General features: G+C 30.0%; 55 protein-coding genes (2 of these 55 cut by a window edge). 13 read left to right on the forward strand and 42 right to left on the reverse strand.

Annotation, left to right across the window (positions count from 1 at the left end):
- From ACKTTC_RS09640 to ACKTTC_RS09705, 14 genes are all read right to left on the reverse strand, one after another.
- A protein-coding gene (locus tag ACKTTC_RS09640; protein ID WP_408039606.1) for a hypothetical protein crosses the window boundary here: on the reverse strand, position 1 shows a 1-nt sliver of it. The gene continues 548 nt to the left of window position 1, outside the view; a 1-nt sliver of its 549-nt coding sequence is all that appears in the window; its start codon straddles the left edge of the window (only 1 of its three bases is visible, at position 1); its stop codon lies beyond the left edge, outside the window.
- A 148-nt stretch (positions 2-149) separates the two neighbouring features.
- Positions 150-509 carry an Ig-like domain-containing protein gene (locus tag ACKTTC_RS09645; protein WP_408039607.1) on the reverse strand — a complete coding sequence of 120 codons (360 nt, stop codon included), beginning with the start codon at positions 507-509 and terminating at the stop codon, positions 150-152.
- 97 nt (positions 510-606) lie between these two features.
- Complete coding sequence (locus ACKTTC_RS09650; RefSeq protein ID WP_408039608.1) at positions 607-888, reverse strand: hypothetical protein; 282 nt, start codon at positions 886-888, stop codon at positions 607-609.
- Positions 889-899: 11 nt separating this feature from the next.
- Positions 900-1,874 carry a DUF4407 domain-containing protein gene (locus ACKTTC_RS09655; protein ID WP_408039609.1) on the reverse strand — a complete coding sequence of 325 codons (975 nt, stop codon included), beginning with the start codon at positions 1,872-1,874 and terminating at the stop codon, positions 900-902.
- Positions 1,867-2,415 carry a hypothetical protein gene (locus ACKTTC_RS09660; protein WP_408039610.1) on the reverse strand — a complete coding sequence of 183 codons (549 nt, stop codon included), beginning with the start codon at positions 2,413-2,415 and terminating at the stop codon, positions 1,867-1,869. Before ACKTTC_RS09660 ends, ACKTTC_RS09655 begins: the two co-directional genes overlap by 8 nt.
- Positions 2,416-2,419: 4 nt before the next feature.
- The gene (locus tag ACKTTC_RS09665; protein WP_408039611.1) at positions 2,420-2,719 is read right to left on the reverse strand and encodes a hypothetical protein; all 300 of its coding nucleotides are present in this window, start codon (positions 2,717-2,719) and stop codon (positions 2,420-2,422) included.
- Entirely contained in the window at positions 2,688-3,758 is a 1,071-nt protein-coding gene (locus ACKTTC_RS09670; RefSeq protein WP_408039612.1) for a type I restriction endonuclease, read from the reverse strand. The genes ACKTTC_RS09665 and ACKTTC_RS09670 overlap by 32 nt, the downstream gene beginning before the upstream one ends.
- Before the next feature lie 210 nt (positions 3,759-3,968).
- Positions 3,969-4,541, reverse strand: coding sequence for an SH3 domain-containing protein (locus ACKTTC_RS09675; protein ID WP_408039613.1), 573 nt, complete (start codon positions 4,539-4,541; stop codon positions 3,969-3,971).
- A 119-nt stretch (positions 4,542-4,660) separates the two neighbouring features.
- Positions 4,661-4,906, reverse strand: a complete 246-nt coding sequence (locus ACKTTC_RS09680; RefSeq protein ID WP_408039614.1) for a DUF4236 domain-containing protein — start codon at positions 4,904-4,906, stop codon at positions 4,661-4,663.
- 5 nt (positions 4,907-4,911) lie between these two features.
- Positions 4,912-5,676, reverse strand: a complete 765-nt coding sequence (locus tag ACKTTC_RS09685; RefSeq protein ID WP_408039615.1) for an ion transporter — start codon at positions 5,674-5,676, stop codon at positions 4,912-4,914.
- Positions 5,677-6,234: 558 nt separating this feature from the next.
- Positions 6,235-6,573, reverse strand: a complete 339-nt coding sequence (locus ACKTTC_RS09690) for a YegP family protein (RefSeq protein WP_408039616.1) — start codon at positions 6,571-6,573, stop codon at positions 6,235-6,237.
- 506 nt (positions 6,574-7,079) lie between these two features.
- A complete protein-coding gene (locus ACKTTC_RS09695; protein ID WP_408039617.1) occupies positions 7,080-7,748 on the reverse strand; it encodes a response regulator in 669 nt (222 codons plus the stop codon).
- 2 nt (positions 7,749-7,750) lie between these two features.
- On the reverse strand, positions 7,751-9,535 hold the full coding sequence (locus ACKTTC_RS09700) for a tetratricopeptide repeat-containing sensor histidine kinase (protein WP_408039618.1): 1,785 nt from the start codon (positions 9,533-9,535) through the stop codon (positions 7,751-7,753).
- Positions 9,536-9,581: 46 nt separating this feature from the next.
- A complete protein-coding gene (locus ACKTTC_RS09705) occupies positions 9,582-9,752 on the reverse strand; it encodes a hypothetical protein (protein WP_408039619.1) in 171 nt (56 codons plus the stop codon).
- 379 nt (positions 9,753-10,131) lie between these two features.
- Between ACKTTC_RS09705 and ACKTTC_RS09710 the strand changes: the two genes are divergently transcribed.
- Positions 10,132-10,920 carry a hypothetical protein gene (locus ACKTTC_RS09710; protein ID WP_408039620.1) on the forward strand — a complete coding sequence of 263 codons (789 nt, stop codon included), beginning with the start codon at positions 10,132-10,134 and terminating at the stop codon, positions 10,918-10,920.
- Positions 10,921-11,052: 132 nt separating this feature from the next.
- Here ACKTTC_RS09710 and ACKTTC_RS09715 read toward each other — a convergent pair whose 3' ends face one another.
- From ACKTTC_RS09715 to guaB, 6 genes are all read right to left on the reverse strand, one after another.
- Positions 11,053-13,131 carry a T9SS type A sorting domain-containing protein gene (locus tag ACKTTC_RS09715; protein ID WP_408039621.1) on the reverse strand — a complete coding sequence of 693 codons (2,079 nt, stop codon included), beginning with the start codon at positions 13,129-13,131 and terminating at the stop codon, positions 11,053-11,055.
- A gap of 33 nt (positions 13,132-13,164) precedes the next feature.
- Positions 13,165-14,124, reverse strand: coding sequence for a hypothetical protein (locus tag ACKTTC_RS09720; protein WP_408039622.1), 960 nt, complete (start codon positions 14,122-14,124; stop codon positions 13,165-13,167).
- A 135-nt stretch (positions 14,125-14,259) separates the two neighbouring features.
- Positions 14,260-14,970, reverse strand: coding sequence for a LytR/AlgR family response regulator transcription factor (locus ACKTTC_RS09725; RefSeq protein WP_408039623.1), 711 nt, complete (start codon positions 14,968-14,970; stop codon positions 14,260-14,262).
- A complete protein-coding gene (locus ACKTTC_RS09730; RefSeq protein WP_408039624.1) occupies positions 14,954-16,882 on the reverse strand; it encodes a 7TM diverse intracellular signaling domain-containing protein in 1,929 nt (642 codons plus the stop codon). Before ACKTTC_RS09730 ends, ACKTTC_RS09725 begins: the two co-directional genes overlap by 17 nt.
- Before the next feature lie 488 nt (positions 16,883-17,370).
- On the reverse strand, positions 17,371-18,174 hold the full coding sequence (locus ACKTTC_RS09735; protein ID WP_408039625.1) for a hypothetical protein: 804 nt from the start codon (positions 18,172-18,174) through the stop codon (positions 17,371-17,373).
- A gap of 240 nt (positions 18,175-18,414) precedes the next feature.
- A complete protein-coding gene (gene guaB, locus ACKTTC_RS09740) occupies positions 18,415-19,890 on the reverse strand; it encodes an IMP dehydrogenase (protein ID WP_408039626.1) in 1,476 nt (491 codons plus the stop codon).
- 257 nt (positions 19,891-20,147) lie between these two features.
- Between guaB and ACKTTC_RS09745 the strand changes: the two genes are divergently transcribed.
- Positions 20,148-20,558: a DUF1842 domain-containing protein gene (locus ACKTTC_RS09745; protein ID WP_408039627.1), complete on the forward strand. Its 411-nt coding sequence runs from the start codon at positions 20,148-20,150 to the stop codon at positions 20,556-20,558.
- Between the two features lie 83 nt (positions 20,559-20,641).
- Here ACKTTC_RS09745 and ACKTTC_RS09750 read toward each other — a convergent pair whose 3' ends face one another.
- From ACKTTC_RS09750 to ACKTTC_RS09805, 12 genes are all read right to left on the reverse strand, one after another.
- The gene (locus ACKTTC_RS09750) at positions 20,642-21,385 is read right to left on the reverse strand and encodes a LytR/AlgR family response regulator transcription factor (RefSeq protein ID WP_408039628.1); all 744 of its coding nucleotides are present in this window, start codon (positions 21,383-21,385) and stop codon (positions 20,642-20,644) included.
- A gap of 70 nt (positions 21,386-21,455) precedes the next feature.
- Entirely contained in the window at positions 21,456-22,802 is a 1,347-nt protein-coding gene (locus tag ACKTTC_RS09755; RefSeq protein WP_408039629.1) for a tetratricopeptide repeat-containing sensor histidine kinase, read from the reverse strand.
- A gap of 375 nt (positions 22,803-23,177) precedes the next feature.
- Positions 23,178-23,666, reverse strand: a complete 489-nt coding sequence (locus ACKTTC_RS09760; protein ID WP_408039630.1) for a hypothetical protein — start codon at positions 23,664-23,666, stop codon at positions 23,178-23,180.
- A gap of 93 nt (positions 23,667-23,759) precedes the next feature.
- Positions 23,760-25,394, reverse strand: a complete 1,635-nt coding sequence (locus tag ACKTTC_RS09765) for a tetratricopeptide repeat-containing sensor histidine kinase (RefSeq protein WP_408039631.1) — start codon at positions 25,392-25,394, stop codon at positions 23,760-23,762.
- Between the two features lie 137 nt (positions 25,395-25,531).
- Positions 25,532-26,251, reverse strand: a complete 720-nt coding sequence (locus ACKTTC_RS09770; RefSeq protein ID WP_408039632.1) for a hypothetical protein — start codon at positions 26,249-26,251, stop codon at positions 25,532-25,534.
- Positions 26,252-26,338: 87 nt separating this feature from the next.
- Complete coding sequence (locus tag ACKTTC_RS09775) at positions 26,339-28,777, reverse strand: TonB-dependent receptor domain-containing protein (protein ID WP_408039633.1); 2,439 nt, start codon at positions 28,775-28,777, stop codon at positions 26,339-26,341.
- A 25-nt stretch (positions 28,778-28,802) separates the two neighbouring features.
- Positions 28,803-30,161 carry an HTTM domain-containing protein gene (locus ACKTTC_RS09780; protein WP_408039783.1) on the reverse strand — a complete coding sequence of 453 codons (1,359 nt, stop codon included), beginning with the start codon at positions 30,159-30,161 and terminating at the stop codon, positions 28,803-28,805.
- Positions 30,157-31,290 carry an imelysin family protein gene (locus ACKTTC_RS09785; protein WP_408039634.1) on the reverse strand — a complete coding sequence of 378 codons (1,134 nt, stop codon included), beginning with the start codon at positions 31,288-31,290 and terminating at the stop codon, positions 30,157-30,159. Before ACKTTC_RS09785 ends, ACKTTC_RS09780 begins: the two co-directional genes overlap by 5 nt.
- Before the next feature lie 112 nt (positions 31,291-31,402).
- Positions 31,403-32,722: a DUF4856 domain-containing protein gene (locus ACKTTC_RS09790; protein ID WP_408039635.1), complete on the reverse strand. Its 1,320-nt coding sequence runs from the start codon at positions 32,720-32,722 to the stop codon at positions 31,403-31,405.
- A gap of 83 nt (positions 32,723-32,805) precedes the next feature.
- A complete protein-coding gene (locus tag ACKTTC_RS09795; protein WP_408039636.1) occupies positions 32,806-34,290 on the reverse strand; it encodes a bifunctional metallophosphatase/5'-nucleotidase in 1,485 nt (494 codons plus the stop codon).
- A gap of 96 nt (positions 34,291-34,386) precedes the next feature.
- Entirely contained in the window at positions 34,387-35,202 is an 816-nt protein-coding gene (locus ACKTTC_RS09800) for a hypothetical protein (protein WP_408039637.1), read from the reverse strand.
- A gap of 14 nt (positions 35,203-35,216) precedes the next feature.
- On the reverse strand, positions 35,217-36,074 hold the full coding sequence (locus ACKTTC_RS09805; protein WP_408039638.1) for a hydroxymethylglutaryl-CoA lyase: 858 nt from the start codon (positions 36,072-36,074) through the stop codon (positions 35,217-35,219).
- A gap of 142 nt (positions 36,075-36,216) precedes the next feature.
- Between ACKTTC_RS09805 and ACKTTC_RS09810 the strand changes: the two genes are divergently transcribed.
- Genes ACKTTC_RS09810 through ACKTTC_RS09820 form a run of 3 tightly spaced genes read left to right on the forward strand, consistent with a single transcriptional unit; the run spans position 36,217 to position 38,369 of the window.
- Positions 36,217-36,783 carry an RNA polymerase sigma factor gene (locus ACKTTC_RS09810; RefSeq protein ID WP_408039639.1) on the forward strand — a complete coding sequence of 189 codons (567 nt, stop codon included), beginning with the start codon at positions 36,217-36,219 and terminating at the stop codon, positions 36,781-36,783.
- Positions 36,773-37,303, forward strand: a complete 531-nt coding sequence (locus ACKTTC_RS09815) for a hypothetical protein (RefSeq protein WP_408039640.1) — start codon at positions 36,773-36,775, stop codon at positions 37,301-37,303. The genes ACKTTC_RS09810 and ACKTTC_RS09815 overlap by 11 nt, the downstream gene beginning before the upstream one ends.
- Positions 37,290-38,369: a hypothetical protein gene (locus ACKTTC_RS09820; RefSeq protein WP_408039641.1), complete on the forward strand. Its 1,080-nt coding sequence runs from the start codon at positions 37,290-37,292 to the stop codon at positions 38,367-38,369. The genes ACKTTC_RS09815 and ACKTTC_RS09820 overlap by 14 nt, the downstream gene beginning before the upstream one ends.
- A gap of 9 nt (positions 38,370-38,378) precedes the next feature.
- Here the strand turns inward: ACKTTC_RS09820 and ACKTTC_RS09825 are convergent, their stop codons facing one another.
- A complete protein-coding gene (locus ACKTTC_RS09825) occupies positions 38,379-38,954 on the reverse strand; it encodes a lysoplasmalogenase family protein (protein WP_408039642.1) in 576 nt (191 codons plus the stop codon).
- Between the two features lie 142 nt (positions 38,955-39,096).
- On the opposite strand from ACKTTC_RS09825, the gene ACKTTC_RS09830 reads away from it, so the two are divergent.
- Positions 39,097-39,822 (forward strand): head GIN domain-containing protein, encoded by a 726-nt coding sequence (locus ACKTTC_RS09830; RefSeq protein WP_408039643.1) that lies wholly within the window; start codon positions 39,097-39,099, stop codon positions 39,820-39,822.
- Here the strand turns inward: ACKTTC_RS09830 and ACKTTC_RS09835 are convergent.
- The 7 genes from ACKTTC_RS09835 to ACKTTC_RS09865 all read right to left on the reverse strand — a co-directional run bounded on the left by ACKTTC_RS09835 (position 39,819) and on the right by ACKTTC_RS09865 (position 46,427).
- Positions 39,819-40,424, reverse strand: coding sequence for an alpha-ketoglutarate-dependent dioxygenase AlkB family protein (locus ACKTTC_RS09835; RefSeq protein ID WP_408039644.1), 606 nt, complete (start codon positions 40,422-40,424; stop codon positions 39,819-39,821). The two genes, ACKTTC_RS09830 and ACKTTC_RS09835, sit on opposite strands and share 4 nt — an antisense overlap.
- A complete protein-coding gene (locus tag ACKTTC_RS09840) occupies positions 40,424-41,623 on the reverse strand; it encodes a hypothetical protein (protein ID WP_408039645.1) in 1,200 nt (399 codons plus the stop codon). The genes ACKTTC_RS09835 and ACKTTC_RS09840 overlap by 1 nt, the downstream gene beginning before the upstream one ends.
- 60 nt (positions 41,624-41,683) lie before the next feature.
- Positions 41,684-44,128 (reverse strand): M1 family aminopeptidase, encoded by a 2,445-nt coding sequence (locus tag ACKTTC_RS09845; RefSeq protein WP_408039646.1) that lies wholly within the window; start codon positions 44,126-44,128, stop codon positions 41,684-41,686.
- 128 nt (positions 44,129-44,256) lie between these two features.
- A complete protein-coding gene (locus tag ACKTTC_RS09850; RefSeq protein WP_408039647.1) occupies positions 44,257-44,829 on the reverse strand; it encodes a DUF4252 domain-containing protein in 573 nt (190 codons plus the stop codon).
- A 75-nt stretch (positions 44,830-44,904) separates the two neighbouring features.
- Positions 44,905-45,408: a DUF4252 domain-containing protein gene (locus ACKTTC_RS09855; protein WP_408039648.1), complete on the reverse strand. Its 504-nt coding sequence runs from the start codon at positions 45,406-45,408 to the stop codon at positions 44,905-44,907.
- Between the two features lie 46 nt (positions 45,409-45,454).
- Entirely contained in the window at positions 45,455-45,931 is a 477-nt protein-coding gene (locus tag ACKTTC_RS09860; RefSeq protein ID WP_408039649.1) for a hypothetical protein, read from the reverse strand.
- Positions 45,918-46,427: an RNA polymerase sigma factor gene (locus tag ACKTTC_RS09865; protein ID WP_408039650.1), complete on the reverse strand. Its 510-nt coding sequence runs from the start codon at positions 46,425-46,427 to the stop codon at positions 45,918-45,920. The genes ACKTTC_RS09860 and ACKTTC_RS09865 overlap by 14 nt, the downstream gene beginning before the upstream one ends.
- A 163-nt stretch (positions 46,428-46,590) precedes the next feature.
- Between ACKTTC_RS09865 and ACKTTC_RS09870 the strand changes: the two genes are divergently transcribed.
- Positions 46,591-48,033 carry a S41 family peptidase gene (locus tag ACKTTC_RS09870; RefSeq protein ID WP_408039651.1) on the forward strand — a complete coding sequence of 481 codons (1,443 nt, stop codon included), beginning with the start codon at positions 46,591-46,593 and terminating at the stop codon, positions 48,031-48,033.
- A gap of 30 nt (positions 48,034-48,063) precedes the next feature.
- On the opposite strand, the gene ACKTTC_RS09875 is transcribed toward ACKTTC_RS09870, so the two are convergent.
- Positions 48,064-48,951, reverse strand: a complete 888-nt coding sequence (locus ACKTTC_RS09875; RefSeq protein ID WP_408039652.1) for a DUF72 domain-containing protein — start codon at positions 48,949-48,951, stop codon at positions 48,064-48,066.
- Between the two features lie 13 nt (positions 48,952-48,964).
- A complete protein-coding gene (locus ACKTTC_RS09880; RefSeq protein ID WP_408039653.1) occupies positions 48,965-49,888 on the reverse strand; it encodes a patatin-like phospholipase family protein in 924 nt (307 codons plus the stop codon).
- Between the two features lie 50 nt (positions 49,889-49,938).
- Here ACKTTC_RS09880 and ACKTTC_RS09885 point away from each other — a divergent pair, with 50 nt between their 5' ends.
- The 6 genes from ACKTTC_RS09885 to ACKTTC_RS09910 form a co-directional block, all read left to right on the forward strand.
- Positions 49,939-50,982 carry a WD40/YVTN/BNR-like repeat-containing protein gene (locus ACKTTC_RS09885; RefSeq protein ID WP_408039654.1) on the forward strand — a complete coding sequence of 348 codons (1,044 nt, stop codon included), beginning with the start codon at positions 49,939-49,941 and terminating at the stop codon, positions 50,980-50,982.
- Positions 50,983-51,064: 82 nt separating this feature from the next.
- Positions 51,065-54,013, forward strand: coding sequence for an amidohydrolase family protein (locus ACKTTC_RS09890; RefSeq protein WP_408039655.1), 2,949 nt, complete (start codon positions 51,065-51,067; stop codon positions 54,011-54,013).
- A gap of 22 nt (positions 54,014-54,035) precedes the next feature.
- Positions 54,036-55,331 carry an amidohydrolase family protein gene (locus tag ACKTTC_RS09895; RefSeq protein ID WP_408039656.1) on the forward strand — a complete coding sequence of 432 codons (1,296 nt, stop codon included), beginning with the start codon at positions 54,036-54,038 and terminating at the stop codon, positions 55,329-55,331.
- 449 nt (positions 55,332-55,780) lie between these two features.
- On the forward strand, positions 55,781-56,584 hold the full coding sequence (locus ACKTTC_RS09900; RefSeq protein WP_408039657.1) for a carbonic anhydrase: 804 nt from the start codon (positions 55,781-55,783) through the stop codon (positions 56,582-56,584).
- 83 nt (positions 56,585-56,667) lie between these two features.
- Positions 56,668-57,468, forward strand: a complete 801-nt coding sequence (locus tag ACKTTC_RS09905; protein ID WP_408039658.1) for a TrmH family RNA methyltransferase — start codon at positions 56,668-56,670, stop codon at positions 57,466-57,468.
- Between the two features lie 113 nt (positions 57,469-57,581).
- A protein-coding gene (locus tag ACKTTC_RS09910; protein WP_408039659.1) for a RelA/SpoT family protein crosses the window boundary here: on the forward strand, positions 57,582-57,671 show its start. 2,127 nt of this gene lie beyond the right edge of the window; only the first 90 of its 2,217 coding nucleotides appear in the window; the start codon lies at positions 57,582-57,584; its stop codon lies off the right edge, out of view.

A 57,671-nucleotide genomic window follows, 5' to 3' on the forward strand; every position in this document is an offset into this window, starting at 1 on the left:
TTTAATTTATTTTTTAATTTGGAGTAAACATATAGCACTACAAAGGCTATTTATTTCTTTTATTTCCGAAAGCTTTATTTTAGTTTCCACACATAAAAAACTCTGCAGAAATAAATTCCACAGAGTTTTTCTTATTTATAGAGTCTTTTTTATGCTTCTGATTCTATTAATGTTATTGTAACTGTCGCTGATGCTTTTGCTGTACCATCAGTTACCTCCACTTCTAATGTATGCGTTCCTAGTTCTGTAGGTGCTTCTCCATTCTTTGTAATAACACCGTTATTTGATATTACGAACTGATTATTACTATTTTGTAATATTGAAAATGTTAATGTATCGTTATCTGGGTCTGAAGCAACTACATTAAATGTTAATGCACCAGACACCGAACCTGAAAAAGTTTGATTTTCTATTACTGGAGGATTATTTACAGGCTCTTCATTATCTTTTGAACATGCTATAAACTGTAGTGCTAAAATTAATACTAGAAAGGGAATTACTTTTTTCATCTTTTATAATTTTAATGTTTTCTTAGTGCAAACATATATTCCCATTTGTATCAACTATTTGTTGTACTGCTAAATATCTCGTTTTAACTTCTTAATGTTATTTTTGAACTTCTAAACGGTTATTAGTTTTTTTTAGGTTTTTAATTTCTATAATCTTTCTTAATTCTATTCTACATAGAATTCGCCCGTATTTTTCTGCTCTTTTTTTTGTGGTAATTTTTATCTCTGCTTTACACTTAGATAATCCTCCACAGTTTTTCATATAATGGTATCTATTACTTTTTACACTTTTACAGATAAATACTTTTTTTTCTTTTATTCCTTTAAAGCAAAGGAAGGCAGATAAAATACCAATAGGCAGTAGTAATTTTTTTTTCATCTTGGTTAGCTTTAATTGGAAAATTCGTTTAGTTTATCTATCGCAGTAATTCTAACTTGCATTTGATGCTTTATAATTCTTTCATAATCATTTTCTGAATCTGCTAACTTTGAAATTAACACAAATAATTCTATTATTAAAAAGAACAGTAACCATAGTGCCCAAACTACCATAGAAACTGGTGAAGACAATAAAATTCTAAACATTACTTTTAACTCATCTAGAAAACCTTTACTATTTAATATTTCTCCTTCGGTTTTTTCTCTTACATCTATTATTTGATGGGAAAGCTGAGATTTCTCCTTTCTTAAATTATCAATCTGTTTATCTACATCTTCTATTAATTTTGCTTTTGGATTTAACACGGAAACTGTTGTGTAAATCTTTTTGACTATAACAGTATCTCTACCTTCAATAGTTTTACTAGGTGTTTTTTGGCTTTCATATTTTGGCAAACGTATTGTTGGCTTTTCAGTTACTTCATCAATAAGCATTTCTCTCTCTTTTTGTTTATTTATAATTAAAGAATCTATGTCTTTCATTTGAAAGTTAATTTCATTAATTTTTTGAGGCAAAATTTTACCTACTTCTTCATTAACACTCATCAATTTTTCTTTATGAATATCTTCTTTAAATATAATTTGATCTACTATTACAGACCCTAATAAAGCCATTACGAAGCCTAATACAATTCTAAATATTGTTGCGCTTTTATTTTTACTCCCTAAAATAATTTGTCTTTCTATTTGAATTATAATAATCATTAATACAATCCCAGTTATTACACAACCTACAAAAGGTAATCGTAAATATTCTCTAGAAAACAAAAAGCCAATTAACAACCACAGAATCATAATGATTAGAAGAGCTGCCGTATATTTTTTTACTGATTTTTTGCTTGCTTCACTACACGACATTAACAAATTATAGTTATATCCAGTAAGGAAACAACCGAATTGAAGCCACCTATTTTTTCTTTTAAACATTTTTCTCTAGAATTTGATCCGACATTGCAGCTAAACCTCTCATAAAACCTCTTTTATAGGATAATGAAATTCGTTCTATCAACCCAGCTTCATTTAAAAAATCCTCTTCAATAGACTTAACTTCTTCAATAGAATCTTGGGTTTTTACTAATGTAGTTTCTAGAAGTTTTACAGTATCTATTAATCCTGCATTATTTCTTGATTGAATATGAAATTCAATATCTTTAATATAATCTTCGTATGTTTTATACGCTCTTTTTATTAAAATTTGAAAATCATGCTTTAGTAATTTTATATTGTCACTACTATAAGAATGATCTGGATTTATTAGTGCATCATCATATCCTTTTTCTTCAAAATCTTTAGTAGCAAAAGCATAAATTTTATCTAAATTATATTCCTTATTTTCAAAAATACCTTGTTCTTCTATTTTATTTTCTTCAATAAATAATTCTTTAGATACTTCTATTGTTTTTGTTTCAGGAACATTTTCTGATTCTTGTACTTCTTTTTTCCTTTTGAATAAGTTTAATAGTTTCATTTTATTATAAATATTTAATAGGTACTTTAAATTTATTATGTCCTTTTTGATGACATGTTTTGCATAAGGTTATCATTAACCTATTTGGGTATTCCCAAGGTTTTCTAAATTTTCTTAGTATTAATGAAAAATGGTATTGTCTATGATGAATTTGCAATGATTCTGTTGCATTACATACTCTGCATTTATAATTATCTCTTTCTAAAATCTCTTTACGTTTTGCTATCCATTCCTTACTGAATAACAAACCATTATAACTACCATGAGCTTTTTTAATTAACTGTTTGTGTCTTAAGCTCTTCATAATATTCTAATGTTTCTAAAATGGTAGTATCGAAGTTATAAATGTCATCTACAGATTCTATTATTTCTCTAGTTTCCTTCTTATTTTGATCAAATAATCCAATGTATTTATTCTTTCCATTCAGATGAAGTCTACATAATGGTTTTCTATTATTGTCATCTAATAAAATACCAAAGTATGACTGTGTATCTCTAAAGGCTATCCTTTCTTTCGTTATCTGTTTTCTTAAAATAGCAACTACAATTCTGTAACCTTCCATCTCTTCTTCTGTTGTAATAATTTTACTCTCTTCCTTTAATTCTTGGTGCTCTTCTATTTGCTTCTCCTCTTCTTTATGTAAAGCATTTTGAAGTATATCATTAACTTTCTCGCTAATTGATTGGTTTATGGACTTTGCTACTAAACCTTTAAATTGATCTAATACTTTTTCTGTTTGCCTACCTGAATATACTTTTGTAGAGAAAAACTTTATAAAATCATTTTCTGGTTCTAATAGCTGTTGATGAAAGATTTTCTTTATCTCTTTAGAGTATTTTAAAGAACTCGCATTATCTACAATTTTATCGATATCAAATTTAGATTTATGGAATTTTAATACCTCACTAATGATAGGGTCTTTAAGTTTTGTTATATTAAATTCCAAAAAAGGTTTTTCGTCCATTTTGTTGGTAGCATCTAAATCTGTGAAGAACTTATATTCGATACCATTTGTTAGTAATGCAAATTTTGATTTAGAGCTATGAAAATACCTAAAAAGCTGAGAATTATGTGTGTTTAAATCTTCTTTCCAATGTTTACATTCTATAATAAGAATTGGAACTGTATTTTCTATTATTGCATAATCTACTTTCTCTCCTTTTTTTAATCCGATATCAGCAGTAAACTCAGGTACTACTTCGGTAGGATTAAAAATATCGTAGCCTAAAAGACTTATAAATGGTAATATAAAAGCTGTTTTAGTAGCTTCCTCAGTTTCTATCTGATCTTTTAATTTGTTAATCTTAGTAGATAATTCCTTCAATTTATTTGTTATTTCCATTCTCTAAATTATTGATTAGTTAAACTTATTTACCTCAAATCTAACTTCCTTATAAAACAAAAGCTTACGGGTTTCCGTAAGCTTTGTTTTTTTCTGAATCTGGTTGTTATGAAAGTATATTGGTTTGTTTTACAAGGGGCTGAAGCCCCTTGGTTTTTTACTTATTTTCAGATTGAAATTACAATTCTATCATAATTCAATTATTGTATTCTAAATGTCCGTATATACATCTCTGAAATGTACAAACCCAATTGTTTTTGTTCTTTTTACTTTTACTCTCAACCACTCACCATGTACCGATAACAACATTAATTCTTCATACTTTTTCAGTTTTTGAATCACATAATACGATTCGCCTGCACCGCTTCTTAAAGGAGTTTTAGCCTCTTTTATTCGTAATAGTTTTTTAAAACTATATTTTTCTGTAGGTTCTTCATTTAATACTTTTAACATATAGTTTTTACGCTGCTCTTTATCTTCTTTTACTTCATATTTAGTTCTTTTTAGAACTTTCTTTTTAGGTATCGAGATTGTTCTTTTTCTTTCACATACTCCACAAGATCCTCCACTATTACAATGTTTACATCTACTACAGTTTTTACAGGCTCTACAATAAGGCGAGCCCGTGCATCTAGCTTCTGGTATAGAAGCACAAGCTATTATTTCTGTGTGTTTCTTTCTTTTGGGCAATTCTTCTGTTTCATTATTTAATAACAATACCGTTCCTAAAACTATTGCTAAAGCAATACTAGCTTGATAGATTTTTTTAATTAGTTCTTTCATTTTGTTCGGGGAGTTTTAGCTTTATAAATTAATACTTCTTCAAAACTAATTTTATAGAACTAGAATACTTTACGGACATCCGTAAGGTATTCTAGTTATTTTATAATTTTTAGGAAACTTTATTTTTTGCTCTTAAACATACTTATAACAATAAAAATAATAGCAAAAAAACTTAAACATCCCATCGCTTCTTTTTTTGAAAACGAGTTTTGGTAGTTTACTCCTTTAATTCCTGTTCTAATTGAATAGCCTTTTGGATTTATTGATCCTTTCTTTGTTCTTATACTAGGTGAAATTCCAGATCTGCTTATATTCAATCCTAGTCCTTTTCCTAGTTTTATTCTTCTGTAAAATTTGAATCCCATACTATTTAATCTTCTATTTTAAATCCACAATTTGGACAGCTTTTACAGCTTCTTTTTTCTTCTTTTACTTTATCTATTAAAGCAGAACTTATGATTCCTGTTGGTAGTGCTACAAAGCCAATACCGATAACTCCTATTAAAGCACTTAAAAACTTTCCTAATGGAGTGATTGGATAAGTGTCTGCTCCTACTGTAGTTAATGTTCCTAAAGACCACCAAAATGATTCTATGATACTTGAAAACTTATCTGGTTGTGCATCGTTTTCTGCATAAAAAATAAGTGTAGATGAAAGCATAATTAAAATAAACGCTATAAAAGCAGTAATTAGTAATTCTGGTTTTGTTTCTTTTAAAATTAGGTTGATAGTTTTAAAGGATTTCGAATATCTTCCTAACTTAAAAATTCGAACCAATCGAAGTAATCTTAAAACGCGTAACATTCGTAAATCGAAAGGAAAAATAAGAGGTAAGTAAAAAGGTAATATCGATAGTATATCTAAAAGTCCATAGCCTGAAAAGATATAAGAAGCCCAGCCTTTTTTATTGGTTCGTTCTGCTATTACAATACGTGCAAAAAATTCTATAGTAAAAACTGTAATTGAAAAGTGTTCAATGATTTGGAAATATACTTCATAATGTATTCTTATATCTTTAAAAGATTCTAGAATTAAACTACATACATTAATTATGATTAATCCGTAGATAAATCGTTCTAAATAAAGGTTTATATCTAATAATTTCCTATGATTAATTTTCTTTTCAAGTATCACGATTTCGAGGTTTTGGTATTTTGTTTCCCTCAAAGCTAATTGCTATATAAAACAAAACCTTACGGAATTCCGTAAGGCTGTGTATTTGATAAATTGACCTATTAATTAATATGTTTTTGAGTTAGGTGTTTTTACAGTTTTTATAAAAATACATATAGTAACTTAATAGGTTTTTACTATGCTACCATTAACAACTTTTATAATATACTGTTTTAAAGAAAGTTTCTAGGATGAAAAAATAATAATTAATTCCTCTTTCTTTTCCTTGATGAAAATACTTCGATAAACTCAGTACAGGAAAACAAAAATCAAGACTTCGAATCAAAATTTAAGAAAATACTACGGAAGCTTCCTTTGATAAAAAGAACTCGCTGGTGATCAAACAGCTTTTTATCTTTCAACCAACACGACTTCCTTGATTTTCAAAATTTTGATTCAGAGATCACTTTTTTAAGGATGCTATTAATAGAACCTTCTTGTACTTAAACAAACTAACCTTGAATATGTCTATTTCCTATGCTACATAATAAAACTGATCTAAGGTTTCGGTTTGTTTAATTATGCTGTAAAATCAATTACAGAAGCGTTTGGAGCGTTATTCATAACAGATTGTATTCCATTATCTCTTCCAGAAGTACTCGCATACATTTGACTGGTTCCAATTATTTGTCCGTTTGTAGCTTTTAAATTGAAATAGTATTTACCATTACTAGCTGTTTTCTTTTCATAGTTTTCTTCATCAGATGCATTTGTTTTTACAGAATCGATTCCGTTTTTACAACCTTGCTTAGTTGCATAACCTTGACTTGTTAAAATAATTTCTCCATTTCCTGCTTTTAAGTTAAACATAAAATCACCATTGCTTCTTTCGGTAATTTCAAATTTCGGGTTTCCCATGGTTTTATTTTTAAAATTGATACTACTTCAAAACTAGCTTCTTAAAAGTGTAAAAAACTACGGGTTTCCGTAGTTTACTGCATAAAGTATCAAGTGCCCTTAATAAGATACTGAAACAAGTTCAGTATCACGTGGTTTAGCTAATAACTAACAAAATTCTACTAAAAGTATTTTGATGTATTATTTTGATTGTGATCATTTTAACAACAAATCGAATGATACATATTATAATAAGCTTCTGAAGTACAACAGAATCATCAGCCGTTCAGCTGCAAGCTTCTGAGATAAAACAGAACCATCAGCCGTACGTCAGGAAGCCTCTGAAATGAAACAGAACCGTCAGCCGTACGTCAGGAAGCCTCTGAAATGAAACAGAACCGTCAGCCGCTCAGCTGCAAGCTTCTGAAATAAAAAATATGTTACGTGAAAGATTCTTCACTTTGCCTTCGAGTCTCCTCAGGCATCGTTCAGAATATATGTATTTTAAGAGGTTAGTTCTTTTTGTTTTAAATCAGTCCAAAATCTTTGGTAATGGCTATAAGCTGTGTAGGGTTGTTTGCATTGAAATTTTCTTTCAATAGTTTTAAGCGTTTTTCTACAGAGCTAATGCTTGCTGGTTTTATTGCTTCTTTTTTTAAAGCTTCACTAATTTCTTTTTGATCTAATCCTTCTGCGAGTTGTTGTAATATAAAAACGTCGTACGAGGTTACTTCAAAAGGTTCTTTGGTTCGCAATGCATGTGATAATTGTGGAGAGATAAAGAAATTTCCGTATGTGATTTCTTTAATGGCTTTTTTTAAGTCTTTTAATGCATTCGTAGATTTCCACACATAACCATTCAAGTCTAAATCATTACATAATTGTTTTACACGATAGGCTCGATCTTCTATTGAAAACATAATCGTTTTTAAATCAGGTTGTAGTTCTTTTATCGCTGTTATGAGATCTTCTCCTGTATGTAATCGTTGTTGATGCGGATTATCTACAAATGATAAATCGCTAATTACTAAATCAAAAGGTTCATTTATTTGTAATGCCTTTTTGAACTTTAAAAAAGCTTCATCGCAATATTGTGCATAATCTAGTTTGGTGTTTTCTAAACTTTCTTCTAGAGCTTTTACTACTCCATTAGACTCATGGTCTTTATCTTCTGCTATTAATATTTTTTTGAACATAACTACTTTTTAAATTGGAATTTCACGAGAAAACCTTGTTGTTTTTCTGAATCAAATGTAATGCTCCCCCCTATGGATTTTATACGGGTTTCCATATTTTGCAACCCGCTTTTTAATTTTATAGTTGTAGTTCCCTGTCCGTTGTCTTTGTATTGTACTTTAATTCTGTTTTTCTCTACTGTAAAACTAATTACTACGATGGTTGCTTTGCTATGCTTGTCCATATTGATTAGTAATTCCTGTAACACTCTATACAATACAATTTGTTTTTCTTCTGCTATGTTCTCAATGCCTACTTCTGTTACTCCTTTGCTTATGACTTTACAGTTATCTGTTGAAAAATCGATAAATAATTGTTGCAAAAACTCTTGAAACTTTGCTCCCGTAACTACTGGACTGTTTTCGTGTGAAATATCCCTAGTTTGGATATAAATATTTTCCAAATCGGAAAGTAGTGCTGATTGAGAATAGCTTTCTCCGTTTTGCAATTTATTCATGGTTAAGTATACATCGTTGGCTAATTCATCGTGGATTCTTTTTGCCAAACGTGTTTCTGTTTTATATACTTCTACTATTTTTTCTTTTTTTGTTTTTTGCCTTCTGTAGAAAATATAAATTATGAAAGTTATTGATGAAATAACTATAAGAAAAAAAAGTTGTTGTTTTTTTCCTTTCTCTTCTTCAAATTTCAAATCACTCTTAATCCTTTCATTCTTCTCTTTCTCTACTTTTAATTCGATTTCTTTTACTCTATATATGGCAGCTGTCGTTTTATTTTGAGAAATTTTCTTTTCTTTTTCTAACTTTTTATTAATTGTAATATATTCTTTAATATATTTTCCTTTATTAGGTACATTAAAATGTAATAGTTTAATTAGAGCTTCAGCTATAGCTTTTTTATTATGTGTCTTCCTTGCTGTTTTTAGCATTTCAAAAGCATATGCTTTTGCTTTCTGTTCATCTTTAAATTTAAAAAAATCAACTAAATGGGAATAGCTTACAACTATACTTTGATAATCGTTCTCTTCTTTTTTAATTCTTAATTGATCTAAAAAGTCTTTTTCTACTACTAATTCTTTATTTAAAAATTTAATGAAATAATAATTATCTAAAATTCTAGCTCTTGATATTTTATTTAAACTTTTAAAATATGAACCTTTTATTATATCTTCTAAAATTATTAAGGATTTATTATAGCTCCTTAATTCTTTATAACAATTTGCTAGATTACCTTTATACCTATACTTTTCCTCTTCTTTTTCTGTTAATTTTAAAGCCTTTTTATAATAACCAATAGCTTCTTCATAATCGTATCTCTTTTTATGATTGATCCCTAAACAATTATATATGGAAGCTTTAATTTTACTATCACCGCTTTTCAAATAACTTAATGCTGATAATGCTGTTGAATCACTTTTATAATATAATTCAAAATCTGATTCAATTTTAGCTAGATATAATAAGTTTTTACTAATATTAGTAGAATCGTTAGATACTAAATAATTTTCTAATGATTTTTCATAATAAAAATATGCACTATCCTTTTTCTTATTTTTTTTATAATAGAAGCCTAATCGTTTATAATCATTACCTAATGTCTCATAATCAGATTTCTCTGCAAAATTTAAGAGCTTTTTTGACAGTTTTATCGCTTTATTGTAATTTTTGCTTGATTTTGCTTTTTTAACTTCTTCTAATATTTTATCTCTTACAGGGTTTGTTTGGCCTATTGAGAAAAAAGTATTAAATAAAAAGATAAAATAGAGGGACAAATATTTACTTTTCATTCTTCTAATATAAAAAAAGGAAGCCATTTAAGCTTCCTTTTCATATTTACTCTCCATCTGGATCTTCGTCTGGATCTTGTTCATCTTCACCAGTTGTACTCGTATCATTATCTTGTTCTACATTCTCGGTCTGTTGTGATGTATTTGAAGTTGGTAATTTTGGTGTGTATAACCCGTTCCCTAATAGTATTGCTATGATTATTAAAATTTTTTCCATGATCTATTCTTTTAAAATTTGAGCATTGATTTTCCTTTCCAAGCAGGAATGCTCGGTTCCAAGTTGTGCCTGGAAAAGCCTTAAAAATTTTAAAAGAGTCGCGCGCCTCTTTCGCGGGAAGTGAGGTGTCTAATCAGCTTCTTTTAAAAGCTTCCCTTCTTAGAAAGTCCACTGATTTAGATCTCTTATAATGTGATTAAATCGTTTAATGTATTTATGGTTCCCCGATCAATCACACTGCAAACATATAGCTGAATTCCAACTATGTATAGAAAATCAATAGAAAAGAAATAGAAAATACTTTTCCATTTTTACGGATATCCTTTTCCATAATTTTTCCATTGATTTTATTTTTGGAAAAACCAATTTTCTACCCAATATGTTAAAAGAATTACTACAGGAATTATATGTAAAACTTGAGCAAGAAGAAGAGAATGAAAGAAAAAGCAAGACAGGGAATTTTGACTTCTTTGAAGAGCATGTTTTAACTCGTTCTCAATTTGAAAAATATAAAAGAAAGGGAGTTGCTGTTACTTCTAAGACTATGAAAAACTATTATGAAAAGTATACTTTAGAATGGTCAAATGATGCAGGAGAACCTAAAATAGGTCTCCTAAACTTAATTTCTGAATACTTAGGTTTTGATGATTTTAAAGATTTTAAAAAACAAAATGAAGTAATAAAAGATTCTGCACAACAGGACAACGATGACCAAATTGACGAAATAGAAGAAAATAATACGGAAGAAATCGTAAAAGAACCAGACATTCAAATTACAACAAAAGTCAAGAGTTGGAAAAAAACAGTATTAGTGAGTATTAGCATACTTTCTTCATTATACATTGCTATTATTATAAATAAAGATGTTTTATTTAATTCTAATGAATGTATTGTTTGGAAAGATGATCATTATGAGAAGTCTTCTTGTTTTATTTGGGGAGCTGTTGATAATAGCAAGCATTTAATCAATATTGATCTTTTTAGAAAAGTTAAGTTAGACAGTGTTGCTAACTTTTTTACAAATGGAAAAGCCAATTTTTGGTATGGAAAAAATTTGGAAAGAGAAATAGAATATTTTACACATAGAGGTGTCCATCCAGAAACCGGAGAAGAATTAAAACCTATTACAAGAGGTCTTTTAGCTAAAGAAGGTTTGTTGAATGAATAGTAATTTTGATTTTTACCTTAAAAAATCATACAGAAATAGCTTATCATAAAAAAGGTCATCCATTTAAATGGATGACCTTTTTAAAATCTATTATTGTTTATTTAAATTAGATGATTATGATTGATATACTTTCTATTCAATAATAATTTTTTGTGTCATTACTTTATCTCCAGTTATTATCTTAGCTATATATAGTCCTGCAGATAAAAAGTTAACATTTATAATACCAGTATCTTCTGTTGTAGTTTCATGAAATAATTGACCATCTAATCCCATAATATATAATCTGTACTTGCCTTTTATGTTTGTGCGTAGTCCTATTTGTCCTTTACTTGGGTTAGGATAAATGAAATTTTTCTCATTTAAGATTACCATATCATTCTTTTCTTGTTCTTCTTCCACTACTTCTTCATCTTCAATTTCTTTAGCTGTTACTTCTCTAGCTAGTGGTAATGCGTTATTTAAAGGACATGCGACTAATGATTTATCTATAAATGCTGTTACTCGTGCTTTTGGTCTTATAGTTACACCTGGTGTAAAATCAATATACTCTCCTGCTTTAAAGTTTACACTTGCATTTGGATTAAAAACTACTGCACCTGTTTCGTCTGTAATCCAATCGTTACCATCGTTATGGACAGGCATATCTCCTGAGATTCTAATTCTAGATGCCGACGCAAAATAGGCTGTATTGTCGAATAAATTAGAGTGTGTAAAAGTTCTATTTTGAATTCTAACTTCATCTAACATCATTTCTTCAAACAAAATTTGCGTAAGCTCATCTTGATATCTTCCTACTAGCTGCCCGTTTGGAGCTTTAGCAACATCATTAATAGAAAAAGTGTGTTCTGCGTTGTAACTAGCTCTTGGGAAATTTTGATATACATCATCATCATAGTAAATACGATCGAAAGGTGAATTATTTTCAATAATTTTTTTCCAATTCGACTCGGTTTGTGATTGTGCAAAGGCTAAAGAATATTTATTAGGTTGAATACCAAATGAACTTAATGTTGGAATAAAAGAGTGGTAACCACTATTTCCTGAATGTCTACCAAATCCTTCATTTTGTATACCCTTTTGTGAGCCTAGGGTTCCACCATTAAGATGTGAATACGGAATAAATGTACCTGTAAACTCTCTTTTAATATCAAAACCTCCTAGTCTACCTGGTAAAATAATGTCTTTTCTAAACTGTCTCCATACCATATTTGCTCTAAATCTATATACTTGACCATGACCATTAGGTTCTGCATTTATATTAGATTCTATATGCAATCTAATTCGTCTTCGTATCAACTTATCTTCATATAAATATTGATCTACTGACCAAATTGAATTACCAGGAACAATATCTGATAAACCATACTGTAAACTACCATTAGTTAAAGCAATATTTGTACTTTTTTGCGGATAATAAGCGTCGTGCATTTTTGCTTGTAAATCTCTAAACCATTGATGAGGTTTATCTCCTTTATAATACAATAGCATTTGTTTTGCTGCTGGGTTGTTTAATCTTCTAGATCTAGAAGATATCATAGCTTTTGCCTGATTTATTTGACCTTTGTTTTTATTTTTGTTTAATATTCCTTGATTTAGAACATTTGACAAATCATCTATTAAAAACTGTAGCCCTACAGGAACATTAGCACCTTTATGAGGGGAATCTACACTTAAAAACAACTTTGTTAAATGTTGTTTACGTGCTGGGTCCTCATCAGGATCGAAATTATGTTCCATTTCTGTTAATGCCATTCTAGCAACCAATCCTCCCATACTTACACCAACCACTACATTTTCGAAATTTGCTTCTTTTTTTCTGTTAATGTCTCTAATTACAGCTTGTAATAAAGCCGCATTGTTCTCTATAAAATCTGCCCCATCTCCAAAGTTTACATAAACAACTTCAATACCTTTGGAATTTAATAACTGTCTGGTAGTTCCAAAAACAGTTTCAAAATCTTGTAAGTTGAATTCGTTATTTGCATCTATACCTTCAACAATAATTACATATCGGTCTCCTTTTTCCTTTCCTGGTTCTTCATCACAACCCCAAAAGGTGTAATACTCTCCTCTAGCCCAAGTTTCGTTATTCCAATTAGGATCATCGTTTCGAACTCTTATTTCTGAAACAGATGTTGTTACCTGAGCTGATAAATGATTTAACATTCCTAGATAAATCATTGCTATGATTATCAAATAATTCTTCATGATATTTATTTTTAAATTGAAACATCAATGAGATTATTTCGATGATTTTAATGTTGTTAATTCTTTCTGTAATGCTTGTATTTGCTTGTTGGCTTTTATCATATATAACGTAAGCTCTTCTACTTTACGAAGTAATACATCATCCATTTTTCCTACTAGATAACCGTCTTTTTTAAAGTCTGCTGCAGAAGGTACTTCTGGTAAATGCTTTTTAGCTGTAATAAAAGCTTCTACTTCTTCTAAACTACGTAACTTATAATCGTTTTCAAAAACATAATCTGACTGTGGTACATCTCCTAATACTTTTAAACCTTCTACCACAGCATTTCCATTTACTTGAAGTTTATAATGTGCTAGTTCTGGGCGAATATCTCCTTCTCTCATATTTACTAACACATTTCCTTTCTGTGTTAAAACCATTGTTTGCCAAGAAGATACACTTGCATACCCATTAAGTCCTTTAAAAATTAAGCTTCCTCTATAATCTATGTCTGACTGAAAATTATCTCCATCTTTATAAGAAATGAATGAGAGTTTATGCGAATCTCCAGTATTTCTTCCTAAGACAATTTTATCGTTGAAAAAAGCTTTACCATTTGTCCAAGTTCTACCATTTACAGCTAACATTATGTTATTGGTATAAAAACTTGGAGTTTCCCAATAAGGTCTATTCCCTATTGCTACTCTACTATTTAAATAAGTTCCTCCTGTAAAATCACTTGCACCATTACTACCTGAAGCGTTTACATAAAGAATATCTTCATCTGGTTTAAAATATCCTAAAGCTCTATTAGGTGTATTATTTTCGTTATTGGTAGCTATTTCTATTTGCGTACCTCCTAAACGAATTCTGTTTTGTACGTATAAATTTCCTTTCCAAGGAGCACTATCTACAACATTTACATTTGGGCCTAAATCTTGAGCTTCTTCATATTGAGCGTTTACACTAATTGCACATAAAAGTAGGTTTAAAATAACTAATTTTGTTTTCATTTTATTTAATTTTGAGGTTAAAAATTGTTTATTATGAAAACAAATCTATTTACAAAAAGTGCTTAAAACACTATCAAAATAGGGCTTTTGAGTATTCGTAGAGGGCTTTTGAGTATTCGTAAATTCTTTTTTAATTTAACTACACATTCTCTCATATACTTCTGTCTTTTTTCTATAAGATACTGGTATTTCTTTCCCAGATTTCATAACTAAACCTGGTTTTGTTCCTTTTTTAAAAGATGTTACATAATTTCTATTTACTAAATGAGATTGATGTACTCTTATAAAAGAAGTATCGTGTATTAATTTTTGTTCTACAGACTTTAATGTCATAGACACGGTAATTTTTTTATCACTATTTAAAAAAATATGAGTGTAATTACTTTCGCTTTCGCAACGTTTTATTTGATTCAATTCTATTCGATATAATTTATCCATACATTGAATCATTACCTTTTCTTCTGAAACTTCATTATTTATCATTACTTCTTTTAATCTTTCAATGCTGTTCACTAATTCATCACTATCTATAGGTTTCATTAAATAATCGTGTACACCTTTTCGTATAGCTCTAATAGCATATTGACTGTAAGCAGTAGTAAAAATAATTTTTGTTTTTGTAGTATTTATTTGACTTAACAATTTAAATCCATTGCCATGTGGCATTTCAATATCTAAAAAGACTATTTTAGGTTGGTATAATTCTACTAATTCTTTGGCTTCTTTTATATTACTTCCTGCCCCTATTATTGTTATTTCTGGACAATACATATTTAATAAAATTGTAAGGGCTTCAATAGCAAAAGGCTCATCATCTACAATAATTGCGTTAATCTTGGTACTCATTGGTTAGTATTTTGTAGGGTAGGTAAAATTCTACGAGCGTTCCGTTGTATGGAGTATTGCCTTCTTTTACACTTTCTATATTAAAATAATATGGTTTCTTATAAAGTTTACAGTGTAAAGCCAAACGCTCTAGGGTAATTTTCATACCATAGGATTTATGGTTATTATTTTTTTCGGTTGCATCGTACCCCACTCCATTATCTTGGATAGCACAATACAATACTTCTCCTTTCTCCTTTAAAATCATTTTTACAAAACCTCCTCCTTCTTTATGCATTATTCCGTGCCAAATTGCATTTTCTAAAAAAGGTAATATTAGCATTGAAGGAATTAAAATTTGGTTCATTTTTAATCTTATTTGGTTCTGTATTTCATAATTCAGTTTTTCTCCAAAACGAAGTTTCTCTAATTCTAAATAGCTATTTATTGCATTTAGTTCTTGTTTAAGCATTACTTCCTTTTGCGTTGAACTATTAAGCGTAAAGCGAGTTAATGATGCAAATTTAGCTAAGTATTTATCTGCTTTTACTGTTTCTTTTTTTAACACATACAGCTGAATGGAGTTTAAAACATTAAAAATAAAATGTGGATTCATTTGTGCACTTAATGCTTGGCGCCTAAGCTCCATATTTGCTACATTCAACTCTTCTGTTCTACTCTTTACTTCTTCTTCTAATTGCTGATTTTGAGTTGCTAATACTTCTTGATACTTGCTTTGTACCGCAATTGCTTGCTGTCTTGTTTTTTCTTTTTCTAAGTTTATAGTATTTATTCTATCACCTAAAGCAAAAGAAAATAAAACTCCCTCAAACATTGCTCCCATAAGCGGTGATTGTTCTGAATAAATGTTATAAGGAAAAAAGTTTTTAATACATAGTAGGAAATAAATACCTGAGCTTACAAAAAAAAGCCACCCTGTAGAAAAAAAATAAGCATATCTTTTTCGTTTTACTACTAAATACAATGCTTCTATTAATAACCAAAGTGCACCTATTAAGGTAGTTAATAATGAAATTTTTCTTGACAGTTCATATTTATGAAACCACCCTAATAACATCGCTAACACACAAGCAACAATTAAAAAGAGCGTTCCTATATTCCAGATGGATACTCTTAATTCAATTTGTAAAAAACGATAAGCAAATGGTATAACTGCTAATACAATTAAAGGTGCAAATTGACTTATAATAAAATTAGGAAACCAGTCTATTCCTGGCCATAAATAATAGGTTGTATAACCGTGCCTATTTGCTTGTGTTATTATTAACACTACTATATACAATAGATACATTAAATAATTTATATCTTTTATAGATAGGTATACAAAAAGATTATACAGAAACAATGCAATCATTACTCCCATAAAGAGAAAGAAAAAATTATCGAATAATTTAAGTGATTTTTCTATTTGCATTCGTGTCCCTATTTTCATTGGTAAAATGATATTCTCTTGAGATTTCACAGCCAATAAATAATAAGATCTTTCTGAAGGTGGTAATTCTAAACTGAAGTGATAAAATTGATGTTCAATTTCTCTATTACTGAATAAATACTCTCTTTGCTCTTTTTTCCATGCAACTTTCCTGTTTCGTGTAATTTTATAAAGCTTTAAAGAGTCTAATAGAGGCATTCTTATTTGCAATGTTAAATCATTTTTAGAAGAACTATTTTGTACTTCAAAAAGTACCCATACTGTCTTATTTCTTATTCCAAAGTTTGGAATTGCACTATTAAGTAGTTTAAACGATGGTATTTGTGCTATTATGGTATCAATTGAATTCCAATTGTTTGTTTCTAAATATGAAATATTGTTATTTATAGCTACTTTTTTTCCTTGAAATATATTTAAATCATTAGCTTGAATAGAAATGATTGAAAAAAATATAACAATTACTACTGTATACTTATACATATTTTTTATGAATCATATTTTCAATATTGTATAAAGTAGATATACATCATTATAAAGTCTTTTATAATAATGCTACATATTGAAAGTGAATGTTAAAATCTAATTTTTAGAATCATGACAATATATTACTACTCTAAATTGTTATTTATTAGAATATTTATTTATGATTTTATATTCTTTTTGAAATAAAATAAACAATAGATTACGTAATATTAATTTATATGTACTCGATTTTTTATGAAGTATTTTTTGTTTTAGTAGTTACTGCTTTTTGTTTTTTACTACTAGAAATTAGGTTGGTATGTTTTGATAAATTCATGTTGCGGGGGTGGTTAATCTATTAAACCAAATATACTATTTATTTATAATACTATTCTTCTATAATCCCCTACAAATACTACAGAAATGAGATTATTTTTAACCAATAAAAAAGCCATCAATATGATTAATTGACAGCCTTTTAATTATTTTAATTGTATATATATCTACTATTCAGACCAATAGTTTAAAGTAACAATAATTTCTCCATTAGCATTTACTAATTCTTTTGAAATCGTTACTATTTTACTACTTGCTCCATCAAAATATCCGTCCATTGCTCCAAATAAATATTCTCCTTCTGGAATATTTGTAAACAAATCTACTTGTCTTCTATCTTGTGGATAATAATACGTATTCGTATCTAAATTTTGTGCAAAATAAGCAGGTAATGTATCTGCAGGAATATCATTTCCACCATCATCTACCAATTTCATTCTTATAGTAAACTCTTGAGGTAACGCTTTAATTTCTTCTGCTCGTTCTCTTGCAAGATCTGCTAAACGTACAATCGTTTCTATATCTTGGTTTAAGATTCTTATCAATCTTGTTGCTTCTGCTTGATTGTTTGCATTGATTGCTGCTACTAATGCTTGAGAGTTATTTTCTACAAAATCTCCTCTTCCTTCAATTCCACTAGCTGCGTTGTAAATATCGCTTACATCAAGGTCTGCTTCGCTTAATCTTTCGGCAACATAAGCATATTGATTTACTTCATCTGAATACTCTTCAATAGTTCCTAATTCTCTTCTAATTACAGCGAGGTAACCGTTTGTATTAGGTTGTTGTCCAAAAATAAATTCAACTGTAATGGTTCTTAAAGCTGAAGTTGCTTTTTCTGAACTGTTTTCTATTACATCTGTTGCGCTTATTACTAAATCTAAAGCTTCATTAGTAGTATTTTGTGCTACTACTTTAAAATTAGCCATAAACATGGTTGTTACCATGACGATCAGGCAAGTAATTTTTTTCATTTTAATGAGTGGTTTTATAATTTTTAAAGTATTAAAATTATCTCTTTTTTTTCTTTAGAAAAAGAAAAACCTGTTAGAATAAGGTTATCAAATTGTGAACTAGTTCCTAGGTTTTATAAGGGATATAGCAATTTACTAGCAATCAAAAGAATACGTATTTACGTCCTATTTTCATAAACTAAAAAAGCTCTGTTAATGATTCTATTAACAGAGCTTTTATGCTATAATTTTATATAGTTTTTATCGTCTACTATAATTTGGAGCTTCTTTGGTAATTGCTACGTCGTGTGGATGACTTTCGTTAATTCCACTTGCTGTAATACGAACAAACTTTCCTGCTGCTTTTAATGTTTCAACATCTTTTGCCCCACAATATCCCATTCCTGCTCTTAATCCTCCAACAAACTGGTGGATACTTTCTACCAATTCTCCTTTATATGGAACGCGACCTACAATTCCTTCTGGAACTAATTTTTTAATATCATCTTCTACGTCTTGGAAGTAACGGTCTTTAGATCCTTGTTTCATGGCTTCTACAGACCCCATTCCTCTATACGACTTGAATTTTCTTCCTTCGTAAATAATAGTTTCCCCCGGACTTTCTTTTGTTCCTGCTAATAAAGATCCTAACATTACACAATCGGCTCCTGCTGCAATTGCTTTTGGAATGTCTCCTGTATAACGGATTCCTCCATCTGCAATCACTGGAACTCCAGATCCTTTAATTGCTGCTGCAACTTCTAGTACTGCAGAAAACTGTGGAAATCCAACTCCAGCAACAACTCTTGTTGTACAAATAGAACCAGGTCCTATTCCTACTTTAACTGCATCTGCTCCAGCATCTACTAAATATTTCGCTGCTTCAGGCGTTGCAATATTTCCTACTACAACTTCTAAATTTGGGAATTTCGCTTTTACATCTTTTAAAACTGTTACCACACCTTTTGTATGTCCGTGTGCTGTATCAATAATTACAGCATCTACGCCAGCCTTTACTAATGCTTCTGCTCTTTCAACTGCATCGAATGTAACACCTAAAGCTGCCGCTACACGTAATCTTCCCAAGCTATCTTTATTCGCTATAGGCTTTTGAGTTGTTTTGGTAATATCTCTGAAAGTAATTAGTCCAACTAATTTATCGTCTTCATTAATTACTGGTAATTTCTCTATCTTATTATTTTGTAGAATGATTTCTGCTTCTTGTAATGATGTTCCTTCTGCAACTGTAATTAAGTTGTCTGAAGTCATTACCTCTGTTATAGAGCGTTCGTTATTTTTTTCAAAACGAAGGTCTCTATTTGTTACGATACCAATTAGTTTATTTTCATCATCAACTACAGGAATTCCTCCAATTTTATGCTCTTTCATTGCCTTTTTAGCATCTAAAACAATGGCATTTAATGGTAGTGTAATTGGGTCAATGATCATTCCACTTTCAGCTCTCTTTACTTTACGAACTTCTTGAGCTTGTTGCTCAATAGTCATATTTTTATGCAATACTCCTATTCCTCCTTCTCTTGCCATAGCAATAGCCATAGCACTTTCTGTTACTGTATCCATTGCTGCAGATACAATAGGTACGTTTATCGTAATATTTCTAGTAAATTTTGTTTGAATACTTACTTCTCTTGGAAGAATTTCGGAAAAAGCAGGAACTAATAGAACATCGTCGTATGTTAATCCTTCTCCTACAAATTTAGATTCGTGGGCGTTCATGTTGCAATCAATTGTTTTGTTCGTAATTAATTGCATGCAAATATACTGCTTTTATTATAATTTTAAGTTTATGTTAATGTTAATCATTTTTATAAAACAGTTGGTTACTCATTATCAATCGCTCATTCCTTTTCTTTCTGCGCTCATGGAAAAAAGTGTTTTTTAGAAAACCATTCTCTTTAATTTTAAAGTAGATAAGTAACTAACCACTATTTATTGCTATAATCAACCATTCTAAAATCTAACACAATACCATTATGGCCTCAATAGAAGAACCAAAAACATTACTTGAATCTGCATATTTAGCTAAAGGCACTATTGGACATATTGGTATGCCAGGCGCACCACTTGCTTATTTTTCTTTAGTGATTTCTCCAGAACAAGGAAAAGTTTCTGGGATTGTAGAAATTACACAGGTAATAGACAAACCTTCTATAAAAGTTAATGTTACTGGTAGTATTCGTACTACTGCTTATGGACATGTAACAAAAATTGTAACAATTCATGGCGAGTATATTGTTTCTGTTCCGCCTCCTGCAATTGGGAGTTATTTAGAAAAGTTTAGTGCTTATGTAGATATTAATGATGAATGGAATGGAACTGGAGGATTTTCTTATGGAAATCAAAAAATTGAAGAAGTACCTGTTACCTCAGTAAATGAAGCGTAGCAGTAAAAAATATTTTACTAGGGGATTATTGAGATTAAGGTGATACACGCTTCCTATTGAGAAGTAGTATCACCTTTTCTTTTTTATCTAAAAATAGTGTTGTCTCTTACAAAAGAATGCTTGTAACGTTCACTAAATGGGATTTTTTCTAAGTTATTTAGTATGATTAAATTGTCTTCTAGATAAATCTCTTTGATACTTTTCATATTTACCAAATAATTTCGATGTACTTGTCTAAAGTCATCGTTATTTAACATTTCCTTGAGTTTAACTAAAGATAATTTTACTAAATATCTACCTTCTCCACATTGTAGATTACAGTATTTCTCTTTTACATCTATATAGTTAATAGATGCTACATCTACTTTTACAACGCTTCGCTTGTGTTTAATAAACAAGTATTTTGGACTTAAAACACCACTTTCTTCATTAAAACTTATACTGTTATTTTGCTGATAACACGATTCTATAGCTAATTCTAATGAGTATAAAAGTTCTAGCTTATTATATGGTTTTAATAGATATACTAATGGGTTGGTTAATTTTGCTTCATCAAATATTGCTCTACTTTGCATACTTGTTAAAAACAAAAATGGTAGATTCAAACCTTCTTTATTAATACGTTGTGCGAAGGTAATTCCATCTGGTTTTCCATCAATCATGATGTCTAAAATGACTGCATCGAAAAACTTATTCTTAATTTCACTTTCAGCTTCTACGATATTTCTTACTCTTATTACTTCGTAATCGTTTTCGTTTAAAAAACGAACCATATCGTCTGCTTCTTTGTCTAAATCTTCTAGCAAAAGTATTCGGAGGTTCTTCATGTAGTAATGGTTTATCTTATAAAGATATGAAAAATGCTTTAAGTACGGTTATTTGTCTTGTTTTGTGCTATTATTGATTGCTTATTGGTAATTGAATAATCACGTTGGTTCCTTCGTTTACAACACTTTCAAAAGATAAAATACCTTGGTTCTTTTTAACTAAGGTTTGACAAAGGATTAATCCTAAACCAACACCTTCAGAGCGATTAATTTTATCAATACTCACTCCTTTTAAGGCATTTATTTTTTCTAAGCGTTCTTCTGTGATTCCAATTCCTGTATCTTGTATAGAGATGTATGCATAGTTTTCTGAATCTATTCCTGATGCAATGGTAATTTTACCTTTACCATTCATATACTTAACAGCATTATCTAAAATATTTCGAAGTACTATTTTAATTGATTCTCTATCTACAGATACTAAAGCATTTTCATGAAAATTTGTCGTTATAGAAACGTCATTTGCTTCTACTAAATTTTCATAACCATGTAGCACATGCTTAATAATTGGTTGCAATGGATATTCTTTTTGACTGAATACCATTTGATTACTTTGCTCTAATGACCAATGCAATACATTATTTAACAAATGACTCGTACTCTCTGTTACCGTAATGGCTGTGTTATTTGCTTCCTCAATCCCCTTTATATTATGATTAGCTATATGTTTTTTTAATTGTTGATGTTGGTGTTTAATCGTATTCATAGGTGAACGCAAATCGTGCGATACCACAGAAAACAAGTAATTTTTGGTCTTATTCGCTATGGCTAAATCTTCCTTTTGCTGTGTTATTAGCGCATTTTTCTTTTGCAGTTTCTTATAGAAAAATCCTAATAAACCTATAAATACCAATAAACCAGAAGCTCCAAAAAGTAATCCTTTTTGGACTACTCTTTGTCGCTTTAGTTTTTCTTCTTGAATTATTATTTCTTGTTGTTTCTGGGCTACTGCAAATTGTTTGTCTTTCTCTGTAAGTTCCCAAATTCTATCTCTATTCCAAATAGAATCTTTCCATTTAATAAACTCTCTATAATAAGTTACACTTTCTTTATAGCGTTTACGATTACGCTCTACAACAGCCATATTTTGGGCCGTATACTGTTTTAAATCTACATCTGAGCATGACTTTGCTAAATTATATGCTTCTTCAAACAAAGGAATAGCATCATCATCTAAATATTGGTTATAATAGATATTGGCTAAATTCATTTTAGCCTTTATCAAAGTAAGTGTATCATTTAACTCTATAAGTGCTAACCCTTTATTAAAGTATTCTTTTGCTTTATTATACTTTCTAGTGTGAATATAGCATAATGCAAAATTATGATATGCATTTTTTTTAGACTTTAAATCTGTATTAGAACTTAACTTTTCCCATTCTGAATAATATATAATAGCTTTATCAAACTGTTTCAAACTTAGATATACCCTACCTAACTTTGACTTTTTAAGACTTAAAAAATAGCGATCATCGGAGATACTCAAAAAACTATTTAAAGCTTTCTTATAAAGCTTTTTATTAGATGCGCTTACCCCTTGAATATAGTTTAATACATTTTGGTAAGTTTTACCTGAAATTTTATTAAGAGAGACTTTATTAGAATAAACATAACTAGAATCGAATTTGTGCTCTCTATAAAACTTAAGTGCTTTACAAAAAAAAGGATCTTTAGATACTAAACATATACTATCAGCTATCTCATAAAACTTATTTAAATCATCTTGAGGTTTACTTTGAGCTAAAATAAAATTAAAACAAAATAAAAAAAAGACACAAAATTTATACAAAGCCTATTGTTTATCTGTTTCAGGCATCGTTACAGTACCTCTATCTGTTTCTGGATCATCATCTTTGTCCTTAACTAAAATTGCATCTACAGGAAGTGTTTTAGGATTTAGTTGATAGTCGAATTGAATATAATACAAATCATATACTTGTGCTTCGTCATTACAATCGTATTCTACACAAAATTTTCTACAATCTACTAATTGTCTATTTTGGTTTCTATCTGTAACAGTAACTACTTCAACACCATAATATGTTAAGTATATTAGATTATTATCTAGAGATATGCTGTTTACGACATCATCTCCTAATTCTACTGGTTTTAAAACCTGATCTCCTGGTAAATAAGCCAATACAGTAACCGTATATGGGTTGTATGCTCCTGATTCTATATCAGATACATTTACTAAAGGTCCGCTAGGTTTGTTTGCTGCAGGAATATTAGTGTCGAATTTTTTAAAATCTCTTAGTGTTAAAGTAATTTGATTACCCATATTATTATAAATTTATTTAGTTAGACGAACTAAATTTACAATAAAATTTGAGAAAAAAACCTTTAAAAAGTTATTCAATATTTATTGTATTGATTATTTGTAAGGTATTTTCATCATTATATTACTACCTACACTAATTTTTGAAGATATATTGATTAAACCTCCTATTTTATTTGTTCTAGAGTCAATATTTTTAATTCCTATCCCTTTACTTCTTATCTCTTTAATATTAAACCCAATACCGTCATCTTTTACATTTATGATGAGATTATTGTTTTCCTTTATCACTTTAAATAATACATTTTTTGCTTTAGAATGTTTTACTATATTTTGAAAAACTTCTTGTAAAACTCTATATATATTAACTATTGCATCAGTTGAAAATTTAGACCAATTTACATCTTTAGCAACTTTCATTTCATATGCAAAATTTCCTAGCTTACTTTTTGATTCAATTAACTTTGTTAGTTCAGAAATAAAATCGTCTTTTATCATGATTTCATTACCTAACTTATGGGAAACCTGTCTTATTTCTTTCTCTACTTCATTCAATTCTTCTAAAAAGTTATGATATTTAATTTTCTCTTCGTTAGAAGCTGCATAGTTTATAAAACCTAAATTCATTCTAATTCCAAAAAGTTTACTTAAAATACCATCGTGTAATTCTTCCGAAATACGTTTTCTTTCTTCATTAACAGCTTTCAAATTCCCTATTTCAGCTTTTAATAATATTCTTCTTTTTCTATACTTCGATACTAAATACATTATTACTATAATTAGTCCTAAAATAAATAGTAAAAGAACAATTATTAGCTGCTGCTTTCTTAATTCTTTATTTTGAATTAAAATCTCTTGTTCCTTTATTTTGATAGCATTTTTTTTATCTATTTCAGCTAATTCCCATATTCTATCTCTATTATTTATAGAATCTTTAATTTTAATATACTGTTGGTAATGCTCTAAGCTTTTTTTGTAGTTCTTTCTATTTTTTTCAACAATAGCTAAATTATAAGTAGTTCTTCTTTTATGATCCAAACTTGAAATTTTCGTAGCCAAATCGTACGCTTCTTTAAATAAAGGGATTGCTACGCTATCTATATATTGTTCATAATAAATATTAGCTAAATCTGTTTTAAATCCAATAATACTAATTGTATCAGTTTTATTTATTAATTCGAATTCTTTGTCTAAAAATTCTCTTGCCTTTTGATATTCTTTGACTAATAAATAGGAAACTCCCAGATTGTGAAATACACTTTTTTTTATTTTAGTAGGTAAACTATCATTCAGCTTAATAAACTGCTTGTAAAATGAAATGGATTTACGATAATTTCCAGTTTGCAAATAAATTCTACCTAGTTTTTCATCTCTCAAACTTTTAAATATACCGCTATCAATAACAGATTCGATGCTTAACAAAGCTTTCTTATATAGTTTTTTTCTAATATAAGAAGTACCTTGGATATAGTTTAGTATATTTTTATGTTCAGTTTTCTTAGTCTTAGCACTTAATAAAGCCTTATTGCTATAAACTATACAGGAATCATACTTTTTTTGAGCAAAAAAATGAAAAGCCTTACAGAATGCATCTTCCTTTTTATTCTCACATAATTGAGATGCTTTATTATACAAAACTTTATATGCATTAGTAGCATCTTCAGTTTGTGAAAAGCTAATAAGATTGATTAACAAAAAAACTAAAAAAAATATGCTTTTTATTTTATTCATATACAATTTCTGAAGTTTACAATAATACTATATCAATAATTGACAAGAGTTGTTCTTACTAAAATAATCGTGTAATAATATAAAATCTAGTTAAAAAGTATAAAAGTAACTTTAAAAATTTTGACGCATATTGAATTTCAACACACTTTATCGTATTTACTTTTCCATGCATATTCACTGAAATTCTTTCCTATAGCTATGCCATAAAAAATAGCCAAACCAATAGCTCCTTTTGCATAAAACATGAATAAAACAATAAAATAAGTTATACTCGTAGCTTCTCTAAAAAAGAATTGATGTGTTAATGAAGCTAAGAATAAAGAAGTAAGAAATAATGTAATTAGTAGGTTTTCGACATTTTTAGCTGGCCAATATTTAATTTTCCTGAAGAAACTCATATCATTTCCCCATTTGTCTATAAGATAATAAAAGCCATTTCCCATAGGAGCAAATAATAACGGATCATCAGCTTTTTTCAGCTTGAATAATATTGAAGGAGCCGTAATTTTATAACCTTTAAGTTCTATTCCATGCTCTTTTTCTAATTGTCTGATTTTACTAATCGTTTCAATAGGATATTCTCCTTTAAACTGACTTGTATTTAAGAATTTTAGTCTATAGTTTATACAGATTTTTCGGATTTGAGCAATATGAAAAATACGATCAGTTTCTAATTTGTCAAAGTCAAAATTATTCTGTTCTTCATCTATACTGTTTTTTAGTTCAGTATAAATTTGATGATGCTTTGTAGTTACATCTTTTAATACAGAATCTACCCAAGAAAGTACCGTTTCTTTCTTTATTTCTTTTCTCCTAACTTTTAATAATTCCTTATGCAAATCTACTGGTTTCAACATAACTGCTCTCTTTTGTATAAAAATACGACAAAATTGTAGTTACAGAAAACCTTAGAAATTATCTCTTTTATTTGGATATATTTTAAATTAGAACTGAAATTGTATTGTTGAATACCAATTTCTAGGTGCAGATGGAATAATTCCTGGCCCAGGATATCCAGTAGCTCTTCGTGTAAAATAGCTATTATTTAAAGCGTTATTTACTCCTGCTTCTAACTTAATGTGTTTTGAAAATGTATACGAAAATGAAACATCTAAAATATCATAAGCTGGTATTGCACCATCTACTCTACTATTATTATTAGGGTTATAAGCTGAATTTGTAGCATCTGTAAATTGCTCTGATAAATAAGAATACTGTACAGATGTAATAAAATTCTTATAACCAAACGACACACCTGTCTTTAGATTTACTTCTGGAATAAATTCTACCTTATTTCCATTTACACTTGCATTAATACTACTTGTATATTCTGATGTTGTTAAAGCTAAGTTTGTAAAAACATCTAACTTTAAATCATTATACTCTTCAAAAAATGTGTCTTTAAGATTCCATTGTATTAAGGATTCTAAACCAAAAATTGACGCTTTTCCGATGTTACTTCTCACCCATTGCGCTCTATACGGTGGCTGTGTGCTAAAATATTGACCAATTCTATTATCGTATAACAATGAGAATACATTTACATCATACGATATAATCTTTTGTAAAGTTCCTCTAATTCCTAAATCCATCGTATATCCTGTTTCATCTTTAATATTAGGATCAACCGCAAAAGACGGATTTACTGTTCTTATATCTGAAAATGTAACTGATCTATAATTTTGTGAGAAATTAAAATAAGATTCGAAATAAGGCTTTGGTTTATAACTTACTCCTACTCCTAATAACAAGAAAGTTCTGTCTAATTGATTGTTATCTGGGATAAAAGTTACTGTTGGATTACTTCCTTGTAAGTTTGCTACATTTAAAAACGATCCTTTAGACTCCGTCTTTATATGCTCTAATCTAAAACCTGGAGTTATTGATAAATGTTCATTAACATTAAAGATATTTTCTCCAAAAAGAGCCAAGTTCATATTTGGATACTCAAATTTATTTTGGTTCGGATATCTAGGAAATTCATCTGTTTTAAAAGTAAAGTCAGCATCCGTTCCTTTACTTCCTGGTCCTTGTTGAGACCTATTATTAGCTCTGTAAAACTTTGCTCCTAGCAATAAAACTGCTGGTTGTTCTTTAATATTATACTTAGTAATAACTCTAGCTTCTGCTCCAAAATTTTTAAAATTCCCTACTAGTAAATCTCTTTCAAAGTCAAAATTTCCTAATCCATCAACTTCATCACTATTTACATCAAAAATATTTGCATTTTCATCTAATGGATTCGTTCTAAAACCAATTGCTTTTCTAGATGCATCTAATCCAAAAATACTCAAGGTTCCGTTTACATTATCAGAAAACTCATGATTCAGTTTTAAATTGAATAAATTCCAATCTACTGCAAACCAATTTCTTGTTCTATAGCTTTGTCTTGGATTTTCTAAAAATTGAACATCTGACAAACCTCCTGCTTGTTGTGCTAAATAATTTAGATGTGTATATTCTACTTCTAATTTTGTTTTCTCATTAAAATCATAACCTATATGTGCATATGCATTTTTAGAATCAAATCCTGAATTTGGCCTAAAACTGTTTCCTTGTTTATAGTTATAATATGCGTAATAGCTTAATTTGTTTGAAGTTCCGCTAATGCTTGTGAAATTAGTAAATAGATCAAAACTTCCCGCAGTACTTCTAGAAGTAACCTCAAATACCTTTTCTGGATTAGGCTTTTTCATTACAAAATTGATCAATCCTCCAAATTGTGTTCCATATTGTAATGACGCAGCTCCACGTATTACTTGAATTTGTTGAAGTGCTTCCGTTGGTGGTGTATAATAACTCTCTGGATATCCTAAAACATCTGCACTAATATCGTAATCGTTTTGACGAGTATTAAAGTTTGCTGTTCTATTTGGGTCTAACCCTCTACCTCCAATACTTAATTGCAAACCTCCATCGTTACTATCGTAAATATTTAATCCTGCTACTTTTGCATATACTTGACGCGCATTATTTGTAGCTTTATTTGCTAAATCTTGGTCTAAAAGAACTACTTCTGATTTTTTTCCTGCATAAATATGCGTTCCTTCTACAGGTTTTAAGGTTCTTAAACCAAAAGCTTGTTTTTTCTTATAAGTTAATACGACTTCTGATAATACATTACTCAATGGTTGCATTTTAACTACAAATTCTTCATTTCCTTGTAAAACAATATCTGTTTCATAAGTTTTGTAATCGTATTCAAAAAAGATGAGGTGGTACGTTTTATTTGCTTCTAAAGTACTTAAGCTTAATTTTCCTGATGCGTCTGTAGCTCCTAGAAGACTTCCTTGTTTTGTATAGACTTGTACTTCAGGAATTGGTTTATTTGTTTCAGCATTGATAACTTTTACACTATAGCTTTGAAAAGCATAAGCTGACATTGTAATGTAAAAAAATAATAAAAAATTATAGACCTTTAATTTCATCTTCAAATGGTAATATCCAATTTTTATGTTCAAAGTTGTCTTTTACTTTTAATAAATCGATAGTAGGATCTATAAAAGGTTTACTTAATCTTCCATTTAAAGAAATATACCCCTCTACAAAGATTCCTATATTTTCTGTTTTTAGCTCTTTTTTATAATGTTCCCCTAAAAAATGAGCATATTCTACAATAAAATCTGGTTGTGTAGACATCTGCTTTTGTTGAAAAGCATTTAAAAAATACTTATTGTCTACCGTAAAACTATTCCCAGTATCAAATTTCACCACTCTAAATGACGTGTATCCTGCTTTTTCTATTAACATTACCCTCCATGAAAAACGATATCCTTCTTCCGTCCAAAATAATTCTCCCGGATATAACAAATATCTAAAAGGTAGTATTAATTGTATCGCTAAAAATAAAGTGACAACAAAAAATGTTTTTTTTAAATTCTCGGGCAAATATACGTCTCTTATAACATTAACCTTTGATTTTATATTGAATATCTGGCTTATTTTCTCTAAAAACTTTTCATGAAGTTCGCTGCTAAAGAATATAAGTGTAGCAATAATCATTATAAAGGGAAACATTCCTATAGGAAATAAAATGCGAGTAAACACATGAAAAATGACTACCAATACAAATGCAAAAGGTCTTGTTTTACGCATTAATAATAAAAATGGTATGGTAAGATCATAAATAGCACCACTCCAACTCATTGCGTAATGAAACCAAGTATCATTCATAAACCTACCTACAAGTGGTAATTCTGTTTTAGATGATAACCATATTTTTAGTGGTTGTGCTCTTAGCAACCAGTCTGAATTCAATTTTGCTAAACCAGCATAAAAATATACAATTCCAAGTAGAAATTTAATTGAGTCTACTGTCCAAGCAGGTACATAATAATAAGCTTTGTTCTTTTTATAAGCATCTACAGAAAAGATTGCATTTAATGGTAGAAAACATAATAAAAAGCTCAGAATACTAATAAAATAGTAATGATTTAAGTACGTTGTTTTGTCTATTAATTCAATGTAGGTAAAGGATAAGAAAAATAGAATGATAGAAAGACGATACTTATACCCTACAATAATTCCAATGCAGGAAGTTATGGCAATCGCAAATAAAAGATAGGTATATTCTCCCCAACTAACGACCCAAGAAAATCCGTAATATTTAAAATGAAACTTTGGAGCTATATAAAATTTATATACCCAACCATTTGCTAAAAATCTAATCAGACTTATTAGCATTAAAATTCCAAATAATATACGAAAAGCGGCTAATGAAGCCGCTCTTGTTTTTTTAGTGATATATGAATTGATAACTTGATTAATCACCATCGCTATCTACAAAATCAATTGTTAGATTAAATGCATTGATTACATTTGACTTAACTGCAATTACATAATTTTGAATTGCATCGAAAACGGCGTCAAAATTAGCATTGTATGTTTGTGTTTGTTGATAGAAATTATCTGTAATATTGTTATTTGCAGCATCAATTGCACCAAATAATTGGTCTATATAAGTAGTTAATGGAATATCACTTCCGTTAACTAAAATTGTTGTTCCTAAAGAAGTTAAATACTCTTGTAAACCAATTGTATTAGAATTGTTAGTATAACTTCTTCCGTAATAAAAATCTTGAATTGCATCATACGCTTCTAAGTACAATGCTTTAGAGTTTTCTGGACTGTATACAGATTCTACGAAGTCTGGACTAGGATTTACAGAAATATTTGGAAAAATATCTCTGTTTCTTGTCCCTGAAGGTGTTGCTATTTTAGCTTCTCTAAAAGATTTTTCTGTATACTGAACAAAATCATTTACTTGTCTACTAAAATAAGAACTAATTGTATTGTCTACACTTGCAATATTACTTGCTTTATCAGCTTCAAAATCAGTTAATGCATTAGTAGTTAATGTAAGCATACGCTCTGCTAGCAACTTTAGATAGTCTTGGTATTTTGCTTCTCCATATAATGTAATAATTTCATTATCTGTAGCTGCAATACCATTAACTAAATAATCCATTGCTGGTAATCCTTGTGATGAATTTAAAACAGTTCTGTCTAAGTTTACTGGAGTTGTACTATTTATGTTATCTGTTATATTAGTTACATCAGTTGGATAACTATTCATATCTAATGCAAAACTAGATCCATAAAAGAACATCTCTACATGCTGCCATACTTTATAAGCTTCAAATAAATCAGTTCTTACCTGAGCCAATTTAGCTGCATCTGGTGCATCTGCAAAAGCAATTGTTGCTGTATTTAAAGTAGTTAGTTTAACTTTTAAATCATTCGTAGCAGGTAATAATAAATTATCTACCCAACTTGTCGTTAAACTTACTCTATTGAAATCATCTGATCCTCCTCCATCTGTTGAGCCATTATCACTCGAACAAGAGAAAAAATAAAAAAGTGTTAAAATTGGTACTATATATAGTATTTTTCTCATAATAAACCTTTGAATTAAAGTTTGATATATAAAACCAAACAAAGGGATACTCAACAGAGTCCCCTTTATTTTTATATTATATGTATTCCTTTTAATCTATACATTAATGGTATTAAGGATTTACGTCTTCTACAGTCCAAGCTGAACCTCCAACACTTTGTCCTGCGATAGTATCCGCCATATCTCTTAATTGTGCAGATGTAATACTCCACATTCCATTATCAGCATTTAATATATCTAAGAATCCTTTTACTTCTGTATCTGTAAAATATCTAGTTGTACCATCTGCTCCAACTATGTAACGTAAACTATTTACAAATCCATATCCTTCACATAAATCATGGAAAGCATCTTCTCTTTTTCCTGTACCACCAGCAACAGCATCTAAAATTTCTGCACCAGCAGTTAAATAATGTACAGCTCTAACAGCGATAACTAATCCTAATTTTTCACGTAAAATACGGATTTGAGCATCTCTTGCTGTATAATCTTTGTTTACAATTGCAATTCTACCTGTAACATATGCTGTAAAAATTTCGCTTTCAACACCTGTAAACTTTGGTAAAGCATCAACATTATCGATGTACTTGTAGATTAAGTTTTGTCCTGAAGTATTACCGAAAATATATCCGAAAGACTCATCCCAGTGGTGCTCCATAGTTGTATAATCTTTACCTTCTGCAACAGTACCTGCATCGTTTAATGCACGGTAATTTTTAGTTCCGTTTACATCATCTCCGTTTTCATTATCTAAACGGTTTAAGTAATGATTTACAGCTTGATCGTAAGCTAAAGCTCCAGCTAATGATTTTGTAAATAATTGATCTAATTCACGTCCTTTTGCATCTACATATCTATAACTAGTAGATCCTGTTTCCATAAATCTTCCTGCAGTTCCTGCAGTAGCTGCAGTAGTCCAGTTAGTTAATACAGTTTGATGTCCTGTAATAAAATCGTCGATGGCATCAACATTTGTTTTACCTTGACCGGTTGTATTTTTGTCTGAGCCAAATAAACCGATAGAAGATGATGTTTTAGGTCTTACAACTTTAGTCGTTCCATTTAAAGCTGCATCGCTAAAACCAGCACTTTGAAGTTCTCCTCCAACTTCTTGTCCTTCAAACATTAATTGAATGTCTGCTACACTAGTTTCAGATTTTAAACTTCCACCAATTACTTTAGCTTGTTTTAAACGCGTAGTTTGACCGCTATAGCTAACTGTAGAGTTTCCTTCTCTAGTAAATAATGATGAGTAATTACTGATGTAATTATTGTTATAATCTCCGTCACTGTCTCTAGTAAAGTCGTTCCCTGTAATTACTTCACTAACACTTGGTGTATTTACTACTGGACCAGTTGGTGTATTATCATCATCTGAACAAGATGCTAAGATAACTCCAAGAGCAAATAAACTTAAAACACTTTTTTTCATTTTATTTAGATTAACTTCAAATAATTTCCGCAAATGTATTAATCGAAATAGAATCTGCAAAGTTAATTTAGATTTATTTTAAATTAACTTTGTGCTTTTAAAAAATTAATAACTGCTTTGCGTACATCTGAAGCTTCTTCCGTAGCCTTCTTTGGCACATACACATCCAGTATTCCTGGATTTGAAGGTTTTAAAAAAGGGATGTCAAAACCTTTTAACAAATAATCTGAAGTAGCAACTGTATAGGGTTTATTTTCATCTATTACTTTATTATCAATAAGCCACTCTCCTTCTTTATTTTTAGAAATATTATATCGTTGCAAGTAAGCTCCAGTACCGGCTGCAGCTTCTCCAAAAGTTAGTACTTCTTTTAATAAACTTCCTTTTAATTTAACTTTTAAAACAGCACCTCCATAAGGCAACACTCTAAAGATATCAATAGCAGAAATATCTCCAGTTAAAACATCATCTATACGAATAGAGCCTCCATTTACAAAAGCAGCATCTACTTTATTATTGTATGCGTTGCTCATTGCTTCGGCCACAATTTCTCCCATATTTGTTTGTATAGAACGAATTGGTGTATCTCTAGCGTCTAAAGGTTCTATTGTTTTATATATTATTTCATTAGGATTTGGTATAATCTCTTTGATTTTATTAGCTAATATCTCTTGCCACTTATTTACTACCTCTCCTACTTCTGTATCAGCAGGAATTTCTTCATCAACTGTTTTTAACTGCGATTTTACTTTTAATTCCTTCGTAAATGGATCGTATTCAAACCTATGGATATATACTGTTTTAGCATTTGCATCTGCTTTTGCTATTATTGTATTTCCTATATTTTCATATGAATTAGTATGTTCATGTCCTCCCATTATTAAAGGCAGCTTAGGTAGCATTTTTGCTATATCTCTATCTTCTTCTATAGATACATGCGTTAAACCTAAAATAATATCTGTTTTACCTTCTAATTCTTTATAACTACGTTTCGCCTCTTCATACAAATCTGTATAGGTAACATAATCTTTAGGATTAGACGGAATACAAACACTTATGAATCCAACTTCTACCTTTTCTGATCCATTCGAAAATTCTTGGATGTATGTTTCTCTTACAGGTATTTTTTCACCATTTATTACTTTATGAAACAAGGTATTCTTTCCATCGACATTATGAAAAACATTTGCTGAAAGCCACTCAAAATCACTTTCATTCAATCTTTTCTGTAAGTTTGGATAGCTCAAATCAAATTCATGGTTTCCAAAAGCTACTAAATCGAAATTCATAGCATTCATTACTTCTACCATTTGTTTACCACGTATACGCTCTCCATTTACTTTTATGGTACCTAATAAAGATGGATTTAAGAAATCTCCAGCCAATACCAACATTGTATTAGGATTTTCTTTTTGCAATTGTTTATAAATCGATGCAACTCTAGCCATTCCACCAAATTTTCCTCCTTGGATTGGTGCAATTTCATATACATCATTTAATTGTAAAATGGTAAAGTAAATTTTATTTGGAGCCTTTTTAAATCCATATTCTTTTGCCTCCTGTTCCATAAGACCTTGGAACGATTGACAAGCATTTAAAAAAAGGGCAACAAAAAATAATAGTGATAGTTTTCTTAAGAAGGTCATAGCAAAGTGGCTAAATTCTTATTGATACTTGCGGATATTTTTTCTGATAACTTTTCTGTAGTATACCAATTCTTCAAATTGATAGAAGAAATTAATTTTTCTTTCCGCTACTGTTTGTGGATCATCTACTTTATCTCCCAATACAAAAGCAGTCCAGCTTTCTGCTATATCTTCTTCTGGACTCTCTGCAGCATAATCAGTTAAGAAATCAGTATAATTATCTTTATATAATCCGTATAATTTTTCTAGGCAAATTTTTTGTTCTGTGTAACAGAAGTTTTTCTGAATATTATCCCATTCTTTTAATAATGCTCCATCCCAAAATTCATCTACAAACTTATTGATGTAGCTATCTTGAATAGCAGTACCTTCAAGAGTAACATAAGGTTCTCCAGATTCTTGCTCCGTTTTTTTAACAGGCTTAATTTGAGTATGGTTTAAGGTAAGTAAGTGTCCGAATTCGTGCACTAATGTATAAATCGACTGGTAAATTCTAGTTTCGTCTTTACTAGTAAAATCAACATCTATAGGATCTAGAACAAGTTGCCATTCGTTATTTTTATCATTTAACGCTCCTAATGCACCTGTTTTTTCATCCTCACCGTCAGTCATTAAGACTAATTTTTTAATATAACGTTGTGTAATTCTTTTTGGGAACATGTTGTAGAAAATGTTCCAATTGTAGCGTGCAATATTAGTTTCATCATCATTATTTCCGATAAAAATTCCATTTTGTATATCCCAAGAGCCTAGAGTAACTCCTCCTTTATCCGGTGGGGATTGAGGCATTATCGTAACACTTAAAAGGAATAGTATTAAAAATTTTATCTTCATGTATTCACCTAATATTAAAAAACTTCTAGAGCTTTATTATATGCACTTTCAAAACTCATTGGTTTTATATTTGTTTCTACTTTGTTCGCAGTAAAATAAGACAACATCTTTTCGGTTGGCATATTTCCTGTTAACTCATCTTTTGCCATTGGGCATCCTCCATACCCTTTTATAGCACCGTCGAATCTTCTACACCCAGCTTTATACGCGCTATCAATCTTTTCAAACCATTTTGTTGGTGTTGTATGTAAATGAGCTCCGAATTCTATTTCTGGGTATTTAGGGATCAGTTTAGAAAACAAATAATCTATAACCTCTGGTGTTGAACTACCTACGGTGTCAGACAAAGATACAATTTTTACTCCGTAATTTGCAAGTTTTTCTGTCCAATTTGCAACAATGTCTACACTCCATGGATCTCCATAAGGATTACCAAATCCCATAGATAGGTATGCAACTACTTCTTTTTTATTTCTATGTGCAATATTCAAAATATCTTTCAAAATGTCAACTGATGCTGCAATTGTTTTGTGTGTATTTCTCATTTGGAAATTTTCTGAAATAGAAAATGGATATCCTAAATAATCTATTTCCTCAAAAGCACAAGCATCATTCGCTCCTCTTACATTAGCTACAATAGCTAATAGTTTACTTTGGGTAGTTGATAAATCTAAAGCCTTTAAAACTTTATCTGTATCTCTCATTTGCGGAATCGCTTTTGGCGATACAAAACTCCCAAAATCTATAGTATCGAAACCTACTTTTAATAATGCGTTAATATATTTTGCCTTTAGCTCTGTTGGAATAAAGTGACTTTTAATTCCCTGCATTGCATCTCTAGGGCATTCTATTATCTTTACTTGGTCAACCATTATGCCAAATATAGCAGATATTTTTATTATTTTTAAATTATATGAAGCTCACTTTGCTAATTTTTTCATCTTTTTTTAAAGAAAAAAAATAAAAGTGTAACATCTTATTTTCTCATATGTCTTTAGTATAGAAAAGTTTTTTTTGGACACACAGAACTTAAATACCAATCAACTAATTGAACGCTGTAAAAAGAATGATACAGCTGCGCAAATACAGCTATATAAACAGTATTACAGAGCCATGTACAATTCAGCTTTTAGAATTTTAAAAGACGAATTTGAAGCTGAAGATTTAATGCAAGAAGCTTTTTTAACGGCTTTTACAAAATTACACACTTTTAAAGGCGAAGTAGCTTTTGGCGCATGGTTGAAACGAATTGTAATTAATAAGAGTTTAACCCAACTTAAAAAGAATAATAGATATAACGAGGTTAAAATGGATGTTATTCCTAACGAAGATACAGAACCTGTTTCTATTAATTACGAATTATTAAATGTCAAAAGTATTTTAAGTTCTATTAATAGTTTAAAGGATAATTACAGAATTATTTTGAATTTGAATTTGATTGAAGGATATGACAATGAAGAAATCGCATCAATTTTAAATTATAGCAATGAAAATGTAAGAACTACTATATCTAGAGCCAAAAAAAAATTACAACAAATATTACTCAAGGAAAACCCTAAAATGAGCATGTATGGAAGATAAAATGAAGGAATTTTTTGAAACAAATGATTTTGATATTCATATCCCACATTCGGGGCATGAAGATCGATTCTTAAGAAAATTAAACAAGAGCAAAACAACAAAACGTATATCTTGGAAATGGTTATCTGTTGCGGCTTCTGTAGTATTAATGATTGGTTTTTATTTAGGTAGTAGTCATCAAAAAAATCAGGTAGAAATGACTGATGTTTCTCCTGAAATGAGTGAAACACAGCTGTTTTTTGTAAACACTATTAATCAAGAGTTAAGAGAAATAGAAAAGTATCGAAATGTGAATACTGAAAGTATTATTGAGGATGCTTTAGATCAAATAGAAGAACTAGAAGAGCAGTACAGTAACTTTAAAAAAGATTTAAACTTTATAGGTAATGAACGTCAAGTTATTCAAGGAATGATTGGAAATTACCAACAAAGATTATACATATTAGAAACTTTACTAGACCAATTAGAAACATTACGTAACCCCTCAAATCAAAATATAATATTCGATGAAACTATTTAAGAAAATAACGGTTCTATTACTCCTTGCACCTTTTATTTTAGCTGCTAATACTGTTAAAAAACACGAAAAATCTAAAACAATTAGTAGAAGCTTCAAAGTAAATTCAAATGCTACTGTTTATATAAAAAATAAATATGGAAATGTAAACGTAACCACTTGGGATAAAAATCAGGTAGAGATAGATGTAAAGATCACTGTAAAAGGTAAAGATGTTGATAAAGTAGCACAAAAATTAAACGCTATTAAAATTGAATTTGAATCTACTAGTAGTTTAGTTGAAGCCAGAACAATTATAGAAAGTGTACGCTCTGGATGGAGTTGGTGGGGTAGTAAAAACAACTTAAATTATCAGATTAATTACTTTGTTAAAATGCCCGTTACTAATAATGCAGATTTAAATAATAAATACGGTAATATTGAACTAGATATTTTAGAAGGTAAAGCAAATATTAACTGTGATTATGGTTCTATCGAAGTAGAGAAATTATTAAATGCTTCTAATGCCATTTCATTAGATTACTGTGGAAATTCTGAAATACGCTATATGAAATCAGGAACTATTAGTGCAGATTATTCTAAAATTACGGTAGATAAAGCAGAAAACTTAAAAGTTAATGCAGACTATACAGCAGTTAAGTTAGGAGAAATGGGAGATCTAAATTTTAATTGTGATTATGGCAGTATTGCTGTAAATGATGTTGTGAATGCGATCGGAAATTCAGATTATGCAGGTATGCGTTTTGGAACAATTCGTAAAAACTTAAAAGTTGGAACAGATTACGGAGGGCTCCGAATTAAAAATCTAGCAAAAGGGTTTGAAAGTGTATCTATTGATAGTAATTATGCTGGAGTTAAAATAGGTACATCATCTGATAATAGTTTTAGCTTTACTGTTAATTTGAGCTATGCAAGTTTTAACTATCCTAGCGATTATATAGAAATGTTTAAGTCTATTAAAAAGACAACTAGCAAATATTATGAAGGAAATTTTGGCAAAGGAAATTCAGATTCAAAAATATCGATACGTTCAGATTATGGTGGAGTTTCTTTAAAGTTAAATGACTAAAAATTAAGCTTACTCTTTCTTATCTGTCACCATAGATTTATATATTAAATAGCGTGCTATATAATACATGTAGTGATAAATAATAATGTAAGTAGTATGTGAATCAATATAGTAAGAAATAGCCATTAATACATCTGCAAACGGCATTAATGAAGTTCCTAAAAAGAAATATTTCGCTCTTTTATTATTCTTTTTAAGAAAATTTAAAAAGGTGAATAGTATTAGAAAAACAGAAATAACGCCCATTATAAAAGCAGAAATTCTAATATCTTTCATGTATTCATAAATCATTAAATACAGTATTAAAAACGCTAATAAAATAGGAATTGAATACAAAAATATTTTTTTGGGCGCATATGGAAATATTGATTTTCTAATAATAACGAGGTATAAAAATCTATTTACAATTAGAAAATACAATGCAGGATAATAGAATGTTTCAAAAATGAATAGTGAATCTGAAATAATGGAAAAGAGTAAAATAATTACATACCAATGATTCACTTTCGTAGTGGTTTCGAGATATAAGAATGATAATGAAAATAAGGCTATAATTTTTACAGCAAATTCTAGGTTAATATTCATTACCCACAATGGATAAGCTATAAAAACCGAAGACACTATATATAAGACTTTAAGAAGTACTGATATATTTTTATTTACACTCTCGGACGCCAACTATTACTTAATAATTAAATATACTTTAAAATTAAAATAAAAATAAAAAATGAGAAAACTATTATTAACTTTATTTATTTGCAGTAGTGTTACTGCTTTTTCACAAAGCTGGTGGAATTCGAAAAAAGTTCGTGGTAATGGAGATGTTACCACAGAGAAAAGGACGGTAGGATCTTTTGACGAAGTAAGTCTGGGAGGCTTTTTTGATGTTATATTAGTAAATGGAAATGAAGGAAAGATTACTCTTGAGGGAGAGGAAAACATTTTACCTTATATAATTACTGAAGTAAAAGGAGGTACACTTAGAATTAAAACTAAGAAAAATACAAATCTAAAAACAACTAGAAAGTTGACTGTTACTGTTCCTTTTGAACAAATTGAAGGAGTTTCTTTAGGCGGATCTGGAAATATCATTGCCAAAAAAACGATAAAAGGAAATAATGTTTCTTTCTCAATTGGAGGCTCTGGTAATATTAAAGCTGCTGTAGAAGCTCAAACTGTAAAAAGTTCTATTGGAGGTTCTGGTAGTATAAGATTAGAAGGAGATGCTGACAATTTAAAGTGTTCAATTGCTGGATCGGGAAACATTAAAGCATACGAATTAACTACCAATTCTCTAAAAGTTAGCGTAGCTGGATCTGGAGATGTACAAGCTACTGTAAAAGATAGAATTAAAGCTAGTATTGCAGGATCTGGTAGCGTGTATTACAAAGGAGATCCTCAACACATAGACACAAAGTCTGTAGGATCTGGAGATGTTGTTAAAAGAGATTAGAAATCAATTGTTCTAAACGTTAAATTGATTCTTGGACGGTGTACTTTTTTAGTTGGCGGCAATCTATGTAACCAATTTTTCTGAGTTTCACCTTTCATAACTAATAACGAACCATGAGGTAGTATTAATGATACTACTTCTTTGGTTCGTTTATTTTTAAAGGCAAATTTACGTTCTGCTCCAAAAGTTACTGAAGCAATTGCTCCGTTTTCTTTTAAATCTTTTTCTCCATCACTATGCCAAGCCATTCCTTCAGATCCATCGTGATATAAGTTTAATAGACAAGAATTATAGGTCTCATTCGTTTTTTCTTCTATAAAAGATTTAATTGAAAGTAATTCTTTTGTAAATGGTAAAGCAACCTTAGTAATATTAGAGTATGAATATTCGAAGCTTTGTATTGCGTACCAAGCAATTTTTCGCTTCGTAACAATATGTTTACCAAAGATAATTGCTTCATCATTTTTCCACTGAATGTCTTGTAACAAATAATCATACAATGCATCCGCTTCATTTCTAGCATACACACATCCGTAGTAATTTACAACACCTCCTTCAGGCAATAAATTCTCTAATTCACCAGGTTGAGAAAATAAATCCATTATCCTCTAAACTTATTTCTTCTAATAATGTTTTTTAGCTTTCGTTTTAAATCTGTACCCGTATCGTATACCATTTGTTCATTTGTTGGAAAACGTACAGATTCTAATCGAATTAAATCCAAGAATGTATCATCTAATGCACGCTTATCTCCATCATAATCTGCATAACTATGTTCAAAAACAAATTCGCTATCTATTGGAAACTGCTCTACTACTTGATGAGTTACATTGTCTATATATTTAACCACTCCTACTACTCTACTGCTTTTAAACTGAGTAAATCTATACAGCTTACAACGTACAGGAATAAACTTATCAACTTTTATTTTGTTACCTAAACTATCTTTTACAAAATTCCCCTGATCATCAGTTAAGTATTTATAACCGTCCTTAATTTTACGTTCTTTAATAATTTCTTTTTCTCTTATTTGCTCTGGAGAAACGGAAATTCTTCTAAAATTCAATTCTAAATCAAAATCATAAGAAATTCCTCTCGCTTTTTGCGCATGATAAACTGTCCAGAAATCATTTAACCCATAAGTATCTAAGGCTAATAAGTCTTGTTCTAATCTTCTTGGAATAATTTGATTTGTTTCATTATGTACTGCAACAAACACATAATCGGTACCTCTAGCATGTGCTTCTTCCATATAACGATCTATATCTTTATAGTTTGGATATAAATTAGATAACTGTCGAAATTTATCGTAAGCAATTCTGTAATTCATCTTACCATACTGTCCATCATTAAAAACAGCTACAGCATTTTCATACAAATAAGCAGCGTATTTTTCTTTAGCTGCAATAATTTGATCATCGTAATTACGAAAATCAAAAGTTATATTTCTACCTGTTGCTAAATTTCGCAATGGCAATAATGGTTTTATACGTTCTTGTCTATATTTTAAACCTGTGTATAAATCGTATATAGTTCGTAAACCATTTGCTTGGTTCTCTTTCTCTAAAAACGCTATTCTAGATAAGTCTCTTTCTGTAGCTTTCTGAAATGCTTCCTGAAGCATTATTACATATGGCTGATTCTTTTCTTTTGTTTTATCTTTTTTTAAGTTCTTAATTGCTATAGAGATTGCTTTCTCATAATCTCCTGAATTAATAGCTTTTTGCGTTGATTTAATGCTACTACACGAAGAAAAAATGAGTGTAGAGATTATTAAAAAAAATAGTATTGTTTTTCTCATAAGTTTTAGTTTAGCCAAATATGTCAAATACAATACCAAAATTACTAATTGTTTAGTAATTTATTCTAATAATCTTGCCATAGCATCTTTAATTATAGCGATATTCTTTATCTCGTTAGACTTATTAGCTTGCTTTTGAGTTTGTACCATTTTTCGCATTAAATCTACTCCTACATTATCGAAACCATATTGTTTGTATTGCTTTCCTTTAGCTACAATATCGTTCACTAAATTTTGTATTGCTTCAGAATTATTACTACTTGCTATTTTATCATAAGCTTTCTTATACAAGCCTTGTATTTGTTTATCTGGACTTAAAAACATTCCTGATATTACATTTCCTGCAATGAATGTTAATTCACCTTCATCATTTTCTTCCAAATAAATACGTGTTAATGGTGTCGCAATGATTTTTTTAACTTCCAAAGGCAATCCTTTAGATTTTTTAATTGCCATTGCTTTATCTATGTAATACATGGCTACCAAAGCTTTCCCCATTACACTATATGAAGGACTTTTCAATGCTTTTTCAAAAATTGGTTTTAATTCTGGCTCTGTAAGTTTCCCTAGAGTTTCTATAGCAGCTGCTTGTACTAAAGTTTTAGGATCATTATTTGCTAATCTTTTTATTTTATCAATAATTCTCCTTTTAGAATGTTTATTGATTAGATTAATGTTTTCTAAAGCTAGCTTTCTGATTTTATAATACGGATCGTCTAACGCTCCAGCTATAGCATTAAAAGCTTTGCTATCATCTTGATGTTTTGCTACCTCTAACAATGCTTCTCTTTTGTGTGCATAGTTCTTCGCATGTTTTAATTGGAAAATATAATCGCTTAAAACTTTATTCTCATTAATATCTGCTAATAGTACACCATCTGCATTGATTAAAACTAAATCTGGTTGTTTTGTATATGGTAAAATGAATGATGACTCTCTATTCTTAACAAAAACTGTATGACGTGTTGCCTTGTTTCCTTCGAAAATATCTATTGCCAATGGAAATTCGAACTTTTGAGATTGTGATTGATAGATATTTACTGTTACCGTTTTTCTTAATTCATTATAATCGTAAGAAATATCTAATTTTGGATGTCCTTTCCCAAAATACCATTGATTAAAGAAGATATTTAAATCTTTACCTGTTACCTCTTCTAAAGCTAAACGGAATTGATGTGCTTCTGCACTACTGTATTTATTATCGGTTAAATATCTATTTAAACCTTCAAAGAAAGCTTTATCTCCAATATAATTACGTAACATATGTAAAATAGCGCCTCCTTTATTATAACTTACTGCATCAAACATATCTTCTTTATCATCATAATGAAAACGTACTAAATGCTTATCAAAGTTTTGTCCGTTTTTATATCCTTGGATATCTTCAAACAAATGTGCATCTGCATCTTCTTTTCCATATTTATGTTCTCTCCATAAATATTCACTGTAGTTTGCAAAACTTTCATTTACCGTTAAGTTACTCCAACTTTCTGCAGTAACTAAATCTCCAAACCAATGATGAAATGCTTCATGTGCAATTGTATTTTCTTGTACATTTTCATCTATTAATTGTCCTGGTGTTTGATATGCTTTTTCACCATGAATTACAGCTGTAGTATTCTCCATAGCTCCACTTACATAATCTCTACCAACGATTTGTGCGTATTTATTCCATGGATATTCTACACCTGTTATTTTAGAAAAGAAAGCTAGCATTTCTGGAGTATTACCAAAAATCTCTTTTGCATAGGGTGCGTATTCTTTCTCTACGTAATAATCTACTGGAATATTTTTATATGTATCTTTAATAACTTCATACTCTCCTATTCCCATAAAAAATAAATATGGAGCATGTTTTTGTGTAAATTTCCAATAATCAGTTCGTGTCCCATCTGCATTCTTTTTTTGTTCTTCTAACTTTCCGTTAGAAAGTGTAACAAATTTCTGAGGCACTGTGATATAAATTTCTTGTGATGTTTTTTGATTTGGAGCATCTATTGTAGGAAACCAAGCACTACTTGCTTCTGTTTCTCCTTGTGTCCATATTTGTGTTGGTTTATTTTTATCTAAACCAGTAGGATTGATAAAATACAGCCCTTTTGCTGCAGTAATCGCTTTACTTCCCTTTTGTTTTACTTTTTCTGGTTGTGCTGTGTATTTTATATAAATAGTAAATTCTTCATCTCTATCATATGTACGCGGTAAATCAATAATTAACTTATAACCGTCATAATTATAATCTAATGTTTTATCATTCATAGTAACTTTATGAATAATCATTGCTTTAGCGTCTAACACAAATTTTTGGGATGGATAAAAATGAGCTTTAGCCGTAACCCACTCTTCTCCATTCATCGTTTGCTCTTTAAAATTGAAATCGACTTTCAACTTCGTATGCACTAAATCGTGTATCTTTTCTCTTTCTCCTCTATACTTTGATGCATCTTGAGCAAATCCAGTTGTAGCAATTAACAATACTACAATCAATCCAAATAATTTCTTCATAAATCGACACTAATTTTGCCAAAAATAAGAATTTAAAACAGCATACTTGTTAATGCCTAGTTAAAACAAAAACCACAACTTATTTATCTAAGTTGTGGTTTTGTAATCTATCAATTTTAGATCAAATATTATTGTACTGGCTCTACTCTTAACTTTTCAGTTTCAAATTCTCCGCCAAACATATCTTTAATTTTCTCTAGGTTTGGCCCATTCTTTTCTAAGTTTGTTTTTTGAACCATACTCATTACTTTAGCTGGGTTCATATTCTCGCCTAAAACTCTAGCAACTCCAAAACCAAATTCCTTTACATAAAAAACTGCTACAATTTCATCGATTGCATCTGCCTCACCCGCATAATATATAGTACCTTTTCCTCTTTTATCGTTAATACGTATTAAAGATTTATAATCGGTATCTTTCATTATTGTTTTTAACCTTTTTCTTTCTACATTAATTTCTTCTTCAGTAGCTTTGTTCATTGGTAAAAAAGCAATGTTTACTTTTTTTACACTTTCAAATGTTCCTTTATCTTCTTCAGATGCATTTTCTAAAAATGAAGCAAGCATACTTGTAGAAAAATCTAATCGCGTATAGCTAGTGTTTTCTTGTGTTTCTATTAAATACCCCTGCAAGCTTTCTTTTTTACAAGAAATCATTGTTGAGATAACACATAGAACAATTAATAGATATAGTTTTTTCATCGTATACTTTATTTTAAATTAAATAGAAACATAGCCTATGTTTGTTAGGCTATGTTATTCTTCCTTTTACAAATCTTACTTGTTTTTAGATTTCTTTTTATAATCATTCGCGATTTCAGATAATTTATTTACATCTATTTCTCCTGTTAAAGAAATTACTGTAGATGATAATTTTTCTCCTTTATCTGAATTCTTTACATACATTAATACTTCGCTAACAATATCTTTATTCTTTGTAGACTTGATATAAATCTTTACTCTAGATCCTTTGTCTTTTACTCTCATTAATTGAGTAAGGTTAGCATTTTTAATGGCTCTATCAACCATTTTCTCCATATCTGCTGCAATACTCTCATTTTCTGTTGAAAACACCTTTAATTCTTCTAATCCTTTAGCTGCATTAAGTACTTCCATGTCTCCAGATGCTGCATCTGGGAATTTTTTTAGTAATTCAAATGCGTCTTTAGTTACTACAACTGTAGATACATCATCTAAATCTTCTAATTTGTCAAATATAGATTGACTAAATGCTAAACTTGATGTAAGAAATAAGGTTAATAATACAATTACTTTTTTCATGATACTTGAAATTTAAACTTGGTTTTACTTGATTTACGTTTTTTTATTAATAATTTACTTTGTCGATAACTGTTTTAACAGTTTCATCGTAAGTACCTAATTTTGCTACTGCTTCTGTTCCTTTATTTAAATTGTTAGAAACCGCATATAATGCATCGTTTCCTTTATTTAAATTCAATGAAACCATTTGAAGTGCTTCTTTTACTTGAGCAAAATATAGTTTCTGTTGGTATTTATCATATTCTATCTTACCTACATACGCACTTACTAACAAAGCTAAAGATGCTGCTACAGATAACCACTTAAAGTTCTTTTTACGCTTGTTCTCAGGTTTTAACTTAATGGTTTTTGTATAAATCTCGCTTTGACTTTCTTTAAAATACCCAAATAACATTGCATATTCTTCCAAATGAGATGCTACATTTCCTGATGTAAAATACATACGTAATGTTTGCTCTTCTTGTAAAGATGTTTCTGCTTCCAGATATTTTTCTAATAACTTTTCTATGTTAGCTAACTCCATAGTTATGTTGTTTAATTAATGCTTCTCTTATTGTTTTACGTGCTCTTGACAATGCTACTCTAACGGCCGTTGGTTTCATTCCTACCATTTCGCAAATTTCATCGAAATCATATTGCTCTATATCTCTTAGTTGAATAATCATTCGTTGTTGTTCTGGTAGGTTTTCAATGAGCTTGTGTACTTGGTTTACACTATCTTTATGTTCTATTTTCTTTTCTAAAGACGTATCTTTTTCTTTATAATTACTATGAACTAAAGTTAAGTTTCCTGCTTGTTTAGACTTTAATCTATCAAAACAATAGTTCTTAGTCATTGTCATTGCAAATGCTTCCACATTCTTATATTCAGACAATTTTTCTTTATTTCGCCATAACTTAAAATAAAGTTCTTGCGTGGCATCTTCTGCTTCTTGTGTAGATACTAGCAATCGTTTGGCTAAACGAAAAACCTTATCTTTAAATGGTAATACAACTTTTAAAAAGTCTGACTGTTTCATTGTTTGGTTACTTGATTTAAGTGTAAAAACTAATTCTAAATCGCTTTATTTTGTCATTTTTACACCCTTTCGACGACGTAGTAATTAATTTGTTACACAGAAAATAAAAAATAATACTAAGTTTTATATAAATTGCGTTAGTATTAGAGTAAACTTTAAAAATATGAAGAAATATTCCCCATATAAAATGTTGTTACTATTACTAGTATCAACTTTTTTTATCGGTTGTAGTAAAACGGAAGACATACCTCAAGATATTGAAATTAATGATTTTGTTTGGGGTGGGTTGAATGCTTATTATAAATGGCAAGGAGAAGTTCCTGATTTATCTGATAGAAGATTTTCTAATCGTGAACAATTAAATAGTTATTTAAGTGGATTTGCTACTCCAAACGATCTTTTTAATAGTCTTATATATCAACCAGGTGTAGTTGATCGATTTTCATGGATTGTAGATGATTATATAGCTCTTGAAAATTCATTTCAAGGTGTACGTTTAACTACAGGTATGAAATTACAAGCCGTTGCTTATGCAGACGGATCTGGAAATGCCTATGTTGTGGTTACTGAAGTACTAGCTGGATCTGATGCTGCTATTAAAGGAATTACCAGAGGTATGATTATTACAGAAGTAAATGGTATACAAATCACAGAAGCCAATGTGAATGATTTATTTGCTCCTGATAACCTAACAATAAGTATTGCCAATTTTAACGGTGGTAATCCAGTTGCAAATGGAACTACTTTTGATTTGGTTAAATCGCAAGTTGATGAAAATCCAGTAAAAATTGCTACAATTATAGATCGTAGTCCAAATCAAATTGGATATCTTTTATATACGCAATTCTCTAGTAATTATGATGCTGAATTAAACCAAGCTTTTGCTGATTTTAAAAGCGGTGGCGTTACTGACTTGATCTTAGACTTACGATATAATGGAGGAGGCTCTGTACAAACTGCTGTATATTTAGCAAGTATGATTACAGGACAATTTAACGGTGAGGTTTTCGCTAACAAAATCTGGAATGATAAAGTAATGAATGCTTTTAGTAGCGATAGTTTTATCGATCGATTTACAGATAGAATTGTAAAACAAGATGCCAATGGAAATACAACTTTAGATGAAGCAATCAATAGTTTGAATTTAAGTACGCTTTATGTTATTGTGAGTGAACGCACTGCTTCTGCATCTGAACTTATAATAAATAGCTTAAACCCATACATTGATGTAAAACTTGTAGGAACTACAACTGTTGGAAAACAAGTAGGTTCTATTACTTTATACGATTCTGATGATTATACACGTAACGGTCCTAACTTTAATGCAAATCACACATGGGCAATGCAACCTATCGTTTTAGAAATTGTTAATAAAGACGGACAAAACTCTCCTACTGGGTTTACTGCAGAAGTACCATTAGCTGAAGATTATTCTAATTTAGGTGTTTTAGGAGATCCTACAGAACCTTTATTAGCAAGAACAATCCAATATATTACTACCGGAGCAAGGGGAACAGCCAGTACTAGGAATCAAATACAAAATACTTTCTGGAATTCAGAAATGAGTAATTTAGATTACAATACAATGTATACTGAACTGAAGTAATATACTTCCTTCAGCTTTTGAAATATAAAATTAAAATAAAGTCTGTTGACTTTCTTGATTAGGGATTTTTAAGGAAATCCCTAATTTTTTGTTCAACTTCTCTATAAAATAAGCGGCTAATAATGGCGATTCTACTTCTAAGTTCTGGTGAACAAAAAAGTGAATATTACGTAAACCTAACGCTACCCATTCAGCCAACCTTTGTACCCAATCATCTAATCTAGCATAATCAGAAACATGATTTGCTCCCACATATCTAATAAAAGCTTCATTATTCGTTAAACGCATATGCATCATATCTCTCCTTCCTGCAGTATCTACTATTGTATTAGAAACATTATAATCTTCCAATAATTGAAAAAAATCTCTAGCTATTACTTCATCAGTAAACCAATCTGTATGCCTACATTCAACAGTTAAAGGAATTTCTTTAGGCCACCCTTTCACAAATTTTTCTAATCTATCAAAATTCTTAGGACTAAAATTAGCATGTAATTGTAAAAAGATCGTTCCTAATTTTTCTTCTAACTTAGTGGCTGCATCTAAATAATAATTCACTACATCTGCTACGCCTTCAAGTCGTTTCCAATGACTGATCTCTTGTGTTAGTTTAGGAAAAAACTTAAAACCTTCTGGTGTTTTATCTCGCCATTTTTCAAACTGTTCTGGAGAAAACAAACGATAAAAAGTTGCATTCAATTCAATAGAATTAAATTGGCTAGAATAATACACTAACTCATCTTTAATTCCTCTCGGATAAAAACCTTTTAAATCTGCTTTATTCCATTTTGCACAACCAACATATACAGATAGTTCTTGTTCTTTATCAAAACCAGACAATAACTTTATCGTATCTGGATGTGTTTCTGGGAATGTAAAATCAATTATTTCTGGATTTAGTACTTTACCAAACTTCATAATAGTATCTTTTTTATTTATCTAATAAATCTGGTCTAAAATCATTTACAATAGATAAGTCTTTCATCTTTGCATATTCATATCCTTGCTTCCACCATTGTCTCATGAGTTTTTTATCAAAAACCAAAGAATTTGTTGTAAGCACTGTTGGTGTATAATATAAATTGAGTTTTACATCTTGGTGCTTCGCTGATAATTTACCAATCGTAATATTGTGTTTCTCTACATGTTCTAACATAAACCCAAAAACGTCTAACATTAATGAAAATGGGTTTTTAGCCGGTATTCTATTAATCTGGTTTACCTCTGTTTCTAAAATAATTGCATCTACTTCTTTTGCCCCTCTATTAATTGCTTCCCGAATAGGTACTAAACACCCAAAACCTCCATCTGCATATTGACAAGAATTCTTTTCTAGTAAACTCATAAACGGAACATAATTACACGACCCCCAAATCCAATCACAAAAATCATCATAAGAAGATTCTAATATTGATTTATATTCTATTTGATTCGCAGTTAAGTTAGAAACCGTTACAATAACCTCTTTCTGCTGCTCTCGTATAATTTCATACATTTTTGGAGTAATATTTGCTCTAATCAGTTTTTTAAGATTTCTACTTTCTCCAAATGTTTTTCGACCGTTTAAAAAGTTCCAAAATGTATTTCTATGTCGAATAGAAACTACTTTAACACCATGTACTTTTTTAACTCTAAATGGATTATTACTAAAAATGCTACGCTGATTCACATTGGTATATAACATTTTTAATTCATCTACCATTCCAACTGCTAAATGAGAAACCATTAAACTTCCTGTAGACGTTCCTAAAAACAAATCATAATCTTTATCGTTTTCCTTCATGAGGTATTCTGCTACGCCACCAGCAAATGCCCCTTTACTACCTCCTCCAGAAATTACTAAAGCTTTCTTCATAAATATGAAATGTTTTTATCTATTTTTAGTTGCATAAAAATAGATAAAAAATGAAACGTTTCTCCATTATTATTTTCAGTAGTTTAATTTTTTTTTCTTGTAAAAAAGAATATAAACCTAGAAGTATTGATTCTGTAACAATTAAAGAATTTACAATTGATAGTACTAGTATAAGAGCTATTAAAGTTATAAACGAAAATACAGTATACTATGCAGGCTCTAATGGTAAAATAGGAACAACAACGAATGCGGGTGAAACTTGGGATATAGAAACAATTCATTTTCAAGATAGTATTACCCCAAACTTTAGAAGTATTGCAGAAAACAACGGCTATATTTATGCTTTATCTATAGCTAATCCCGCTCTATTATATAAAATTAAAGGGAAGCAGAATGAATTAGTCTATAAAGAAATCCATGAAAAAGTTTTCTATGATAGCATGCATTTTTTTGATAACAAAAAAGATGGTATTGCTGTAGGAGATCCAACTGAAGATTGTCCTTCAATTATTATTACCTCTGATGGTGGTGCCAATTGGGAAAAAATTCCTTGTTCACAACTCCCTAAATTAGTAGAAGGAGAAGCATTCTTTGCTGCGAGTAATACTAACATTAAAATTTTAGGAGATACTGTTTGGATTGCTACTGGCGGAACTAAAGCACGTGTTTTAAAATCTACAGATAAAGGAAAAACATGGAATACCTATAACACTCCTTTTATTCAAGGAGACGGACCACAAGGTATTTATTCCATCGATTTTTACGATCAAAATACAGGTATTGCAATCGGAGGAAATTATGCAAAACCAGAAGATAATTGTAAAAATAAAGCTGTTACAACAGATGGTGGTATTACATGGCAAATTGTAGCTGATAACGAAAATCCAGGTTACAAAAGTTGCATACAATACATTCCTAATACTTTTGGGAAAGAAGTAATTGCTGTAGGGAAAACGGGAATCTCTTTTTCTAATGATGGCGGTAACACTTGGAAAGAAATTTCTACAAAAGGTTTCTATACTATTCAATTTGTAAACGAGAACATTGCTTGGCTTGCTGGAAATAACAAAATCGCGAAAATGACGCTTCCATAAAATCTTAATTTTATGTTAAAGAAAAAGTGTTCTTAAATTAAATGAATACTTTTAGTTATCCATTAAACCAATCAAATACACAATGAAAAAAGTACTATTATTGCTACTCTTTTGTGTTTTCGTAGGGTACTCTCAAGATTACTTTCCTACAAACACAGGAGTAAAAACTTCTAAAAATACCACGATTGCATTTACAAATGCTACGGTATTTGTTACTCCTACTAACAGTATAAAAAAAGCAACACTTCTTGTAAAAGATGGTAAAGTGTTGAATGTTGGTAAACGAATTTCTATACCTAAAGAAGCTAAAATTGTAGACCTAAAAGGGAAATATATTTATCCTTCTTTTATAGATATTTATTCAAATTTTGGAATTGCTTTACCTAAAAGTGAACGAAATGGGAATCGAGGGCCACAATATGATGCAAACCGTAAAGGCTATTATTGGAATGATCATATTCGTCCAGAAACCGATCCATTACCTAAATTTAGCTTTGATGCTAAAAAAGCTAAAGAATTAATAAACCAAGGTTTCGGTGTTGTAAATACACATTTAGAAGATGGTATTATGCAAGGAAACGGAATACTTGTGGCTTTAAATACTAACGATTCTAATGCCTATCGTATTTTAGATACAGAAACTTCAAATCATCTTTCTTTTTCTAAAAGCAAAACATCTAGACAGTCCTACCCTACTTCTCGTATGGGTGCTATGGCTTTATTACGTCAATCTTATTTAGACGCAGATTGGTATGCTAAAGGGAATATGAAGAATTCAGATTTATCTTTAGAAGCTTTAAATCAAAATAAAGATTTACCTCAAATTTTTAATGCTGGTAATTACCTTGATGCTATTCGTGCTGACAAAGTTGGAGATGAGTTTGGTATCCAATATACTATTCTTGGTGGCGGAGATGAATTTGAAAGAATTAATGATATCAAAAAGACCAATGCTACTTTTATTATTCCTATCAACTTTAGAAAAGCTTATGATGTAAGTAATCAATTTTTAGCTGATGTTATTTCTTTAAGAGATATGCGAAAGTGGAATCAAGAACCTACAAATCCATCAGTATTGGATAAAAACGGAATTCCATTTGCTTTAACAACTTATAAATTAAAATCGGCAAAAAGCTTTGGTACTAATTTAAAAAAGGCAATTAAGCGCGGATTAAATAAAGAAACCGCACTAGCTGCATTGACTACAGTTCCTGCTAAAATTCTAAAGAATAATAAAATTGGAAACTTAAATACTGGTAGTTATGCCAATTTCTTAGTTACCTCTGGAGATATTTTTGCCCCTAAAACAACAATTTATGAAAACTGGGTACAAGGAAATAAAAATGTAATTAACGATCGTACGATTCGCGATCTTAATGGAAATTACTCAGTAGCTGTAAATGGAAAAACATACGATCTTACTATTTCTGGTAAAGGAACCAAGCAAAAAGGAGCAATAAAACTTGGTGATAAAAAACTAAAGTCTACGTTCTCTTTCAAAGACGATTGGGTACAATTAACGATTAATGATAATGGTGAGTTTATACGATTAGCTGGTAATATTATTAACGATTTAAATGGTATGGAAGGTACTGGTAAAGACGCTACTGGTAACGATATTACTTGGAATGCAGCTAAAATAGTTGCTAAAGGGCCTAATAAGAAAAAGTCAAAAAAAGATAATAAAGAGAAACCAGTTAATATATCTGTAACTTACCCTAACGTTGGTTTTGGAAACGCTTACAAACCAACTAAAGAAACCATTTTAATTAAAAATGCAACAGTTTGGACAAGTGAAAATGGTGAAATTCTAAACAATACAGATGTATTAGTGAAAGACGGTAAAATTGTACAAATAGGAAAGAATTTATCGGGTAGAAAAGCTACTGTTATAGATGGTACTGGAAAGTATTTAACTGCAGGAATTGTAGACGAACATTCACATATTGCAACTTCTGCAGTAAACGAAGCTGGGCATAACTCAACAGCCGAAGTTACTATTGAAGACGTTGTAGATCCAGATGATATTAATATTTATAGAAACATTGCTGGAGGAGTTACTACAATTCAAATATTACATGGTTCTGCAAACCCAATTGGTGGTCGTTCTGCTATTATTAAACTAAAATGGGGAGAAAATGCGGAAAATATGATCTATAAAGACTCTCCTAAGTTTATAAAATTTGCACTAGGAGAAAATGTGAAACAATCTAATTGGGGAGATCGTCAAACAATTCGTTTCCCACAAACTCGTATGGGAGTTGAACAAGTATTTATAGATTATTTTCAACGTGCAAAAGAATACGATGCTAAAAAGAAAAGTGGAAAACCTTATAGAAAAGATGTAGAACTAGAAGCTATTGCTGAAATCATTAATAAAGAACGTTTCATTTCTTGTCACTCATATGTGCAATCTGAAATCAATATGTTGATGAAAGTAGCTGAAATGTTCAATTTTAATGTAAATACCTTTACACATATTTTAGAAGGATACAAGGTAGCTGATAAAATGAAAAAACACGGTGTTGGTGGATCTACTTTTGCTGATTGGTGGGCATATAAATATGAAGTAAATGATGCTATTCCTTATAATGCGGCTATAATGCATAATCAAGGAGTTACTGTGGCAATCAACTCAGATGATGCTGAAATGTCTAGAAGATTAAATCAAGAAGCGGCTAAAACAGTAAAATATGGTGGATTAAGCGAGCAAGAAGCATGGGCAACAGTAACTATCAATCCAGCAAAATTATTACACTTAGACGATAGAACTGGAAGTATAAAAGTAGGAAAGGATGCAGATCTTGTTTTATGGAGTGACAATCCATTATCTGTATATGCTAAGCCAGAAAAAACGATTATTGACGGCGCTATTTACTTTGACATCGAAAAAGACCTTGAAAAACGTAAAGCTATAAGAGCAGAGCGTGCGAAGCTTACTGCAATGATGTTAAAAGAGAAAATTGGAGGAGCACCTACACAAACTCCTTCTAAAAAACATAAAACATTATTCCACTGTGATACTGAATAATAGCAACAATAAACGAATGAACATGAAAACACAAATAATAACAATATTGCTAAGTTTCTTATTCATTGGAAGCCTTAGTGCACAACAAACTCCTGCCCCAAAACAAACGAAAGATTATTCTATTGTTGGCGCTACAGTACATATTGGAAATGGTACTGTTGTAGAAAATGGATTGGTTGTATTTTCTAACGGAAAAATTACGTATGCTGGAAAAGCAAATCCTTCAGCACAAAAAGGAGAAATTATTAATGCAACAGGAAAACATGTTTATCCTGGATTTATTGCTGCCGATTCTTCTTTAGGTTTGGCAGAAATAGACGCTGTACGTGCTACGAGAGATTTTGATGAAGTAGGTGGATTTTTGCCACATATTCGTACTATTATAGCCTACAATGCAGAAAGTAGAGTTATAGAAACAATGCGACCTAATGGTGTATTTATTGCCCAAGTTACTCCCAGAGGTGGAACTATTTCTGGAACTTCTTCTGTAGTTCAATTAGATGCTTGGAATTGGGAAGATGCTGTTTTAAAATTAGATGACGGTTTGCATATTAACTGGCCTTCTAATTTTTCTAGAGGCCGTTGGTGGTTAGGAGAAGATCCAGCTTTAAAGCCGAACAAAAATTACAGTAAGTCTGTACAAAATATCAAAACATATTTTGAAGATGCTAAAAAATATTTGTCAGGAAATAGGACTCCTAAGAATATTCCTTTTGAAGCTTTACAAGGAACAGTTAATGGAAAACAAAAAGTTTTTATCCATATTTCTGGTGAAAAAGCAATTGTAGATGCTATTAAAACGTTTAACGAATTAGAGGTAAAAAACTTAGTATTAGTTCGTGCCCATGGCGCTATTAAAGTTGCTGATTTAATTAAGAAAAATAATATTCCAATAATCATTAATAGAGCACATAGATTACCTAACAGTGAAGATGAAGATTACGATTTACCATATCGTACAGCAAAATTATTAACTGACAAAGGAATTTTGGTTGGTTTAGGTATGGAAGGTCAAATGGAACGTATGAATACTAGAAACTTACCATTTTATGCAGGAACTTTTGCTGCTTATGGATTAGGTAAGGAAGAAGCTTTACAATTAATTACTTCAAATAATGCTAAGATTTTAGGAATTGATGATAAAGTTGGAACATTAGAAGCAGGAAAAGACGCTACACTATTTATCTCTAAAGGAGATGCATTAGACATGCGTACAAATATTATTTCTGATGCTTTTATTCAAGGCCGAAAAATTAGCTTAGAAACACACCAAACAAAGTTGTGGAAACGATACGCTAATAAATATAAAAATCAGTAAGATTTTAATTATAAAAATACAAAAAAGCCTGATGAAGTTTTCATCAGGCTTTTTTAGTAATATCTCCTATTAGCTATAAAAACCAATCACTTAACAAAGTAATTCTCAAATATCAGCTATATAATTTAAATAAAATTCAAAAATACAGCACTCTAAATAATAATACTATAAAACTTTACTTTAAGAGCTTTTCTATACTTAAAATTTATTATATTTAACTAACAGTGAATTCGATCTAATTTTTCAAGAGACTCATATAAATTGAGAGTGTTATTACAAAAAATACACTTTATGCTGTTTCTTTAGCAATCCATTTTATAAAGTTAAGATTACTTCAGCCTTTCTTTCAGGCTTCATAATCCGCAAAATAATAATTTATTAACTCTTTTATAAGTCACTTGCATCGAATTCAATTTAATTAGTAACCAACCCCTTATTCCCCCATAAAAATGAAACCAAATATTTTTATCAAACAGTTACCTCTAATTTTAATTTTACCATTTCTATTCACTAGTTGTAATTCAGATGCTAATAATGATCCTTCAGAAACTGATTGTATTGAAGATTTTAACTATGATGATACAACAAAAGAAGGTCCTTCTAACTGGTATAACTTCTGTGTCGCCGAAGGTGAAAACCAATGTGGAAGTACCGTAAGACAAACACCTGTTGATATTGTTGGAACAATTGATGACCCAATGCTTACAGATTTAAACTTCAATTATGAAGCTTCTACAACAGACATTATAAACAATGGACATACTATTCAATTTAATTATAATGGTTCTGCTACTTTAAACTTACAAGGCGATGCTTATAATTTACTTCAATTTCATTTTCATACACAAAGTGAACATACAGTAGACAGTAAGCAATATCCTCTTGAAGTACATTTAGTACATCAAAATGCTTCTAAAGACTTAGCTGTTGTAGGTGTTTTTTTTGAACTCGGTAGTGAAAACTCTTTTTTAAATCAGTTTATAACTCATTTACCGACTAATAAAGATGATTCATATCTAGATATGAATATGAATTACAATGCTTCAGATTTATTTCCTACAAACAAAAGTTATTATACCTATGAAGGTTCATTAACCACGCCTCCTTGTTCTGAAATAGTGGAATGGTTTGTTATGGAAACTCCATTAAAAGCTTCTCAAGCACAATTAGATGCATTGGCTGATATTATGCATGACAATTTTAGACCCATACAGCCTTTAAATGGAAGAACGATTAGCCGATACGTTCAATAGGAATAAATTATCTTTTTCAATACCCAATCTTTAGAAAAAGCTTTTATAGCAATAGTAATCATAATTCGGTATTTTTGCCGAGTATGAAAAAAATAGTCAGTAGTCAGAATTCTTACATTAAAGATTTAATTAAGCTTCAAGAAAAATCTCGTGAGCGCAAAAAGAAAGGACTTTTTTTAGTAGAAGGACGAAGAGAAATTTCATTAGTCTTACAAAGTGATTATGTAATTGAAAGTGTTTTAGTTCTTGACACTGTACTTCAAAATAATGATACATTACTAGAAGAGTTACCTAAATCGGTACAACTTATTAATGTTTCGAAAGAAGTGTATCAAAAAATAGCATATCGCGATTCTACCGAAGGTATGATTGCTGTTGTAAAAGTTAAAGAGTTTTCATTAGCTTCTCTTCAACTTACCCATAAGAATCCGTTAATAATGGTTATGGAAGGTATTGAGAAACCTGGAAATATTGGTGCTATGCTACGTACTGCAGATGCTGCTAATGTAGATGCTGTAATTATTGCCAATCCAAAAACCGACATTTACAATCCAAACATTATACGCTCTAGTGTAGGATGTGTTTTTACAAATCAAATTGCTGTTGATACTTCAGAAAATGTAATTGACTTTTTAATAGCAAATAACATTCATATTTATAGTGCTACGTTACAAAATTCAAATGCTTATTATCAAGAAGATTACACACAAGCTTCAGCGATTGTTGTTGGAACAGAAGCTACAGGCTTAACTGAAATCTGGAGAGAAAAAGCATCTCAAAATATTAATATTCCTATGCAAGGTGCTATAGATTCTATGAACGTATCTGTAGCTTGTGCTATTGTTGTTTTTGAAGCTAAAAGGCAGCGGAAATTCATAAAATAAATCGAATCTATATAAGCATTGGTATAAGTTGAAAAGTATCAAAATGTTGTATAATAAAAATCTTTATAGTACTTTCACTTTTAAGATACTGTTGAATATAAAATGATTGGTTTATGGAGTACACTGCTACAGTTGAGGAAGAAAATAAGGAGATTGCAAATCGTTATAAAGATTTACTTAAAGGAACGTACCAAACCTTATCT

This window comes from Tenacibaculum amylolyticum, from assembly GCF_964511145.1.
Classification (GTDB): domain Bacteria; phylum Bacteroidota; class Bacteroidia; order Flavobacteriales; family Flavobacteriaceae; genus Polaribacter; species Polaribacter amylolyticum.

Coding starts and splice junctions, on each gene's coding strand:
- ACKTTC_RS09645 (WP_408039607.1), bottom strand. CDS start 509: ATGAAAAAAGTAATTCCCTTTCTAGTATTAATTTTAGCACTACAGTTT.
- ACKTTC_RS09650 (WP_408039608.1), bottom strand. CDS start 888: ATGAAAAAAAAATTACTACTGCCTATTGGTATTTTATCTGCCTTCCTT.
- ACKTTC_RS09655 (WP_408039609.1), bottom strand. CDS start 1,874: ATGTTTAAAAGAAAAAATAGGTGGCTTCAATTCGGTTGTTTCCTTACT.
- ACKTTC_RS09660 (WP_408039610.1), bottom strand. CDS start 2,415: ATGAAACTATTAAACTTATTCAAAAGGAAAAAAGAAGTACAAGAATCA.
- ACKTTC_RS09665 (WP_408039611.1), bottom strand. CDS start 2,719: ATGAAGAGCTTAAGACACAAACAGTTAATTAAAAAAGCTCATGGTAGT.
- ACKTTC_RS09670 (WP_408039612.1), bottom strand. CDS start 3,758: ATGGAAATAACAAATAAATTGAAGGAATTATCTACTAAGATTAACAAA.
- ACKTTC_RS09675 (WP_408039613.1), bottom strand. CDS start 4,541: ATGAAAGAACTAATTAAAAAAATCTATCAAGCTAGTATTGCTTTAGCA.
- ACKTTC_RS09680 (WP_408039614.1), bottom strand. CDS start 4,906: ATGGGATTCAAATTTTACAGAAGAATAAAACTAGGAAAAGGACTAGGA.
- ACKTTC_RS09690 (WP_408039616.1), bottom strand. CDS start 6,573: ATGGGAAACCCGAAATTTGAAATTACCGAAAGAAGCAATGGTGATTTT.
- ACKTTC_RS09695 (WP_408039617.1), bottom strand. CDS start 7,748: ATGTTCAAAAAAATATTAATAGCAGAAGATAAAGACCATGAGTCTAAT.
- ACKTTC_RS09700 (WP_408039618.1), bottom strand. CDS start 9,535: ATGAAAAGTAAATATTTGTCCCTCTATTTTATCTTTTTATTTAATACT.
- ACKTTC_RS09705 (WP_408039619.1), bottom strand. CDS start 9,752: ATGGAAAAAATTTTAATAATCATAGCAATACTATTAGGGAACGGGTTA.
- ACKTTC_RS09710 (WP_408039620.1), top strand. CDS start 10,132: ATGTTAAAAGAATTACTACAGGAATTATATGTAAAACTTGAGCAAGAA.
- ACKTTC_RS09715 (WP_408039621.1), bottom strand. CDS start 13,131: ATGAAGAATTATTTGATAATCATAGCAATGATTTATCTAGGAATGTTA.
- ACKTTC_RS09720 (WP_408039622.1), bottom strand. CDS start 14,124: ATGAAAACAAAATTAGTTATTTTAAACCTACTTTTATGTGCAATTAGT.
- ACKTTC_RS09725 (WP_408039623.1), bottom strand. CDS start 14,970: ATGAGTACCAAGATTAACGCAATTATTGTAGATGATGAGCCTTTTGCT.
- ACKTTC_RS09730 (WP_408039624.1), bottom strand. CDS start 16,882: ATGTATAAGTATACAGTAGTAATTGTTATATTTTTTTCAATCATTTCT.
- ACKTTC_RS09735 (WP_408039625.1), bottom strand. CDS start 18,174: ATGAAAAAAATTACTTGCCTGATCGTCATGGTAACAACCATGTTTATG.
- guaB (WP_408039626.1), bottom strand. CDS start 19,890: ATGAACGCCCACGAATCTAAATTTGTAGGAGAAGGATTAACATACGAC.
- ACKTTC_RS09745 (WP_408039627.1), top strand. CDS start 20,148: ATGGCCTCAATAGAAGAACCAAAAACATTACTTGAATCTGCATATTTA.
- ACKTTC_RS09750 (WP_408039628.1), bottom strand. CDS start 21,385: ATGAAGAACCTCCGAATACTTTTGCTAGAAGATTTAGACAAAGAAGCA.
- ACKTTC_RS09760 (WP_408039630.1), bottom strand. CDS start 23,666: ATGGGTAATCAAATTACTTTAACACTAAGAGATTTTAAAAAATTCGAC.
- ACKTTC_RS09765 (WP_408039631.1), bottom strand. CDS start 25,394: ATGAATAAAATAAAAAGCATATTTTTTTTAGTTTTTTTGTTAATCAAT.
- ACKTTC_RS09770 (WP_408039632.1), bottom strand. CDS start 26,251: ATGTTGAAACCAGTAGATTTGCATAAGGAATTATTAAAAGTTAGGAGA.
- ACKTTC_RS09775 (WP_408039633.1), bottom strand. CDS start 28,777: ATGTCAGCTTATGCTTTTCAAAGCTATAGTGTAAAAGTTATCAATGCT.
- ACKTTC_RS09785 (WP_408039634.1), bottom strand. CDS start 31,290: ATGAGAAAAATACTATATATAGTACCAATTTTAACACTTTTTTATTTT.
- ACKTTC_RS09790 (WP_408039635.1), bottom strand. CDS start 32,722: ATGAAAAAAAGTGTTTTAAGTTTATTTGCTCTTGGAGTTATCTTAGCA.
- ACKTTC_RS09795 (WP_408039636.1), bottom strand. CDS start 34,290: ATGGAACAGGAGGCAAAAGAATATGGATTTAAAAAGGCTCCAAATAAA.
- ACKTTC_RS09800 (WP_408039637.1), bottom strand. CDS start 35,202: ATGAAGATAAAATTTTTAATACTATTCCTTTTAAGTGTTACGATAATG.
- ACKTTC_RS09805 (WP_408039638.1), bottom strand. CDS start 36,074: ATGGTTGACCAAGTAAAGATAATAGAATGCCCTAGAGATGCAATGCAG.
- ACKTTC_RS09815 (WP_408039640.1), top strand. CDS start 36,773: ATGGAAGATAAAATGAAGGAATTTTTTGAAACAAATGATTTTGATATT.
- ACKTTC_RS09820 (WP_408039641.1), top strand. CDS start 37,290: ATGAAACTATTTAAGAAAATAACGGTTCTATTACTCCTTGCACCTTTT.
- ACKTTC_RS09825 (WP_408039642.1), bottom strand. CDS start 38,954: ATGAATATTAACCTAGAATTTGCTGTAAAAATTATAGCCTTATTTTCA.
- ACKTTC_RS09830 (WP_408039643.1), top strand. CDS start 39,097: ATGAGAAAACTATTATTAACTTTATTTATTTGCAGTAGTGTTACTGCT.
- ACKTTC_RS09835 (WP_408039644.1), bottom strand. CDS start 40,424: ATGGATTTATTTTCTCAACCTGGTGAATTAGAGAATTTATTGCCTGAA.
- ACKTTC_RS09840 (WP_408039645.1), bottom strand. CDS start 41,623: ATGAGAAAAACAATACTATTTTTTTTAATAATCTCTACACTCATTTTT.
- ACKTTC_RS09845 (WP_408039646.1), bottom strand. CDS start 44,128: ATGAAGAAATTATTTGGATTGATTGTAGTATTGTTAATTGCTACAACT.
- ACKTTC_RS09850 (WP_408039647.1), bottom strand. CDS start 44,829: ATGAAAAAACTATATCTATTAATTGTTCTATGTGTTATCTCAACAATG.
- ACKTTC_RS09855 (WP_408039648.1), bottom strand. CDS start 45,408: ATGAAAAAAGTAATTGTATTATTAACCTTATTTCTTACATCAAGTTTA.
- ACKTTC_RS09860 (WP_408039649.1), bottom strand. CDS start 45,931: ATGGAGTTAGCTAACATAGAAAAGTTATTAGAAAAATATCTGGAAGCA.
- ACKTTC_RS09865 (WP_408039650.1), bottom strand. CDS start 46,427: ATGAAACAGTCAGACTTTTTAAAAGTTGTATTACCATTTAAAGATAAG.
- ACKTTC_RS09870 (WP_408039651.1), top strand. CDS start 46,591: ATGAAGAAATATTCCCCATATAAAATGTTGTTACTATTACTAGTATCA.
- ACKTTC_RS09875 (WP_408039652.1), bottom strand. CDS start 48,951: ATGAAGTTTGGTAAAGTACTAAATCCAGAAATAATTGATTTTACATTC.
- ACKTTC_RS09880 (WP_408039653.1), bottom strand. CDS start 49,888: ATGAAGAAAGCTTTAGTAATTTCTGGAGGAGGTAGTAAAGGGGCATTT.
- ACKTTC_RS09885 (WP_408039654.1), top strand. CDS start 49,939: ATGAAACGTTTCTCCATTATTATTTTCAGTAGTTTAATTTTTTTTTCT.
- ACKTTC_RS09890 (WP_408039655.1), top strand. CDS start 51,065: ATGAAAAAAGTACTATTATTGCTACTCTTTTGTGTTTTCGTAGGGTAC.
- ACKTTC_RS09895 (WP_408039656.1), top strand. CDS start 54,036: ATGAAAACACAAATAATAACAATATTGCTAAGTTTCTTATTCATTGGA.
- ACKTTC_RS09900 (WP_408039657.1), top strand. CDS start 55,781: ATGAAACCAAATATTTTTATCAAACAGTTACCTCTAATTTTAATTTTA.
- ACKTTC_RS09905 (WP_408039658.1), top strand. CDS start 56,668: ATGAAAAAAATAGTCAGTAGTCAGAATTCTTACATTAAAGATTTAATT.